We start from the raw sequence: 56,773 nt of genomic DNA, 5'->3' as shown, positions 1-56,773 counted from the left end.
ATAGTCAAAGTGATATTCCTTGCCAAATGCTCGACCCGTAATATTTAATGTTTCAAAGTCTTTTTTCACAACGTTTGACTCCATATGTTGAGCAACAATTTCCTCATAATGAGGAACCTTTATTTCTTGTAAGTCCTGATCTACTACATGAATATCATAATTATCTAGCCCCGTTCCTCTACCAGTCTGAAGGATAATAACAGCTTCCTCATCGCCGTCATCTGTCATATCTATGTAAAACACTTGAGACTCGGTTCCTGTATCATCAGGGTTGTTCCAATTAAAGTCCTTCATTTTCCCATTAAACTCCAGTTTTACGCCATCTCCTTTCTTATACAGTTTTACTTCTTTATTGGCAGAGGAACCCATTCATGTGGCATCAGCATGTGTTGGACTATAAGCTTTTTTTAAAGTTTTTTCTTCTGTGGGATTTTCTTTTTGATCTGAATGGCAACCTGAAAACAAAATAGCACTCAACAATAGCAACGCACCCATTTCTTTTTTCAATTTGTATCTACTCCTTTTGTATTCTTTGGAAAACCGTCGACTTTGCTCATCGCAACGATTTATAAATAAAGAAAATTCCTCATTATATTATATAGTGGCTGTAATGAATATGAAAATTTTGGTTTTTTTGAAACGAAAATGAAGCTTCCACCGTATACTACAGAAGGGGTGTGTGGAAATGAAATATGTAGGCATCGGAACGATCATGTCCATCCTAGGTGTTGTATTTTCAATCCTAATATGGGGTACAGAAAAAGCCCATTTCCTTTCGGGGCTTGTAGGTGGAATACTCATTATTTTCGCTTTGTTAATGTCTGGATCAATGGGGAGTGGGGATCGAATGCGGGCCAATTTTGCAACAGAAACCAAAGAAGATAGGGATGAACGTAATCACATCATGAATAACGCTTTATGGTTAGCATTACCGAATATTATTGTCGCTATCTTTGCGTATTATATGTGAAAAAAACGTCTCAATAGAAAGGATGTTGCAGATTTTGGATAAAGAAAAAGATTATTATTCAGAGGCTTCTAGATATACACTTGCAGTTGTTCTCTTCACACTTATTATTTGGGGCATCTATGATTGGCGACATGCAACTCCCAATGGTTTTCAATTTTTATTAATAAACGAAATTGTTATCACCCTTGGCATTACACGATATATTTTGAAGAAGCGAGATCAAAGAAGAAAGCACTCTCAATAATCTTTACATAGGTAATCAATAAAAGTGTCACATCTACCCTAGGTGTGGCTTTTTTTGTTGCATTTAATAGTTAGGAGTACATTTGCAATAGAGAGGTGGTACTATGCAATTAACAGATGGTACACGGACATTTGAAACGGACATAATTGATGAAGCTGCTAGAAAAAAAGAACGTGATGAGCAGGAGCGGGAGATGCTTAATGCATTTGCTCGCTACGCATACCTTCGATACAAGCAAATACGGGATAAGGTTAATCCACGTAAATGCAAATACATGTATATCCATCAAGTTCGTCAACAATTAACTTCACCAGCAAGACTGCAACGTGTTTGCAATCTTTTAAGTATGACTGATGAAGAAATACTTTATATTGTAGAATTTGTCCGCAAGTATTTGAAATACGTCAAATAAAAGCCTCATCATCGGATGGGGTTTTTTTACATAATTTCTAGGGAGAATTGTTTCTCAATCACCCACTCCATATAGTATGATGAACGTGGATAAAGGAGTGAAGCGATTTTGAGATTCATGAAATGGTTAGTTGTTTTTATTATTTTCATTGGTATAGTTGGCTATGGTGTATTACATTTTGGCACGAAATTTGCGTCAGAAAAAATTGTCAATACACTCTCAACAGAATTAGAGAATAGTGGACAAAAGGAAGAAATCAAAAATACAATTGAAAACGATCCGGAGTTAAAAGCCTATATGGAAGAGGCGAAAACGGTAGATAGTAGTACGTTACCTTTTACGTCGAAAGAAGAGGCTACTAAAGTAATCATTCAAAAAGTAGGCATTACAGAGCTAAATGATATTCGTGTGAAATTACAGGACGGCTCCATGACGAAGGAAGAGGCATTACAACAGGTAGAAGGCAAATTATCAGATGAAGAAATAGCTGCATTAAAAGTTATTATCTATAAAGAACTATACGAATAAAACAAGGCACACTCAACATTGGCAGTGAGCGTTGCAGCAGAGGCACTTACGAAATGGTAAGTGTCTTTTTTTGTCCATGTATTCAGAAGAACACCCTCAAAAAAAGGACCATAAATTCTAGCGAAATAAAAAATTAGAAAAATTTGTCCCTTTTTATAGCATAAACTTTTATATAGATAGTACAGAGAGTAATTGTGGAGGAGGGGGATAGCCATGATCTACAGAGTAGTGAAGAACGATAACTTTGTGGTATTGGACAAGGGCTTTTTAAATAATGACCAATTAAGTTGGAAGGCAAAGGGATTGCTTGCCTATATGCTGTCATTGCCAGATGATTGGGATTTTTGTCTGACAGATTTGGCGACACGTAGTAAATGTGGACGTGACGGGACTGCTAGCATTGTTAATGAACTGATTCGGGAAGGTTATCTTCAAAAGGTACAGGAGCGAGCAAAGGATGGAAAATTCAGCAAGGTGGAGTTTGTCGTTTTTGAAGTCTCTAACCGTGCTGCCCAGCCGTCAACGGGTTATCCGTCAACGGCCGCACCACAAACGGAAAAGCCCACACAACTAAATAATAAATTACTAAATAACCAATTACTAAACAATAAAGATGATAATCAACAATCACAGACAGCCTACTACTTTTTCGAACAACAAGGCTTTGGCTCTCTGTCGGCGTATATGACTGCAAAAATTCATTCCTGGCTAAACATTTTTTCAGAGGAAATAGTCATCCATGCGATGAAGCTAGCTGTGGAGCACAATGTATTGTGCTGGCGGTATGTTGAGAAGATATTGCAAAATTGGCATCATAAACAACTAAAGACCATGGCAGATATTGCTTCAGACCAAATGCGCTTTCATGCCCAGAAGAAAAAAGTGACGGACATGCCAGCCAAGAGACGTCAAGAGATTATTCCACAGTGGTTTCACCATCGTCATGAAGAGGAACGGCCACAGCAGCCAGCCATTAATTTTGAAGCAGAGCGGCAAAAAATATTAGCGCTGCTCGAAAGTGGCTAAACGACCTGCTGTTCGGGGTACCATAAAGGCCTCACGGAGGAAAAGTAAGCATGATCCTGTAAAATTACCTGAATTCTGGCTAACGCATCGTCAAATGATTGCGGATCATATTGGCGTGTCCAGGCAATGGTTGAAATGACATTCATGGCAGCATATAAGGCATATAGTCGCCAAAACTCTTCATCTGGTGGCTGGGTGAAATACCCATTTATTTGCCCGATGCAATAGGGGACACTATGCCGTCTACTAAACAGGGCTAGATTATAAAAATCATGATAGGGATCACCTACATCATAGCCATTAAAATCAATAACCCCATTAAAACTATTTTGGTGGCAAATAATGTGCCCAAGGTGGTAATCATCATGAAGATGGGTAGTTGGGCGTTGTCTTAATAGCGGCCAATGTTCTTCTATAAAGTACAATAATTTAGCCTCTTGCGGAATTTGATAAGAATCCTGCTGATAGGCTTGTAAATAATTAGTAAATTTCTCTTTTTGTAACGTCTCCCAATGGATAGTTTTTGGTGATTTCACCTGATGAATTTTTCTTAATTCTTTCCCTGCCATTAGACCGAGATGATACTGCTCTGTGTCCGAAAGCCTAAGAATGATTTCATCCGCAGGGGAGCCTATTAAATAGCTCATCACCATCGCTGAAAGATGGTCGTCTGGGAGGACCATATATTCAATGGCCTTATGTGTTTGAACTCTCTGGAGCTCTAAGTCCTGTAGTAAAGTAAATTCAATCCACCTTTTCTCTTGGTGTGCGAGATCGGAGAGGCGTACAAATAAGGTGTATCATTAACGGTTACGACATATTTGGTATCAGAGGAATAGCCTTTGTCGATTTTTTTAATAGCCGTGTAACGGTGTAGGCTAGTTAATCGATTCATGATATTTTCTACAATCACTTTATCTCTCTCCTTCATTCAGTTTAGAAGATACAAAATACTATATGGAGCCGTCCTTTGTCAATGCACCTGTTGAAGTGAAATGATCATTTATTCATCATTTTAAATAATAGTCATGAGCACAACTAACTAGAAAAAATGGTGTAGCTTGCATTTACTAGAATAAGTGAATGTCACTCTCTTCCTTCATTCACTTTATATGTGTAGCAGCAAAAAAGGTGAAATAGAGCAGTCATCCATTCAGCCCATCAGTCAACCATGGCAAATAGCTAGCCTGTCGCAATAAAACTAGTTGTCCATTCACCCCTATAATCGTCAAACAAATGATGAATAGCATGGTGGTCATTCGCAAAAAAATGATAGGAAAGGATGGTGCATAATGAGTTATGTGATTGAATTGCAGATGATGTCAGGATTACCTAATCAACCGCTCACCGCCATTAAGTACGTGGTAGCACATGAATCGGGTAATAGCACTAACACTGGTCCAAATGCATTAGAAAATGAAATTGCCTATATGAATAAAAATAAAGCCAATGCCTTCGTTTCTCACTGGGTAGGGGGTGGCGGACGCATTGTGCAAATAGCACCAGTTAATCGCGTTCAATATGGTTGTGGCCCTAAAGGGAATCCATATAGCTATGCCCAAGTAGAGCTAGCGCGGACTTCTGATAAGGAACAATTTAAAAAGGATTACGCAGCATATATTTGGTTATTGCGCAAAATGGCTATAGAGGCAGGGATTCCCACTATTTTAGATGGTACTGGCAACGGCATCAAATCCCATCGTTGGATAGCTGATAATTTGGGCGGCACCACACACAAAGATCCGTTTGCCTATTTAATAAGTATGGGTATTAGCGAAGCACAGTTCCAGCAAGATTTAAAAAATGGCCTGGAGGAGGGGTTAACAATGTCACAATATAATGAGTTGAAGCAGGAAATAGAAGCTTTAAAAAGCGTATTAGCTACAAAAGCTAGTTTACAATACGATCGAGAAGTAGCCGCATCTCATAAAGAAGCGTGGGAATGGGCCATTAGAGAAGGCATTATCCGAGGCGATGGCAGTAAAAATATGAATCCGGCAGGGGTTCTCACACGTGAGCAAATGGCTACTATGCTCAAACGTTATTACGATAAATTTGTCGATAATAAATAACTATGCTATAATAAAGAAAGGATAAAGTTCGTTGAAACAGCGTGCTTTATCTTTTTTTTTTAAAGATCTTTAGAACTTTTGTCGAAATAAAAAGAAGAGAGGCGGGGGTTAGGATGTTAACGAAAATAAGAAAAGTAAAATTTGAGCAGGAAAGAAAAAATCCGTTATATAACGTGGTCATGGAGTGTCCAGAGGGAAAACAACTATATATAAAATTTGATTATACCTATAAGACTAAAAATTTCTGGCCATTAGAAGTAAATTATAATAAAAAAAATTATGGCGCCAAATTGGCATGGTATACAAATGAAGTTGAAAATATGACAGTTGCTGCATTTTTAGAGAAAATAGCTAATAAAATTAATAAAAAATATCAGTTCGAGTTAGAACAACACTAAAAAAGCAGCATCCTTCCAAGGAAGCTGCTTTTTGTTTGTCCATTATTTTGTTGTAATATAGACGGTTAATTTGGCTTCATCAAATGTTACCTCTGCGCCAAGGGCTTGACTAACAAAGCGTAAAGGCACCATTGTCGTTCCTTGATAAACTTCGGCAGGGTGGCTAAGGCTAATTGTAGATGTCGTTCCATTTGCATCAACATAAGCTGTTTTGTTGCCAACCCCGATAACAATTTTCTTCCCGACCTTCGTCGCAGTTACTTTTTTAGTGGCATTATCATAAGAAACAGTTGCTCCAAGAGCTTCAAAAATTGGTTTCATCGGTACCAATGTTGTGCCATTTTTCATGTAGGCGCTTGGCGTATAACTTTGTTTTACATTATTCAAATAAACGGCTACTTTTGTCAATGCTGGAGCCTGAATTGCTGTTGTGGGCTGTGTATAGCTGCTTTGACCACCTGAGGAGGAACCACTGCCGCTATTCCCATTATGATAATGATAGCCTGTACAAAGACCTTTTGCCTTTGACTTGTCTGAACAATTATGACCACCATTGCTATCGAGACGCCCTGGATGTGCATCAGCAATCGTGGTAGTGGTGAAGAATAGGGTAATCATCGCTAAAAATAAGACTAATTTTTTCATATATATCCTCCTATTATCAAAATATGTAATTATTATACTATCAAAAAGTAAAATTTGGTATGTTTTTATAGTAAAATAGTAGTGAAATATAGGGAAGCTATTACATATCCAAAATGGAAGGCACTAACAGAAAACGATTAATTCTTTTCGGTTTTTGTAAGAGGCGATGAGGACAGCTGCAAAAGTTGCTATGGTACTTGATGCAAACATAAGACTCATTGCCCTCATAATACTACTGGTCATATCTTCTTGCCTATAAAGAAGTATCATAGACAGTACGATACCTGTTAGGATAAAAAAATGATGACTATAGTACAATGCTTGTTCGGTTGTTCTTTGTTGTCGTTACATAAACGCATGAATTCTAAAATAAAATATAGGAAATTAAAAAAATAATGAAAATCAATATTTTTTATGCGATAACAAAAAAAGCATTCATCCGAATGGGATCAATGCTTGTTAGATTGATTCATTAACATCTTACATATTTACGTTTAAAACCAAGCCTTCCTCGATCAAGTTCCTTTTGAATAGTTTCATAGGCATTCAGTGTCGTGCTTTTTTTATTGTCACGCTTCATTTCCACAGGACCAACTGCCTGTGCTATTGCCACAGCTTTTTCGTGGAGGGGTACATAGGAAATCGCCACTGTGTAAAGAAAATTATTCATCGCAGATTTTGTTCGTTCAGGCGCAGTATGAATTGTTTTTTTCACAACCTCTAGCATGCTTGCTAATTTACTTTCAGAAAATTCGTTATCTTCACGATTTCCTAAAAGCCAGCAATAGCAGCTCCAGCCTGCTGACATTTTCAGTTCCTCACCACTCGCCATCCATGCATCTGCCACCTCTTGTGCAATAGGTGATTCCGCTAAAGTGACTGCCACTACATAATCAGCCAGCATATAAAAGTAAGCCGAATCCATCCATCGATCAAAATCAGCCGCCGTCATCGTTTTTGGATCTGCAATGATACCTGCAAAATACATAGCATCATAGTTGCCAGTCGCATAAAGCTCTTCTGCCAATGCCTGATCGATTTTAATTTTCTTGGCAATCGGCTTCATGGCTCCTGTTGCCACACCAAAAACCGGCTCATGTGCCCCATTCGACATATACATTTTTTTCGTCCGTTCTTTGCCTAGCTCCTTCAGCTCCTGCATCACCATTTCTGCATTCATAGAAGCACTTCCTTTATTATCTGATTTCAACGCTCTTTACTATTATCCTATAGGGCATGCCCTTTTGTCATGATTGAACTAGTTTCGTCTAGAAATGCTTCCATCTTATTCGAATAAAAAATACGCTATTCAAATATAGTTGTTCACGATTAAAGCCTATTCCAAATAAACATAAATTGTGCAGCATCCGCTTCAAGGGCTAGTTGGTGATATTCGGTCGATTCATCCTCTGTAATTAAGCGACCTTTTTGAACATTTAAAATGGCATGTTTAACAGAAGCAGGATGTTCAACGGAGTAGTGAGAATCCTTTAGGAGGGTAAGGGCAGATCGACATTTATGTTTATCAATGCGTTCATTTTTTCCTTTGAAATATAGTTTTATAAGGTAGGGGATGTCATCAACGATTAAACCAAGCTCTGGATTTGAACGGACGATTAAGTCATCACAAACCCAATTAGATTTACCGGGTTCAAACCATTGCACATTTTTGTTTTTAAAAAATTTTAAATAGGCTTTTATAGCTTCTTGATAATTTTTCTGACGAGCAGGGAGGGCATTGTCTACAAGATCGAGAAGGTAGGAGTCATTAAAATGATGTTCATGGTATTTTTTTAACCCTTCGCGTAATGCTTTCCAATAATCCTTAATTGGATGATAATCGCCCTGATATTTAATATCTTTCACAAATTTCGTCTTGGCGGCACTTCCCTTCATCGTGAAGTCCGTAAATTGTGTTAAGCCAATTGATGGCTTTGTCAAAATTGTCATTTTCACATCACCCTTCCTTCATAAAATTACAATGTTATAGATTAGTATTATATTGGTACGAGTAAATTTATATGATTGCTCGAAGACTGAAGAGAGCTGGGATGGCAAGGTTCTACTACTATAGAAAAATCAATTTTTTGAAAAAAGGATGTTTAGATAGGATGTAGCTGGGAATATAAATAGCGAGCTAGTCAATAGCTCAAAAAAAATTAGGAGGAATAGAAAATGGCTAACAAGCAAAACAATCGCAACAGAAACAACAATGAAAACATGACTGTCGAAGAAGCGGGACGTAAAGGCGGAGAAGCTACCTCCAGAAATCATGATCGTGATTTTTATGAAGAAATAGGACGTAAAGGCGGCGAGGCTACGTCTAAAAATCATGGACATGAATTTTATCAAGAGATTGGCCAAAAAGGTGGAGAAGCTACAGCTGACAACCACGGCGAGGAATTTTACGAAGAAATAGGTCGCAAAGGCGGCGAGGCTCGCAGCAAACAGCGTAGTAATAACACTAACCAAAATCGAAGAAGTAACAATCAATAACTAATCCCTTTAAATAAGATAAGACCCTTCACACACGGGGCGTTTGTAGTTTTTACTACAAGCGCCTTTTTTGTGGAGCATTTCCTCAAGATCTACAGGATTTATTTGTTGAATTTATATGAATTGTAGTATATATTTAATCCGTTTCCATTATAGTTACATGAGATTGTTTGCAGAGGAAATGAGGACGGATCATGACAAAACAACATAATGAAAAAGAACTATATGATATCATCAACTCCGTTGTGCAGGCTGTTGGCATGCGGATGACTATAAAGCAGGACCATTCAGGAATTAATATGAGCTATAACTTTATTGGGCATTATGTAGGCTTTGATGCCGAGCGATTAATCGAGGCAAAGAATGAGCTGCCACATCCACCTTCACTTGAAGTGTATGTAAAAACAATGACCTTACATGAGCTGGGTCATGCGGTGGATCGTGAAGCATTACAATCATCGCTTCCGCGTACCATTGAAATTTTTACAATGAAAAAACAACATAGCTTACAGGAAATTTATCTTCATGAGCATCTGTTATCTATGTTGCTGGAAGAACATCATATGAATATTCAATTTGAGCAAACTGCATGGGAAAATGCTTGGGCTCTCAATCATAAACATCACTTAGTAAGTGATGAGGATTTTGATTATATAAAGCATTATAGCCTAGCGACCTATAAAAAATTATATGACCAAGATTTACAAGCATATCACCATCTTTTGAACCAGCTTGTACCTCAATTAGCATAGCTAGAAATGATTATTTCATACCTTTCCAAGAATGAGATCGAACCAATTAGGGCAATGTAATACTACTTGGAGGTGATCATTTTGACAAAGGGCAAGCAATATAAACGTCAGTCAGAGTTGGCGGAATTAGCGACAGATTTAAGTCCAGATGATTTAGATGTGCGTGAAGATAATTCTTTAACAAAAGAACAAAAGAAAAATTCAAACGATACGAATCGTGCGAATGAATCATCATCATGTAAATCTCAATCATAATTCACACACCACAATCCATACGATTGTGGTATTATTTTGTCCGTAATTTCACCTATGAGTAGACTAAAGCAGAGAAGATGGTTTGAATCCGTACATACAATGCATAAACAGATACCAAATTAACATCCATTCCTATCAATTACCAGATTTATATAAAAACTATGGGTATAAAGAGAACAGATTCCATTTTTTGCATGCTATAATCATACATAATGAAAGAGGAGGGATGGAAATAGTGGAATTTTTTATTATGTTTATTGGCATCATCATAGTCGTCAGTATCCTTAGTAGCTTTAGCCAAAAATCTAATCAATCCAATGAGGAGATACATGATTTACATTCAACAAACGATTGGAATGGTCATCATTTGCATACTACTACTCACGAGAACCATCATTGTGCTGATAGCTCAACAACTAGTGATTCGTCATGTGGTCCTTCAGGAGATTGAGCAATGAGGAAATCTAATTTAGTAAGAAAGCCTAATGATTATTATTTATCATTAGGCAAATTTATAGAAAGATTGTAGTTTTTTCATCGTAAATAGAAATTATGGCTAAAAGTATGATTTACAGATGACATACTAGATTTATAACAATGAAATAAAGCCTCCTTTAAAGGAGGGAGAGAATGATTTTTAAAATGATAATCATTCCTATAATTAGTATCTCAGCCCGAAGCGTTCCTTGTAATAGCGAATAAGTCCTTTAGACCACCAACTAACCATAGATTATTACCATCCTAAGGTTGTAAAATAAGCTATAGATACAGAGAGAAATTGGAGGGAAAAGATATGATACGATTTGAAAATGATTATGCAGAAGGTGCCCATCCACAAATTTTGCAAAAATTAGTGGAAACCAATGAGGAGCAATCTCCAGGTTATGGGATGGACGAGCATTCGGAAAGAGCTAGAGCCTATATCAAAAAAGAGATAGCGGCTGAGCAGGCAGACGTTCACTTTTTAGTTGGTGGCACGCAAACGAATACAACTGTCATCGCCTCCATCCTACGTCCTCATCAAGGAGTCATTGCGGCAACTACAGGCCATATTGCTGTCCATGAGACAGGGGCAATTGAAGCGACCGGTCATAAAGTGCTCCCTTTGCCTAGCGATGATGGTAAAATAACGGCCGCACAGGTAAAGGCATGCTATGACGCCCACTGGCAAGACAGCACACATGAACATATGGTACAGCCAGGCTTAGTGTACATATCTCATCCAACAGAAAATGGAACAACATATAGTAAAGCAGAGCTAAGTGCAATAAGTAAAGTTTGCCGGGATTGTGGATTGCCATTGTTTCTAGACGGTGCTCGTTTAGGCTATGGTTTAGTAGCAGACGGTAATGATTTATCGTTAAAAGATATTGCTCAGCTTTGCGATGTATTTTATATAGGTGGAACAAAAATGGGCGCCTTATTTGGCGAAGCGGTCGTAATCGTGAATCCAGCTTACCAACGAGATTTTCGCTATATGATCAAACAAAGAGGTGGGCTACTCGCAAAAGGCAGATTACTAGGTCTTCAATTTGAAACATTACTGGAGAATCATCTTTATTTGGATATTGCCCATCATGCGGTAGAGATGGCAATGCTCATTCAGCAGGCGTTTATCCAAAAAGGATTCGCCTTACGCTATAATTCAAAAACCAATCAGCAATTCCCCATTTTGCCGAACGATTTACTTAAGAAATTAGGCGAAAAATACTCCTTCTCTGTTTGGGAAATCTTCGATGATACCCATACGGTTGTTCGTTTTTGCACAAGCTGGGCGACAAAAAAAGAAAATGTGGAGCGTTTAATAAAGGACATCGAGCGACTAGCATAATATTCAACTGCACTTGGACTTCCCGAGTGCAGTTTTTTTCCTATTATTCCCTAAATATTGCTATAATGCAATTAGGAAGAAAGGTGGGGGTGTATGATTAACTACGTAGCATTACTGAGAGGCATTAATGTAGGTGGACATAATAAAATAAAAATGGCTGACTTAAGGGAAGCTCTTATACCACTTGGATTGCAAAAAATTCGTACCTATATACAAAGCGGGAATATTCTTTTTGAATCCACCGAATCAGAGGAAGTTTTGCAGAAGCTAATTCATGAAACAATCCAAATAAACTTTGATATTACAAGTACAGTCATCATTAGAACCGCTGAGGAACTTCAGCATATCGTCAACAATTGCCCATTTTCTCAGCAAGACATGGCTGACGCTAGTGCCACGGCAATAGGGGAATGCCTTCATGTCGCCTTATTACCTGCTGCCCCTACGGAAGAAAATAGTAATAAATATTTATCATATGTGAATGAGCAAGAGCGTTGTGTCATCATCGGCAGAGAGGTTTATCTTTTATTTTACAATAGCATTCGCAACGCTAAGCTTAGTCAACAATTGCCCAAGCTCGAGGTGCCCGCAACGGTTCGTAATTGGAAAACTATCATGAAGCTTACAACCATGTTTGATTCATGACGCGAGCTCCATTAAGTTTACTCATTTAACCTATTAGTTATTTCATTGTAAAAACGATTCATCAAAAATGCTCATCATCTATCTCTTTATTTTGATGTGGAATTGGGCGAAAAAACCGTATCAATGCGGAAGAAAAATAATAGGGGAAGCATAAAAACGGGAGCAACTAAGGATGCTTTCGTTTTTTTAAATAGATAATAAAAAGGGCTGTAGCGAGATTATTCGCTACAGCCAAGAATTGGTTGACCCTCTGAGGATTTCCAATGTATTATAGCATAATTATTTAGTTCTTGTATAGAAGGGTAGGAATTAGGTGTATGGTCACACTAAATTAACCCTTGAACATTGCACTTTCTAGTAGTTGGTGACTTGAAAAAACACGCACTGTCAACGGATGAGCTGAAAAAGAAAACGATAGCTCAAGCCAGTACATCGACGTTTGTCTTGACAATACCCATGCGCCTTATTTAAATTTCTCCGGCTTAGCCACTTTGATGGATGAAGCTTCCCCACATTTTGTACAAAACGTTAAGATGAGGGGAGATCCAGTAGCCATAATGGAGCCCATCGGCCGTATATTTCCTTCACTTGTGAAACTGCCAATTTGTCCTGAAGCAAAGGCATCGTTTCCACATGCTTTACAATTCAATTTATTGCTTGCCATATGAACACCTCTTTATGTAATATATGTAAATTTTAACATAAAAAAAGAGAGCGTAGGTAATCGATAAGCTAGTCTTTTTAGTTTAAAAATAAATAGTTTAATGTTAAACTACATTTCAGGAAGAAAGAGTTGGTTGCTCTTTTTAGTTATAAGGAGGAATTGTAAATGAATCGTGTACAAAATAAAGTAGCATTAGTAACAGGTGGCGCATCAGGGATTGGTTTATCAGCAGCGACCTTATTAGCACAGGAAGGCGCAAAAGTTGTTATTGCCGATTTTAATGTAGAGGGTGCTAAAGAAGCGGCCAGTTCTTTAGTGAAAGAAGGATACGAAGCTTCAGCTATTTTCCTTGATGCAGGAGATGCCTCTTCTATAGAGGCAGCGGTGAACTTCACGGTGGAACAATACGGCACATTCACAGTACTATTTAATAATGTGGGACTAACGAACTTGCAGAAGGATTTAGATGTTGTCAATATAGACTTAGATGAATGGGATCGTTTAGTCAATGTGAACTTAAAATCCATTTTACTCGGTAGCCGTTTTGCGATTCCACATATGCAAAAGGCAGGAGGGGGTTCTATTATTAACACAGCTTCCATGGCCGCATTCGCTAGTGATCAAATCCGTACAGCTTATGGGGCTACAAAAGCAGGCGTGGTCAATCTGACGAAGAACATTGCCACACAATATGGTAAAGATAAAATTCGCTGTAATGCGGTCGCACCAGGTCTCATTTTAACACCAGCAGCGAAAAATAATATGCCAGAAGAAATGCTAGCAATCTATTCTAAATTTAATGCTCTACCATATCATGGTGAAGCAGATGATATTGGTCATGCAGTGGTATTTTTAGCCTCTGACGAATCGAAATTTATGACAGGTCAAACATTGCAAATTGAAGGTGGGCATTATTTAGCAAACCCAACCATTGCAGACACGAATAACGGGTTAGCTACTCTTAACTAAGTTCTCCATAAAAGAGGTTGTCCCTTAATAGGCAACCTCGATTTAATTGTTTGATTTACATGTTGGGAGCTTGCAACCCGAACTGTGCCCATTCCTCTTTGGCTGGACCATAAATGCCTGGAACAGGTAAGCCTGCTTGACGCATTAGCACAGTCATTTGTCCACGATGATGACTTTGATGTTGCAATAAAAATAATAAGAGGGAGCCGTTAGGGATGGTTTGACCAATAAATTCAATTGTTTCATTCATGGTCTTGTCTGTCCATTGTGTTTTTAAAGCTTCCATAAAGGCATTACTCGCTTGGTAATAGCTATCTGCAATCAATTGTGCTGAAGTAGGAACAGGAAAATCCTCTGCTGGTGCCTCGAATGTTAGATGGGTATTCGCAGAAATAATTCGAATGGCTGTGACCGTATGCCACGCTATACGTCCTAAAGTCCAATGTTCAGCAGTAATGGCTTGATGAAGCGATTCATCAGTAAGCTGTTGTAATAGTTTTTGCGTAGCAGTGGCCTCAAATGTCCAGGATTGTAAAAAATGCTCTACTGTTTGAAACATAAAAAACCTCCTAAAATGAAATCTTCCATTCAATTATATATTTATTAATAGTGAATAGGATTATTTTCCACAAATTAAGTTCCCAAAAGAAAAACCATATAAAGTATGGCATAAACAGGAAGGGCAGTGGACGTAACGATATACATTATCCATTCACCCATCGTTAGTTTTCTTTTCCATCTCGTTAATTTAAGATGTCGACGATACACCATAGTAGAAATAAGTATGAGTATAAAGGATAGCTCCTTTAAGGAATCTAATAAGGTAATCAAATCATCATCTCCTTTAGGCTGTTGCAATATATGAGCCGAGCTGTATGAACATGACAACAAAATACGTGATATCCGCCAGTAGCTGGTTTAAGAAAAAAGCGCGCCTCTATACAAGATAGAAACGCACATACTGTTACTCTTCGCGAATGACCATAAATACTCCACTAAAAATAAATAGGGAGCCCAACCAAAACGAAAGACCAATCGCTTCACCTAAAAGAAGCCAGCCTAAAATTGTGCCTACAACGGGCTGAAGGAAGAAAAATAAGCCCCCACTAGAAGCATTCATTAGTTGAAGCCCTTTATTCCACAATAAAAAACCTCCAGCAGTTGAAACAATACCTAAGTATAACAAGCCGCCTGAAATTGTAGGCTGTAAAACAACGGATAAATTCAAATCTTTTAGCCTTGGAATGACAAAAGGCGTTAGTAGTATGACGGCAATCAAAGAAGAGTAGGTTGTTACAACAATTTGAGAGTAATGACTTGGAACCTTTTTTACTAGTACTGACATTAATGCCCATGTCAATGCAGCAACCAATAAGTAGAGTCCACCTAATTGTTGGGTTAAATTAATTCCGCCATGGCCTACAATAGCACCAACGCCAATTGTGGCAAGAATAATGGACAATCCTTTTTTCGGCGTTATGTTTTCCTTCAATATGATACGAGCAAAGACCACCATAAAAGCAGGTGTTGTAGCCGTAATAATCGCACCCATTTGGGCAGTGGAAAGCATAGTGCCCATTTCTTGGGTAACTATCGAAATTGTATTCCCAATGAGGCCGACAAGAATAATAAGGAGCCTATCTTTTTTGGCGATTTTCCAAGATTGCTTCATCATAATGCCAATTAAACCAAGCGCTAATACGGCAATCAAATAACGAATCCAAACAAGCTCCAACGGTGGCACGACTTCCACCACTACTTTAACAACTACATACATAGCGCCCCAAATGCTCGCCGCAAGCGATAAAAAGAGGGCACCGATAATTTTAATTCTCATGTTTTTTCCTCCGTTTTCATAGATACCTATGTCCTTAACGGAGAAAAAGCGCTTCTACCGTTAAGGAAGAAGAAGTGCTGGAACGTCCTGTTCAAACAATGGAGCATACATCATTTAGATCACACCATCCTATTCATATATTTTTATAAGTACAAGGGAAACGTCATTGATTTCAGCAAGGCGATTCAGATTGAATAGCAATACTAGTTTCGAGCTGTTCTAAACAACGATACACTACTAAAAACAAAGCCTATAAATCCACAAACGAAGAACATATAAGCTACAAGCTGGGACATAGCTTCCAAGTGATTGGTAAAGATTTTATAGGCTCCTACTAAAAATAATGCTAAGCCGCTAACTAAACAGATGAAAATCCTACTCTTAACAGTCATCACATCCCCCCCCTGAAAATTAGATTGGCGAATGAAGCTTGATACATGCCACTTCTTTTTTGCTCTTTTAGGGAATAGTCAGCCTAAAAAAACCTATAAAAGAGGAGGGACACCAATAAAACTAAAATAGCTCCTACTCCATAAACAGAAATAACTGTAATCATGTCCTTTTTCATGAAAACACCACCTAATGTGAAACTTGATTTTCATCCATCAAAGTGGTTCTTTTTATCACCAGTTTACTAAAAATTGATGCAAGCACTTGCTGAAATAACATGCCAAACACGACAGGCATTGCTACTTTACCTGGGAAGTATGTAGTAGCAACAATGACCCCAACGGCAATATTTCTCATACCGCCAGTATAAACAAAGGTAGCCATATGTGAATAGTCTTTTAGCAAATAGCGACCTATGTAAAAGGCGAAAACATAGCCGGATACAGCAATTAAAAACACTAATAATATCACGAACAATAGGTGTAGATTAAAATCCTTCAAGTATGGAGCGATCGCACTGCTATTAATTAAAATGACAGTAAATAAACATAGCTTTGAAAAAGGTGCAAGCTTCTTTCCAATTTTCTTGGGTATTTCTCCCTTTGACCATTCATTCACCAATATACCGACAATCGTCGGCAAGACAATCATTAAAACTAAGTTAAATACAAGCGATAGAACGTCTAATTCAATTTTTTCACCCGACACAAAGAAGAGAATGAAAGGGAGAATGAATGGAGAAAGTAGCGTATCGATTAAAATTATGGATAAGCCTAATGGTAAGTTTCCTTTGCAAATATTGATCCAGATAACACTTGTAACCCCTGTTGGAAGTGCAACCGCTAAAACAAAGCCGACCGTTAATAAATGGTCGTCAAAGATCACAGTGGATAAGAAATACGCCCATAACGGCATGAATAGGTGAAGAAAAATAATGGAGAAGATAATAAGTCCTGGATGCTTCATAAAGATTTTTACATCTTTAAATTTCATATGTAAGCTTCCTGAGAATGTCATGAATGCAAATAGCCAGGACACGAGGAATACTAAATTTTGTCCCCAGCTTTCAACTAATACACCTAAAATTAAACTTAATGGTGTCAAGATGGCAATGTATTTTTGGAGAAATACATTTAATTTTTCTAACATCAAAAGACCTTCTTTTTCATCTGATTTTATACCTTAATTATAATAATAACAGGAAGAATAGGGGGATAGGCAAATAAAAAAGCAGAAGGTTCGATAGCATCCGGTCTAATAGGCTTACCAGTGATTTATCGCTATTTTCACCAAGACAACGTATAATAAGTGAAGCAGAAGAAAAAGAATTTATTTTTCCTCTAGTCAAAAAAAGAGGTGCAATTACTTGAAACAGTTTGAAACAGCATTACCTGAGCAGTATGAAACATTAAAAAAACAGGCCAATTATACATCTAGCTGGCGAGAGCGTTTAGACGCAGTCGAAAAGTTATCGGCTTATCAACATGACAAAATCATAGATTTATTATTAAATCGTATGCAGCATGATACTGTCTACAAGGTGCAGGTAGCAGCCTATGAAGCACTTGTGGCGCTTGGCGAGGACGTAGAGAAACCATCACCTGCACGTTTTGATATTATCAAGGGAACAGACAAAATTTTCCTGCGGGTTAAAAAAAGCTTGCCGAAGGACCATACAGTGGCAGACTTTGCAGATAAACTAAAACGTATGCGTTTAGATGTCTTTGATGCGTATGAAGGCGACAAAGGTGTACAATTTATGAACTGGTTAGAGGAACGTTGGGCAAAACTGTAATCAATTGTATACCGATTTATGAAGGAAAGTTATTCTCTCCCAATGTGGAGAGAATGGCTTTTTCTTAGCTAAAGCTGCGGTTCAACAAATAATAAAATGTATTACTTTTTTACTTTGCATCAGGGAACGACGCATACTATACATAACGATCTTTAATTAACCGGCACTTTTTACGAAAAAGGAAAGCATCAGATGTCGTAGAGGAATGATAAAAAAATGCTGGTATGCTAACTACAGGTTTTTATTCAGATAACACACGTTGAAGAATCTCGAAAAGTCCTATCGTAGCTATGTTTATATAGCTAAAAGAGCACCAACATTGACTTAGCAACATTCCTGCCTTTTAGTGTGTTTCCAAGCTTTCGTGTGGGAACGTTTATTGAATTTATAATCTATAAAGTATTTATTAATCAAGAATAGTCATTGCAGTAATACATCAGAAAATGAATACAAAACATTAGTTATCCACAATAATGATGAAAACACCAAATAACAAGAAACATACTCACTATCCCCCAAGCAGTGGAACTCCATATCCACCAAATTACGGATTTAGCTTTGAATGAATTTTCCTCGTTTATAAAAGCAACCTTACTTTCCATCCCTTTTTTCATGGAAGTGAGAACAATAAATCCAATTATTATGAAGCCAATAGTTATCCAAAGTAATAGGTCCAATTTTACATACCCTTTATAATTGAAAGTCACTCCAATTTATTATAGTAATTAGATTCTACAAGGAAAACAATAAACCTTGTGATCATTCAAGTGCAATTTAGTATTTAAAATACCCTGTGAAAATAATAGATAAACACATGCTGAAACTTAAAGTTCCAAAAGCTATGTTTGGAATCTTTTCTTTCATTCTGACCTGATTGTAGATGAATAGATTTTGCACATCAACAAAGGATTTTTAATCAAACTTTATTGATCAATTTGCTTGTCTCATTTGCATCATTTCATAGTTTCTTTATTGATTATTTGATATTTGTCTCCATTATAGTAAAACAGCCCCTTCAAAATGAAAGGGGCTGTTCGTGGGGGCTGAAATTACCCTCAAGTCCAAGGGATTTATCGAATTTTGACTTGTCTTTTATCAGTTTCCTTCGAAAAAGGAATCCGTACAATACCAACGATCAATAAAATATTACCTGTCCATCTTAGCCAGACATAATAGGGATGATCCTTTAACAGAAACAGTGAGGTTAGTATAATAATCATCCCAATCCCAATGAGCAATTTTATATAAATGGGTATTTTCGACATTTCCTTCCTCCTTTTAAAATAATGTACTTATCATCAATCTATAATGTTGCTAAGTACCTAAAAGACTAGAAGTGGGTAACGATAATTGCTATTGATCCAAAGATAAGGATGCCCATATTTAGCATACTAATCATTGAATAGTTTCAATATATTATAAAATTTATGTTTACTAAACCTTCCTAATAACTTATGTAAGTCATGTAAAACATATGAAGGGTCACTTTGGTTAGAAGTGACCCTAAGTAACAAATCAGGAGGTTGTTAAACTAGTTTAGCTTAACTATTACTATATATATGATGAGTTCACTTCGTATATCTAGTTGATGGCCTCTTCAGTAGAAATTAAAACTATATTGAAGAAAAATTATTTTTTTAGCAAAAAAATAGTTATCGGAGGACGCGTATTTTCAGTAAAAATCTATAATACCCATACAAACATAAATAAGGGAGCAAATAGGAGAAAAAGGTAAAATAAATATTCCATCCGTTTTGGTAGATGACCCTTTCAAAGAAAACAAATATCCCTTCTAAAAAAGTGGTGAGCAAAGTCATTAAAAATAGAACCAAAAAAGGTTTGTTCGTTTTTTTTATGAAATAGATACAGTAGCAGGATAAGACAGGGTATATGCCAACATCAAAAGGTAGTGAAGCGAAACTTTTTTGTTCGGGAAAAGGTAGCACCTCCCAAAAATCGAAATAAAAGCCGAGAGCATTCATGAGATAAGCAACGACACTAAAAAATGGAGCCACTAAAAAAAGCAATATTTTTTCTTTTTTGTATAGATGCATGAGACAAATCACCCAAGGAATGAGAAAAACTAAAAATAAATGTAAAATCATCTTTTACCCTTTCATTACTAACTAATCTAATCTTTATTAGTATTACTGCAGAACCGTAGAAACATACAGATGTTGGTGATGTGGAATATAACAATACGTCAAAAATATTTTAATTGATGTGGACAATAATGAGGACGGGAGTTGAATAAAGTGAGTGGAATTGATAAACGTAATCGATTAAGCGAGGAGCCATTTACGTATCAAATTACGAAAAAAGGGACTGTCGCTATTTATTACGAGGGGAAACAAATTAAAGTGGTTAAGGAAAACGAGGCAGAGCGTCTTTTAGCAAAAATCCATGAAGCGGAACAACAGACAATAGAAGTTCAATTATTATTAGCGAAAATGACGGGCAATTTTAAAAGAGGGAATGAAAAATTAGGGAAACAAAAAAGAAAGGTTTAGCTATGGAGAATCAAAATTTATGTGATGAATGATTTTTCGGTATAATATTTATGCAATTTATACATCCAATTATTGTATTTCATTTTCCTTTTTAAGGCATTGAGCTAGGTGCGGATCGTGATTTTTTATACCTCATCATCCACTTATAAAAATACAAATGATTGTTATGTCCAATTATAGGGGACTTCTAATGGCGTGCTTTCTTTTGAATTTGAATATTTTGTTAATCATTCGCTCATTTTACCATTTCTGTGGAAATACGTGCTATTCTATATTGGAATAATAAATAGGGAGGCGTTAATATGTATTACAGCAATGGTAACTATGAAGCTTTCGCACGTCCTAAAAAACCTGAGGGGGTAGATGAAAAATCTGCTTATCTAATTGGTTCGGGTCTAGCCTCGCTGTCAGCAGCATGTTTTTTAATTCGGGATGGCCAAATGAAAGGTGAGAACATTCATATTCTTGAAGAGTTAGATATTTCAGGAGGTAGTCTGGATGGCATACTTAATCCGACGAGAGGGTTTATTATTCGCGGTGGTCGAGAAATGGAGGACCATTTTGAATGCTTATGGGATTTATTCCGTTCCATTCCTTCATTAGAGGTAGACAATGCTTCTGTTTTAGATGAATTTTATTGGTTAAACAAAGAAGACCCCAATTATTCAAAATGCCGATTAATAAAAAATAGAGGTCAAAGACTTGAAGATGATGGCAAGTTTACCTTATCGGATCAGTCATCTGAGGAAATGATTAAATTATTCTTTACGCCTGAGGAAAAGCTAGAGGATAAAAAAATCACAGATGTTTTCTCTGAAGAATTTTTTGAATCGAACTTTTGGCTATATTGGTCTACGATGTTTGCATTTGAAAAATGGCATTCAGCTATGGAAATGCGCCGTTATATTATGCGTTTCATTCACCACATTGGTGGATTACCAGACCTATCAGCATTGAAATTTACGAAATATAACCAATATGAATCATTAGTATTACCGATGATAAAATATTTAGAAAGCCATGATGTTGATTTTCAATATAATACGGTAGTAGAGAATGTTTTGGTCGATAAAGTGGGCGACAAAAAAGTAGCTCATACGTTAGTTTTAAGAAAAAATGGCGTGAAAAAGAATATTGAGCTAACAGAAAATGAATTGGTGTTTGTGACAAATGGTAGTATCACGGAGAGTACAACATACGGAGATAACTATACACCAGCCCCTATCAATAAAGATTTAGGTGGAAGCTGGTCACTGTGGAAAAACATGGCTGCCCAAGATACAGACTTTGGACGACCAGAAAAGTTCTGTGATCATCTTCCAGAAGAAAGCTGGTTTGTTTCCGCCACTCTAACGACATTAGATGATCGTGTGGCTCCCTATATTGAGAAAATTAGTAAAAGGGACCCTTATGCAGGTAAAGTAGTGACTGGAGGCATTGTCACAGCTACAGATTCTAATTGGATGCTAAGCTATACGTTAAACCGACAACCTCACTTTAAACAACAACCAAAAGACCAATTAGTCGTTTGGATTTATGGTTTACTATCAAATAAACCAGGTGATTTTATTAAAAAAAGTATTACGGAATGTACTGGTATTGAGATAGCACAAGAGTGGTTATACCATATGGGTGTACCGGTTGATGAAATTCCTGACATCGCCCAAAATTCTTGTAATACTATTCCGTGCTATATGCCTTATATCACCTCTTATTTCATGCCAAGAGCCATGGGGGATCGTCCACTAGTTGTACCAGAAGGCTCTGCTAATTTAGCCTTCATTGGTAACTTTAGTGAAACAGCAAGAGATACAGTTTTTACAACTGAATATTCAGTAAGAACTGCGATGGAGGCAGTCTATCAACTATTAAATATTGATCGTGGAGTTCCAGAAGTATTTGCATCTTCTTTTGATGTTCGCACTTTATTAGCTTCAACTGCTCGCTTATTAGATGGCAAACAATTAACAGATATTGATGCCCCATTTATCTTAAAACAAATTGGTAAATTAGGTATTCACAAAACAAAAGATACGATTATTTATGACTTATTGAAAGAAAGTAAATTAATATAGACATGGGTAATTAGCGGAAATCAGCTTACTCAATAGACAAAGCCCTTAAAGGGACTTTGTCTATTTTTATGACGAACATAAATCTTCATCCTAGAAAGAATGAACGGAATGTAATGAAACTATTAAATTTAGTCTATCGTAGCGAGCAGATACCGAATCAATCGAATTACGTTTCTCAGCAGATTTTATTAACGAAGAAATAATCAATGGGTAATAGGTTCTTTGAGCGAAAATATGTATGAGCCGCTGCCATAAAACGAAATAAACATCAAAATGTCGCCCCTATATAGGCGACTTTTTGATGCTATTCATTTAAGATTGGAGCGCAAACATTTTTATAAAATTGCTCTATAGCGAGGGAGAAACTATACTATAATTCAAAGCGCATCGTATGGTTTATATCCTTAAACCCAAGTTTTTCATATAAGGCTATAGCTCCTTTATTTCCAGACAGAACGTTCAACTCCAAGTAATTTAATTTGCGAGTATCAGCCCATTTCTTCGCTTCTAACAGTAAGGCAGACCCGATTCCTTTACTTTGGTATCGCTTTCCAACAATGACATCAATAATAAAGGCGTAAGTGTATTCGACCATGCATGTATAGCGAGGAGTCGTCATCTCCTTTATTAATAAAAATCCTAGGATTTCATGATCTTTTTCAGCGATTAAAATATCCGAATCATCCTCGATAATGGTATATCGAATAAAATTAACATCTTGTTTAGCAGGTCTGATATATTTAGGTTGTAGAATAGACATTTCTAAAAAGAGCTCTTGGTATAACACCTCGATCTGTGGAATGGCATCAAGTGTGGCAATTTTTATTTCCATCGTCCTATACCTCCATTTATGTTTTACTAATATGGAATATTTTACATGATTGGATGAATAATAGAAAGGGGAGAGAGCATGAGATTATGGCATGTGGATGTAATAGGCTTCCTACCAAAAGGGCAGCTACTTTCACAATGGCGAGAATTAAACAGTATATTTGCCAAGGAAGATAAGCATATACTCATTAATTATATTTATGAATATCCTAAAGACGACTTGTTTATTTATACGGAAATGGTCATTGCTGAAATGAAGAAGCGTGGCTATCAAATTAGAGCCTATGAAAAAATGAATAAATACTTTGAGGATTTAGGGCCTGTCGAGGCAAAAACACCTTTTAAGCAACATCATAATAGGGAATATCTTGAAATTTGTTATTATAATTTAAAAGAGAAATTTATTCGCGGTCAGAAAGATTATGATGAGGACATGTATCAACAATTATGTATGTTTGTAAATAGCAATCATTGATAGGGAAGGTGGGGTTGGCCATGCTACAGGCTATTATTTTTGATGTAGATGGGACGATGTTGGATACAGAAAAAGCGATTTTACAGTCGCTGCAAAGGACATTGCGTGAGGAAACGCAAAGAATGTAGCTCCTGTGTCTGCTTTTGATTTGGAAGGTTCGAGTGTGTACACTGTTGGGGGTGGAGTTACGGTTGTTACAGTTCCTTTGCATGGGGATTATAGCCTTCCTAGTAATATAACAGTATTCTTCGATGAGGATAATACTGTATTACAAACAAATGAAATGTTGGTTACCAAGAATGATTTAGGAAACTTCCGAGTTGAGACGTATTTGGATGGATCACTTAGTAATTCTGTGGATACTGAGCTTGCATATATTACAGATGAAGAGATGCTTGCAGAGGAGCCAGTTATGGAAGCGATGGGTGTAGGAGCAGTGGCAAGTTGTCTTGGTGCAGTACTTGGTATTGGTGCTACGGCGGCATATATTATTGCAGTTGCGTGTGGTGGTTCGTGTGCAACACCGACACCAGTGACTGCTGCGATATGTGCTGCATGTATTGGTGCATATGCAGTTATTGGTGCCGGTGGTATTGCCGGAGCGGTAGCTTGTTTCAATTACCTGTGAGGTGAATAGATGCATAAGGTTTTGGCAATCTCGATTTTGGGAATGGGTATAACTGGGGCCGTTTTAATCATCTCGGTCGCATTGTTATTCAAATCTCCAATTGGAAATGTGGTACTGATGGTTACAGCTGCTTCAACAATAGCATTCATTATATTCGCTGTTGCAGCTTTAGTATTTCGTCGGCGATTAGATGCAAATAGAGAGTAATATATTTATTAAATTAATAACGAGAATAAAAGGGGTTGGGAAAAAACAATCTCTACTTAAAAAGCCTGTGAATTTTTACGAACAGTAAAAATTCACAGGCTTTAAATTTATATCTGAAGAGATTTAGTTTTATATATCGAAGAAGGAAATAAAGAACAAAAGCAATGAAAATCAATAATAAATTAAACACTAATCACAAAATAATATTAGGAGTGCATGTATTCGTTCAAAAACAAAAAACCTACTATATTTACAACTGATTATGTTCATTTTTTTTAGTTATGGCAAGACAATATTATTATGCTTACTTTCAATGTTAATAATGATTAACCAAATGAATGAAGTAGACCGTTCTTATCTCTCGTATTCAATGACCGAAAAATGGGAAGGGCACACCCCTCGGAAGTGCCCCACAGTAACAAATCAGGAGATGCCTTGTTAAACGACTTTCGCTTAACATTACTATTTATATGATTGGATAACTTGGTTTTGTAGACCCTTGTACCGACCCTTAAAAAAATCTATTTATAATTATAGGCTATATGAAGAGATAAACCAGGTACCCATTATTTATGAGTACCTGGTTTATTGTATGAATGAGGATGAAATTGTCTATGTAAAAAATGGATGCCTATAAAAATGCTGCTGACACCGATGATTCTTAATAATACGTTTTGGAGAAATTGCCTATCGTCTACTGTGATAACGATAAACATAAGGCCCATTGTTAATAATGCAGAGCCAAAGATCCCTTTTATTACTCTCATAAAGATGTTCGGTTGATAATGTTGCAGAAATAATCGCTCCTTTCTGAAAAGTAAAAGGATCACTAGGCTGGTTTAAGTGACCCTTTCATTATATTGAAGGGATATTTCTAGGTGCTAAAGGGATGTATTAGTATCCACCACTCATAAAACTAGCGCCAACGATAATTAAAAGAATGAAAAGAACAACGATTAATACAAATGATGAACCGTTATAGCTGCCGCCATTGTCGCCGCCATAATAACAACCGCCACTGTTCATATTACCTACATTTCCGCCGTATCCGTATCCCATTGAAGATCCCTCCTTTCTACAACCTATAATATGTAGGAGGGGAGGATAGAGAAATGTTATTTACCCTATACTAGCTTATTTATTTTCAAGAATAGCATAAATAGAGGGAAATAAAAGAGGCTATTCTTTCAGCAAGTATGGTCGTCTCCCCCCTAAAGGTACGTTCCTTCCGAAAAAGAATCTGTCTATTGGGTTCTTTTTTTATAAAGAAACCGTCTAAATGTGTCTTAGTGTTCAAAATTCGAAAGAAAATATTCCTAAATATAACATTTTATGTTGATATTTTTACATAATATGTTATTTTTATAGAGGTAATATAGTACTAAAAATTAAATATATTACCAAAAAACCTGAATAGGACTATAGGAGGATATAACATGAAGAAAAAATTTACATTCAATCAGTTATTAATTGGGGTTAGTACAATGGCCATTTCGTTAGGTGGGTTACAGGCTGAAGCATCCGCAGCAGAAAAAACACCGTATAATGTATTACAAATGAAACCTATTGGCATAGAAATGCCGAAAGATGAAATGGTGCATTCCACTATGGCAGAGGAAACATTATCCTATGAAGAACGTTTGGAAATTGGAGATTTTTCACAACGTCCTGCTCCAACTTTAGAGCGCATGGATACACAGCAATTGCAAGAGCAGTACTCGATGGCAGAGCTAAATAAAATGAGCGATCGGGAGCTTATTCATACGCTTGGAAATATACGTTGGTTCCAAATTACAGACTTATTTCAATTCAATGATGACACAAAAGCCTTTTATCAAAATGAAGAGCGCATGCAAGTAATTATCAATGAGTTAGGGAATAGAGGAAGCTCTTTTACAAAAGATGATTCAAAGGGGATTGAAACATTTGTTGAGGTACTCCGTTCTGCTTTTTATGTAGCGTTTTATAATAATGAACTAGGTTATTTAAATGAGAGAAGTTTCCATGATAAGTGTTTACCAGCATTAAAAGCAATAGCCAATAATCCGAACTTTAAACTTGGTACAGATGAGCAGGATAAAGTAGTATCTTCTTATGGAAAATTAATAAGTAATGCTTCTAGTGATGTGGAAACCGTTCAATATGCTACGAAAATTTTAAAACAATATAACGACAATCTTTCTACATATGAAGCCGAAAATTCAAAAGGACAAGCTATTTACGATTTAATACAGGGTATTGATTATGATTTACAGTCGTACTTATATGATACTCGTAAAGAGGCTAATACAACGATGTGGTATGGAAAGATTGATGGCTTTATTGAGGAAGTTAATAACATTGCGCTTATACATAATGTGACGGATAACAATAGTTGGTTAATCAATAATGGCATTTATTATGCAGGGCGTTTAGGGCAGTTCCATAGTAAACCGGATAAAGGTTTAGAAGTTGTGACACAGGCGATGCATATGTATCCCTATTTAAGTGAAGCTTATTTTGTGGCAGTAGAGCAAATTACGACCAATTATGGTGGACGTGACTTACATGGTAATACGGTGGATTTACAAAAAGTACGTGAAGAAGGAAAAAAACAGTATCTACCGAAAACATATACATTTGATGATGGATCGATTGTATTCAAAACGGGAGATCAAGTAACGGAAGATAAAATTCAAAGATTATACTGGGCTGCAAAAGAGGTAAAAGCACAGTATCATCGTGTAATCGGGAATGATAAAGCACTGGAGCCTGGTAATGCTGACGATGTCTTAACAGTTGTCATTTATAACTCTCCCGATCAATATCGATTAAACCGTCAATTGTACGGATATGAAACAAACAATGGTGGTATTTATATTGAAGAGACTGGAACGTTCTTTACATATGAACGTACACCTGAGCAAAGCATTTATAGTTTGGAAGAGCTGTTCCGACATGAATATACGCACTTTTTACAAGGCAGATTTGAGGTGCCTGGTCTATTCGGGACAGGTGATATGTACCAAAATGAGCGATTAACATGGTTCCAGGAAGGAAATGCAGAGTTTTTTGCTGGGTCAACACGTACAAATGATGTTGTGCCACGTAAGAGCATAATTAGTGGGCTGTCACATGATCCGTCACAACGCTATACAGCTGAACAAACAATGTTTGCAAAATATGGTTCCTGGGAATTCTATAACTATTCATTTGCATTACAGTCTTATATGTATACTCATCAATTTGATATGTTTGATAGAATTCAAGATTTAATTCGCGCGAACGATGTGAAAAATTATGATGACTATCGTGAGTCGTTAAGTAAAGATTCACAGCTTAATATGGAATTCCAAGCGTATATGCAGCAATTGATCGATAACCAAGAAAAATATGAGGTGCCACAAGTAGCAGAGGATTATTTAATGCAGCATGAACCAAAAGCATTAAACGAGGTTCAGCAAGAAATTGTCGATATGGCACAATTGCAGGATGCAAAAATGACCAAGCATCAGTCTCAATTTTTTAATACATTTACACTCGAAGGGACATACGTAGGTAGTGCCACACAGGGTGAGTCTCAGGATTGGAAAACGATGAGTAAGCAAGTAAACCAAGTGCTGGACCAATTATCTAAAAAAGAGTGGAGCGGCTATAAAACAATGACAGCGTATTTTGTCAATTATCGTGTAAATGCGGCTAACCAGTTTGAGTATGATGTGGTTTTCCACGGCGTTTCTACAGATGAAGGCGAAACGCAAGCACCAATTGTAAATATAAATGGTCCATATACAGGCATGACCCATGAAAATATTCAGTTTAAAAGTGATGGGACAACAGATAAGGATGGAGAAATAGTTTCTTATCTTTGGAATTTTGGAGATGGCACAACAAGTGAAGTGGCAAACCCTACTCATGTATACGAAAAAGAAGGAACTTACAATGTGACATTAACAGTGAAAAATAATAAGGGACTAGCAAGTAAGGGGCAAACAATTGCAACTGTTCGAAAGGGAGGACAGACAGAGCAAGAACAAGCAACAATCATTCCATTTAATAAACCACTAAAAGGTAGTTTGATTGATAATGATACAAATGTCTATCAATTTGACATTACGTCTCCAGAAGAACTAGATATTTCTGTTGTAAATGAAAATCAAATTGGTATGACATGGGTGCTCTATCATGAATCTGATATGCAAAACTATGTAGCATATGGACAGGAAGATGGAGATACAATCAAAGGTAAGTTTAATGCGGAGCCAGGAAAGTATTATTTATATGTTTATAAATTTGATAATAAAAATGGGACATATACCGTTCAAGTACAAAATGATACAAAAGCTGAGATAGAACCAAACAATCGTCCAGAAGAAGCCACTATACTTCCATTTAATACACCATTAAAAGGTCGATTAATGGATGATGATCATACGGATGTTTACGAATTCAATGTTACATCTCCAAAAGAACTAGATATATCTGTTTTAAATGAAAACCGAATTGGTATGACATGGGTGCTTTATCATGAATCAGATAGTCAAAATTATGCATCTTTTGGACAGGAAGAGGGAAACATGATAAACGGTAAATTACATGCAGAGCCAGGAAAGTACTATTTATATGTTTATAAATTTGAGAATGAGAACGGAACATATACAGTACAAGTGCAGTAATGAAGGGAAGGAAATGCAAATAGTAGTATAGAAAATATGCCCGTTCAGCGGTAGACAATAGCCATCGAGAGGATTCACTCTTGATGGCTATTGTCAATATGATAGGTAAAGTAGATGTGAAAGCAGTTCGACTCGCTGTAGTGGCAATCATCGGCCTTACGTTTACGAGCTCTAAATGTTAAAAGATTGTCGGTATCATCCCTCCATCCATACGAATTGGAGAGCCTTTGAATGCGGGAGCATAGGGACTACAAATAAATGTAGTAATTCTCCCGATTTCAATTGGTTTGATAAATCTCTGTATTTCCGATTGAGGGAGATTAGTCTTCATAAATTTTTTTTCTTTCTCTGGAAAGCTCATCTCTAAATTAGCATTTTCTTAAGAGCATCACGATAATCACGAGCATGGTAGGCCGTTAAAACAGTAGGCGGGAAATGATTGCTATCAAAGCTAGTTGCCAGTTTAATGATTCCTTCGGCCATGTTGTCAATAAGATCAGCAAAAGCCTGCCAAATTGCGTAATATTGTGCTAAAGAAACAGTTGGTTCAGTCATCAATGCGATAGGTAGTTGTGCTTTTTGAATAACATCGTGAGGGGCTACCCCTAATTGACGGAGCCCCTCCCAAAATCCTAACGGCATTTTCATACGAGTGGACGTATGTAACATCAACGTATCAGGCTCCTTTATTCATTTTATTGTGTAGATGATGTTACGTTTAAACGGAACAGTATATATAGTATCTTTTTCATCGCGCCATGTAACTAGCAAACACTGACTACCAACTTGCTCATTGCGCCAAATTTTTAGAGTTAAAACGGGGGCATTACTTAGCAAAAATAACGGTACTTTATAAAAGAATCAGAAAGGATTGGGCTATATCATACATTCTTTTTTATAAACATCCTTTTGGTTATTTTCTTATAGTGTTTAAGTAAAATCAAAATTTTACTAGATACAGCTTCGTTATATTGGTATAAAGTAGTAAATATAGGAAATTGATATAGATATTATTAAGGTATTGAAAGGTTGTAGCTTTAAATGAAGAAAAATTATTTATTATTATTATTTTTAGTTGTATTAATGTATGGATGTTCTAATGGAGTAAAGGAGACACCTACTGTTACAGCTAAGGATGCTGAAAAAATAGTAACAAATGATCAAGAGAAGCAAGTGGTCAATCGTCAATTATATGAAAAACTATCTGAAGCAGTGGAAACTTTAGGTTTTACATATGACATGCATACTTTTGCAGACAATGAGCATGATCGAGGAGTTTTATATGCGGAATTAGTCGATTTTGATAATGATGGTGTTAACGAGGTTTATACATTCATGAAAGGAGCTGACTACCCACTATCCGCTTATCCTCATCGTAATAAAGATAATTATATACAAGAAATTTGGACAGGACATGCAAATGGAGAAAATGCGTTGCTATCTTTTTCAAGTGAAATTGATAAATTGGTATGTTCGGCTTGTGACATGAATGTTTCTTTAGTAAAGGGGAAGGATGGGCGTACTTTCCTTAAAATGTTTTCCCATCAAATGAGTCAAGGTATTGCAAATAACAAAATATGGGTATACGCAAAGGATTCCAAAAAATCAGAGATGGAATTAGTTGTGTCCGGTAATTTCGGTCATAATAATGAGGGTGATCTCTTTTATACATTAAATGATGAGGAAACAGATCGAATTACGTTCGAAGAAGAATTAGCACGATATGATGGAGAGGAGCGTCCCATACTGATTAGCAATTTTGCTGAGAAAAATTACGGTTTTGATTCTTCTAGTCCAGCCACTATTGTTGGAAAAACCCTTGCAACTCTTTCACCGAGTGTAAATACTATTGTAGGCAAAGAAAAATTACTTGAGAAGGATAAAAAGAAAGAGATTGTTAAAGCATTAGATGAATTTAGTAGTATGAGGAGCATTAATCATCATGACCCGAAAATTGTCATGTCTTTAGTGTTAGACGTTGTCCAGAAGTACAATATTGATCATGAGTATTCGGACAATGGCGAAATGGTTTTTGATGGAGCTATCGTTCAAGCGAAATATAAAGAAGCATTTGGTGTTGAACTTGCTATAGATAGTATGAACTTTCCATCGAGAGATAGCCAAGACATTGTAACTTATGAGTTGGGTAAGTTTTATATCTATCCAACTGGCTTTTATTTCGATTCCATTCATCGTAATTATCAAGATGTCTATCAAGTATCTAAAGATGTCTATTATGTAACATTTCTTGACTCTGAATTTAATGACTTAGAATACTCCTTAACAAAAGATGTAATGGTCACTTCTGAGGAAATGTTTAAGAAGGACATTGCAAGTTGGCCAATGGATGCTCGGGTATGGCTAAAGCCAGATATACAAAGATATGCGGTAGTTAAATATGTGGATGGAGAACCCAAAATTCAATATATGGGAGCACAAAATTTAACCGATAACCAATTACAAACGTTTTAAATAGTACGGTTCTTCTTATCATTCCGACAAGTGAAATATGATACTATAAACTAATAGCATGTATGCTGGAGGGATGATAGTGAAAGCAGAAAAACGTTTACGGTTTTGCGAAAAAGGACATAGTTTTTACAAAAGCACGGACTGTCTTAGCTGCCCGACCTGTGATAAAGAAAATAAGCCTACGAGAGGCTTCCTTTCAAAGCTGAGTGCTCCTGCAAGAAATGCCTTAGTTCACGAGGGGATTGATCCCTTACATGAACTATCCAAATACAACGAAAAGACCTATTAAAAATTCATGGGATTGGACCAGCGTCTGTACCTATGTTGAGAGCTTCATTGGAAGAAGAGGGATTATCATTTACGAGTGAGGGAGAAAACTAAAATGACAAATAAAGAATTATCCGTTGAACAACGCGAGGAACTATTGCAAACATTGCAAGCTCGATTTGAAAAAAATATGAATCGTCACGAAGACCTTGAGTGGACAAATGTCCAGGCTAAACTGGAGGCTAATTTGGACAAACTGTGGTCGCTCCATGAAATGGAAGCAACTGGGGGAGAACCGGATGTTGTGCACTATCATCCAGAGACAGATGAATATATCTTTTATGATTGTTCGGCAGAAAGTCCAAAAGGTCGCAGAAGTGTATGTTATGACCGAGAAGCATGGGAAGCAAGAAAAAATCATAAACCAGAAACGACCGCCATGGATATGGCTACAGAAATGGGAATAGAGCTTTTAACGGAAGAGCAATATCGGGAGTTACAGCAACTAGGTAAATTTGATCTAAAAACATCTAGCTGGATTCAAACCCCTGAAAAAATCCGTAAGCTGGGCGGTGCCATCTTCTGTGATCGTCGCTACGACACCATCTTCGTATATCATAATGGGGCAGATTCTTACTATGCTGCTAGAGGTTTTCGAGGATCACTAAAGGTTTAAGTAAAAATGATAATGAAAAAACAATGATCTCTAGGTAATCAAATTACTTGATTGCCTGAGATTTTTTTATAAGTACATGCAAACATGTAACGAGCAAAAAAAATTGATAATGGATTTTTTTACTTAGTACTAGACAAATATGGTTTTTTATTATACAATGATATTAATAAAATCGGTCGTAGTCGTAAAGAAACAATGAATTCACATATTACAAAGAGTAATCGTGTTTTTTGGATACTTTTTGCAATATGTGAATTTTTTCTTTAGAGATGTAAGATTTTATTTAATACAATTAATGGAGGTCATTCAAATGACACAAGGTACAGTAAAATGGTTTAACTCAGAAAAAGGTTTTGGATTCATCGAAGTAGAAGGCGGACAAGACGTATTCGCACACTTCTCAGCTATCCAAGGTGAAGGTTTCAAATCACTTGAAGAAGGCCAAAAAGTAGAATTCACAATCGAAGATGGTCAACGTGGACCACAAGCTGCAAACATCGTAAAACTTTAATATTTGCATGCTTTCAATACCCATATCGGGTACTAATAAAAAACCAGGCGCTCATTTATAATGAGTACCTGGTTTTTTTTCAATAATTACATAAGAACACTTATAATGGCATGGGGTTTTATGACATTTATATTTCTTTTGATTACTTCCACACCATTTTTCCCATGATAAAGATAGATGGGGGGTGTTGGTTCATGGATTATGAATATACAGTGAAGTTCCACTTCAACGAAAGTCGTGAAGAGGAATATAAAATCAAAACTAATATCGGCCAAGAAACATTTACAGAAGAAATGTTTAATGGGTTCAACGAGAAACCTTGGTATACCTTTACAGAAACTGAACATTTTCAATCGATATTAATTAATACGAAAGATGTTTATAAGGTATCCATCGTACAACATACTATACAATTTGATTAATGTATGACGAAAGCCACATCTGTTTTGAACTGCCCTGTAAAAGTTAGACATCAATCTAACTTTTACGGGGGTTTTTTATCATGTCGTTGACTCTATTGACAAGGAAGAAAAAATAAAAAAGAGTCACCCAAGGAAAGTGACTCTAAAAAAGATAAGTGTATGGATGATTGTTATTCCCAGTATTGGAGGATTTATTGCTTTCACGGGACGGATTAATGGGTTGAACCCTTGTAAAAATATTAATATGAATTATACAGGAAAGCAGCTCCAACGATTATGAGAAGAATGAATAGAACAACAAGAAGTGCAAATCCTGCACCATTCCCGTAGCCTCCACCGTTACCACCATAGTATCCAGACATAATGATAAACCTCCTTTCGTAATTTTATAATATGTATGCCTAACAAGTTGATTAGCGATAAATGTCATAGGAACATCAGAAAAAAATTAAAAGTTTAATTCATGAAGGTGAAATTGAATTGGATACAAAGGGAAACGGAGGATTTTTTGAATTATGAAGTGGAAGGGTGTGGTTATATATAACGGTCATTTGTAAGCTGTATGAATAATCCAAAATCAAAAAGTAAGCGCACGAGCACCTGCTTTTGATAGGGACTACATCCAAATGGACCATCATTACATATTAGTTTTTTCCTTTTTTCTTTTCTTGCATAATATGATCTAATGATGGTATTAAATACAGAAGTGGATATAATTATATACCATGGTGCCCCCACCATCTTCCCCGTCGTAACTCGCCCAAACTAATACAGAAACCAATAAAAATACGGCAGTATATCTTTCTGATTTTGGATAAATTTTGTACTTTTTGTAGCCATGCTCACTAATGATTAACCACCTCATTTATTTTTTATAGGACTATATTCTATTTGGGGAATCTCTAAAATATAAGCTGATGAAGAATGCCAAAAGGTAGCGCATTGGATTTATTTAACCTAATATTGGAATATTAAGTAATTATTAGTATATTATAGGGTGTGCGGAAAATAATCAATGGGGGTGATGAAACGGTGGTTAAGGCTTTATTTGCCAAACGTGTTGCAACGTTTATTCCCCGAGGCATACTATGGCAGTTACATAATTACGGCATTCAATTATCAGTTAAATGAAATTCAAGACCACCAATGTCTGATCTTTCCGCTCATGCGTGAAATCTGAATCTGAAATTATAGTGAGGTATACATCTAGCTGACGGAGATGAGCCGTGCTTGATTTAAACTTTTTTATCTCAAAGAATGAGGGTGTTTAATAGGAATGGTACAGAAATCACCTTTGTCGTTTATGGTGGAAAGGAGTGGATAGCTTAAATGGAAGGGGCTATAAAACAAAAATAACTAGACAGGGGCAAGGTCTTATTCATGTTGAAATTGTCATCTTTGATTGGCATCACGAATTAGTTTTATGTTATCTGATTGACATAAGGAGGATTTGAATGAAAAGTTTAGCAGGGACACTATCATTATGTTTTTCATTTACATTATTCATCTATTTGTTTGGCTTAAAAATGGAGCATTCCATCAAATATAATGCAGGATTCTTTTTCCTTCCCGTTATTTTACTAGGACTTTCACTCTTTTTCTTTATTTCAGATTACAAAATAAATATAAAAAAATAAGGGAAGGGGGCAATGTATTTGCTTAGGCGATGACAATACATTATTCAGTAACGGCGTTGGAATTAATTCAATTGGATGTAGCTTCGAAGCAAACAACAAAGCCGAATAATCTTTTTTATCAAGCATCCTCTTATGATAATTTGGATGCTTATTAATATGTATCTAACTGGAGGGCTAAACAATAGTAAATGGTAAAATACAGATTTCAAAAAATCCTGGTAATTCGACTCTAGCCCTCTGTTAGCACATTAAATACCTAACATATATTATTCCTTCAAATCAGAGGCTAACATTCCATACACAATGCTATCAGTCCACTCATTTTTATTCCAAAAATCTTGTGTGAAATGGGCTTCTTTTCTCATGCCAATTCGTTCACATAATTTTTGTGAAGCGATATTCCGTGCATCCAGTTTAGCTTGTATGCGATGTACATTAAAAACATCAAATAATTTACCTACTAAACTACTAACTGCTTCGGTTGCCAAACCTTTCCCAGCCACTTCATTAGAAAAGCTATATCCAATTTCAACTGTATCTTTCATATCTGTATACCATACAGACAAATCACCAATTACTTTGTTCTTATATACAACTGCCAAACTTAGCATGGACTCATTAGAGAGTAATCCATTTGCTACTTTCTTATTGAATTTTTTCTCCATATTTTCATGAGTCCATTTATTATGTAATAGGAACTTACAAGTATCTTCATTATTATAAATAGCAAATACGTCCTGTAAATCGGTATTCTTAAAAGGTCTAATTATTAATCTTTCTGTTGTGAATTCCAAGCTAGTTCGCCTCCCTTTCATTCATTCTACAAAATCAACCAAAAACATTCAATGTTTAGGTGCTTAATAGAAAACCTTAATGAAAAAATATGAACCTGTGCCTTGAGATGTTTTCTGAAAGTTTGAGGTTGGGCCTGATATACTGACTAGTGGTGATTAGAAAGAATTAGATATTTTAAACAATGTAGTAAAAAGTAGCCTTAAAACTCAGGAGGTCACATCATAATATTACAATTATGTGAAGAAGATTTATTAACTTGATATTTCGAAATTAGTTTTTTTCAATTGTTTTTTCTTATGTTCACAAGAAATATTACTTTTGTAGTATGGAAAATTAGGAACATCATTAAAAGTGTTCTCAGATGACGTGAATTGACTCTTGAATTAGAAAAATTGCCATTTAGATAATGGAGGATATTTATTATGAAAAATAACTTAATTAAAAGTATTATAGGATTAATTTGTTTTACATTGGTTCTCAGTATTATTTCACCTAGTTTTGCAAAGGCGAATGAATCTTAGGGTTTACAAATAAATTCTTTGAGTCAAGAAACACTTGTAAATAATGGAATGGATAAAGAAAAAGTGATAAATGATTTTTTGTATAATGAAGAGTCTTTCTCGATAGATTGAAATAAACTACTAGAAAACTCTAACTCAAATGGTGGAAATTGTAATTGAGGTGTTTTATGGAGGACATTAAATTAAATAATTTTATTGTAAGAATAGATAAGGATAAAACTCTTGAATTGTATAAAGAACTTCCGAAAAAACTCATTGTGGTTGCGAGGATTGTCAACTTTTCGCTAAGCAAATTCAACAGGCGAGTCCAGAAGTTTTGAAATTCTTGGAGTGGACCCTACAAAAAAGGCAGAAGTGTCTTTTGGACTTGCAAACCATATTGACGATTTACCAAGTCCGATGATTCCAAGTACTTTTTCAAAGCCAATTGTAGAATTAGCTGTAAGAATAACAATGCCACATGTGGACATATAATATAGAAAGTAATTATTCTATAAAACTATATATACCATTATAATTTTTAACTTCAAAGCCTAGGTACTCAATTTGAGTCGAGGCTTTTCTTTGTGTTTTGGTAAATTTAGTAATTCTAAGTATACTTTACATTAAATTTATACTAGGAGCGATGAAGCATGTTGAAAGCTTTGAATTGTCAAATGGTGCTGCAGTATTCAATCCCAATGACAGCACTCGTGGTTACTGAGGGAGTTACATCATCACAAATGACTCCAAACAATTTACATACATCCAAATTTTAATTGAGAAATTCGACTAGCAGACAAAGATTGAGCCGTGTTTGGTTTAAATCTTCTTATCTCTCGAAGAATGAAGATGTTTGATGAAAAGGTACGGAAACCATCTTAGTCGTTTATGGTAGAAAGACGTGGTTAGCTAAAATAGAAGGGGCTAAAAACGGAAATAAAGAGCAGTGACATTGAATACTTTGCGTGAAAAACAAATCAAACGCAACCGTAAAATAGTATTTTTATAATTTTTTGGTAAAATTAATAAGTATGTCCTGTTAGAAAAAATTGTAATATATTCACAAAAAAAGTATTGGGGGTGTCTATATTGAGAATAGTTGGAGTTGTGTTTTTAATTATGGCTGGATTGATTTACACAATAGAGCGTGGGTTTACCATGCTATCAACTAGCATTGTTCAAGCTGGATTTTTTGCAGGTAATATGTCCGGAGAAGTTCCGGATATTAAAATGAGTTCGTTTACCGACAATTTATTTGTTCCACTTTTTTTTGTTTTAGGAATAATTACACTAGTTTATAGTTTTCTTAAAAAATAAAAAACAAAGAGATTTTTTTTGTTCCTATTAAAGTTATTTCTTCCAAATAAGTTGCAGATGCAATTGTAAGTCGAGTAGTTGCTATTGCACGTAAGCTAGGCACGGGGTGAAGATTGGACAGGTAATATTGATCATCCCCATTTTGTGGTTAAGCCAATTTGGATTATGCCGAAGAGGTACAGAATTGAAGGTCAAATAATTATTCCAACTAATAGGAAATACCAAGCCAATACAACTAAAGGATGATGATAAATTGCCATTTACTTGATAAATTCGACCAAGGTACGATGACAAGTGGTGATTTTGAGGGATTAAAAATTATAATCTCCCAACGATAAAACAAATGCCTGTTACCTAAATTGGTAATGGGTATTTTTTCACAAATTATTGCTTAAAAAAGGAAAAATATAACGGAAGGTAGAATTACTATTCCAATCATAAACATAATAAGCCAGTGTATAATTTCGATGTTATCTAAAGAAATCATGTACGAAAATACACTTATAGCTGAGAGTACCAAAAATAAGCATCCGTTAATATGAGTATATCCCTCATTAACATTGCCTCCATATTCATTTTCAAATTCATCCTGGACTTCTGAATTAACAATCTTCTGGTATTTTTTTATCTTCTATAACTGTATTACAGTACTCACACTTTATTAATACTAAACCATCTTTGTATACTTTCGTAAAAGAATTATTGGCTAAACAATTAGGACAATTATTCATTCATTTCCACCGCAATATATCTATCTACTATTTACCATTTTAGGCAAATTAACATGTTTTGTACATTGAAATAAAAATCGGTAATTGAATTAGATAGAAGGGTATTTAACCTATTATGTAGAAATATCTGTAAAAAGGAGTAGGTATTATGAACTGTGAAGTAATAGTATTCAAACGTGAGCCTGACAATGTACCAATTATAGATTTATCAAGCTTACAATTAACAAACAAGGATTATAAGGTAGTAACAGAGGATGTTGCTCTACTATTTTTGTTGCTGCAGAATCAATTTTAGGGTGCTTCATAATGGAATGGAGTAATAGCTATAGAATTATGTCCAGCTAACTCAGCATCATCTATTTACTTATAAATGCGTCTATACTTTCATTTAAATCATCCACAATCTATCATTTGTATGTAACTTAATTGAATTTCTATAGTATCATGTAAACTAATTGCTTGGATAGAAGACAAATAATTTTGAACATCTCTTTGTAATTAGAAATTTTCTGGAGTATCAAAGTAAGACCAATCTTTGGAATACCCCCTGTGGCAGGATTTTTTGTTATAAATTCTTCGTCGATAGATAAAGAATTATCTAAAGCAAAGACTGTACCTTCACTGATCAATAAAATGAATAGCATAGAAAAATGATATTTTTTCATTGTAAAATTCATCCTTTTGTAACATATAGAGTGCTGATCGGTTAATGAATTTTCAGATAATAAGATAAATTAAAGTAGGAGATAGTAAATGTTTTTTATATTGATTGGAGTTTTAACTATTTTATCTGTTGGTATTACTTATCTTTGGTTTTTAGGAAGTCAAGTTTATATAGACCTTAGTCGAAGCTATGCAGCCTCAAATTTTCCAGGAGATATAACAGCTACACAAAAAATGGCTTACCAAATTTTTTTCCCTTCGTCATTACTAGTATCTTTATTCATTTTTACATTTTTACTATATTTACTATTTAAGAAAAAAATAGATTTCACATTTGGAAAAAAAGTAGCTATGTTCAGTGTATCCATAGCTTGTACTGTATATTTTTCTATCAAATTGTACATTTTTATTTTTTTATAAAATTATAATGATTGACCAAGGCTTTTTTAAGGTTATTTTTGTTTCACCCTTAGTGAAACAAAAGTTGGAATTTTGTGAATTTATAACACCGATGGACATTATAGTGAGATTTTCAGTTTTAACTTCAGGGTGATCCATACTGGATATATTTTGGATATCTAACATTTCATAAAAGGTGATTAAATACCATAGTTGACCAATTGATAAATATTAAAACCATATGTGTTATAAATAAGTAAATTAAAATTTTTTAGGAGGTTTATCACATGGATCCAAAGGAAACACCAGAAGAAAAAAGAGAACGTTTAAGACAAAGTGAACTTAAAAAGAATCCTACTGGTTCTTTAAATGATGGCATTAATAGAGGAATTGGCGGGAATTTAACTGGTATGGGTTGGAAAGAATCGATTGCGTTAATTTTGTTGATATTTGTCGGATATATCATATATAAATTATTTTTTAGTTAAAATTTCAGAAAATTATCTATTTTCAGTCTGTTATGTGTTGATATGGAAAAAATAAAGAAAGGGTGATAATAATATGTTCAAAAAAATCTTAAATTCTATTTTTGCACTAGCTATTTTCGGATTTTTGTCAACGGGTACAAGTCATGCAAGTGAGGATTTATTAAGCTCTAAGTTAGATAATGTTTAAGCTTACGTTAAAGTTAGTATTACTAATGATTAAACAGGCGAAACAAAATTTTTAGGCCCGAAAATTTTGAAGAATAATCGGAAGGCTAAATCTTTTAGTTCTGACAATGTATCATCTTTGTTAATCGCTTTATGTATGAAACGGATACGATGCAACATATCGTGAAAATGATAGTTTTTCAATTGAAAGTGAGTACCTTATAAAATCCTCTCTAAATTAGAGTGATGGCCGCAATAACTAAAATCCCACCCATTAATTCCGTTTTTGGGGTTGTAACAAGCGATTAACAAACCAACCCTCGTTACACAAAAAGTCACATTCCCCCCGAAAACCCCCGAAATCAAACAAAAAGCATGTCTTTGTACATTCATACAAAACCTTGCTATAATAAGGTTTGCGAATACATAGGAAAGAGGGTAAAAGCATGAACGCTTATGATGAATATATGAAGCAGGTTGTGAAACCAATGCGTGAGGAGCTGGTGGGAGCTGGGTTTACGGAGCTGACGACGGCTGATGCGGTAAATGAATTTATGGCTGAGACGAAGGGGACTTCGTTAGTAGTCATTAACTCGGTGTGTGGTTGTGCGGCAGGGCTTGCTCGTCCAGCAGCGCGAGAGGCGATTGCGGCAGTGAAGCCAGATCATCTTGTGACAGTGTTTGCGGGGCAGGACCCAGAGGCGACTGCGGCGATGCGCGGTTACTTTGAAGATGTGCCACCAAGCTCACCTTCCATGGCGATTTTAAAGGATGGAGAATTGGCTTACTTTATTCCACGTGAACAAATTGAAGGCTTCCCTGTGGAGCAAATTGTTGCTCATTTAACGGGCGTGCTAGAGCAAACATGCGAGCAATAAATACGATTGTAACAACAGCGGGCAGACCAGACGAGGAATCGATGGCGCTCGCTGCTTTTGCATGTCAAACATTAGGAGCTGCGTTTGAGCCGAGGAAAAAGCGCTCTGTTTGGAAGATGTCACAGGAATTTCAGGCGAATATCCTAGTAGCAGGGAAGAATCGCTATGATTATTATGCTTTTGGGGCAGGAGAGCCGTTTTTCTTCCATCCTAATTCTGCGGCGTTTCGCTTAAAACGGATCGCTCGAGGTGAGGCGGAGCCATTTTTAGAGGCTGCCCAGCTTCAGCTAGGTGATACAGTGCTGGATTGTACGCTTGGGCTAGCGGCGGATGCCATGTTGGCGGCTTATATCGTCGGGGAAACAGGGCGCATAGTAGGCTTGGAAGCGAATCCAAATGTGGCCTTCGTTGTCGGGCAAGGGATGCAAACTTATGATACAACAGAGCTACCATTAACGGCCTGTATGCGACAAATCGAGGTCGTCCATGCCGAGGCAGTCCGTTATTTAAAAGAAATGCCAGCGAATGCGTTTGATGTCGTTTATATGGATCCTATGTTCGAAGAAGTGATTGAAGAGTCCAATAATTTTGAGGCATTGCGCTTAGCAGGTGAGCATGTTAATTTAACCGATGAATGGGTGCAAGAAGCGATGCGGGTCGCTAAAAAGAGAGTGGTGCTGAAAGCCCATTTTCGATCAGAATGGTTTAGGAAATATCATTTTCAGCAATATGAGCGAGTGACAGCTAAGTTTCATTATGGTGTTCTGGAAGTGTAGGGGCTTGTTTTTAGACAGGCCTCTATTTAACTAGATTGTAATAAGAAGGAGGCTCCAAATCCCATATGACGATTAACGAAATTAGAACCCCTTTTGAACTAGATTTACTAGCCAAGGCACAATCTTTGAAAACTACAAAGCCTCCGAGTCCGTGGGAACATGAAACGGTAATTGCTGCCAATGGTGTCCTAGCATGTGGATGGGATCAAGATGAAAATATCATCCTCATAAGTGGGTCTGGCTATAGTGTCACTGAACCGATAACGGGTCTTCGTCTTCATCGAGAACGAGATAAGGAATTGACGGAGGACTGTGTCAGTGAAGACCGCTTAACCTTTCACTCTCCGATATCAAAAAAGCCTACCGCCATTTTTGGCTTGGAAGCGGGAGATGGGATACATGTGACACCGGATGGCTGGCAGGTTGAAGTCATTTACCCGTGGTGGCCACGTGCAACAGTAGTACTCGATTATCTATTTACACCCCGTTATAGCTATTTGAACAATGCTACAGCTATTGATATACAGCGTTTGGATGGTGCTATAAAATGTGGGTTTTCTCCTTCCGGTAAACATGTAATGATTATGGGATCAGGTGGTGCCTTCATCTATTCAAGAAAAGAATGCCATTCAATATAGGAACTCAATTGATTTTTGTCCTATAATTCGAATGGTGCTAACAGATTTTAAATTAGTGCTTTACATTTTTAATGTAGAGTGCTATAATTGGAAACGTGCTATTTTAGGTGGCATATTTCAGTAATCTGGCATTCTGCTTTTTGTTTTTGTAGATACTTATTCACACTGGCGCATGCTTTGGGGCTGCAAGGACGCAAAAGATGGTAGGGTTTGCGTTGCTTAAGTTAGAGAGCACACAGTGGAATTTTACCGCGGTGATGAAACAACTATTGTTTCAAGATAATATTCCCCAGATGATTGGGTTGAGACTTTTACAATTTACGAAAATGTTACCTATAAATACTAAAGGGGTAGTTTCGCATGAGCGAGGCTGCCCCTTGTCTAATTGATGAACGCTGTCGCATGAGTTGCTGGCAGTTTTTTTTGTTGCCAAAATTATGCTGGTATACATTGCCGTTTACTATGCTAGACAAATAAGTAATAATGAAAGCAAGAATTTTAGTAAAAGTCAAAATTCTATAGTTGAAAATCTGAAAAATCAAAAAGGTGAGGGAAGTTTATGGAGAAAATCAATACACAATCAGCAGATGTAATCACACAATTAACAAAAATGGCAGAAATGAAGAATGCAAGCATTGAGCAATTAATACTGTTTTATTGTCAGGAAAGACTTCTCAACCGTTTATCAACATCATCCTATTATGATCAATTTTACATAGAAGGGGATTTTTTATTCTTTACATTGGCTGAAGGAGTAGGGATCCCACCAAATGAACTAACGCTTACAGCCCAACAAAGCGCTTATCAAAACGACTTAGTTCAACAGGCATTTGCAGAAATTTGTTCGATTAAGATACCAGAGGACGGTGTTCAATTTTTCGAAAATGACATAGAAAGTATCATAATGGATACGAGTATACACTTGAAAATACCAGCTACATTGGGCTCTATCACTACATACATAGAATTAAAAATAACCTTTATAGAAAATCGAGTCGCACCACAGATCATTACTTCCCCATCAGTGCTAGACATGAAGCCAGCGGAGCTCTATACATATCCAATTGAATATGTAGTTGCCCAAGCCCTGCTTGACATTTACCAATATCCAGCTGTGACCTCAAAGGTCGTATTGGATATAGAGAGGGTACTACAAACACAACACATAGAAGGTCGTAAATTACAGGCTTATCTTGAAGAAATGCTTGATCAACATCGTCTGACATTAGAGGTAACACCTATACTAGAAAAAGGAATCGTTAAGCAATTTTTCGATCCCATATATGAAGCCATGGTGGCAGATGGAGAGTTTTTTAAACAATGGAATAGTAAGGAGCAAGCTTGGCAATAAAAATACTACCCTTGCGAATAATAATGAGCTGCACCCCAATTGTTAGATATGGGCTACTGAGGTAATGCAAAAAATCATTTCCAACGGTATCGCAATAGGGGATAATAAAGGTGATTTTTAAAGACTTCAACCACAACCCGTGCAGAATTGGCGATAATAATGAATTGTCTTCTTAACAAGCTAGGGTATATATAAACAAGCCGTTGGAGCATAATATAGCAGTTATCAGTTATAGTAAGACCCTGAACATACGTAAATATGGTTTTATAAGAGCATCATTCCTGAAAAGGATGATGCTCTTTATTTTTAATTTAGAATAGGAGTTGGAGCAGATCGAGTCGAATAGAAAGCTCTTTATTCTTTATCAAATTACCAATGTAAGCTGATTGATGGTGTTAAATTACATTTCTTGAAACTCATTTCATTAAGATTCGTTCTATAAAATGGTACTAAAAAAAGGATAAAGAATATATTTTTGGAATCTAATCTAATATATTATTCCTGCTAAATAATACACGAGGTGAGTGTGGTGGCATTTGATAATAGAAAAACGACGTTCATTTATATGGTACGGCACGGTGAATCTCCGTATGTTGGAAATGAACGGACAAGAGGGTTAACTGTGAAAGGACATTTAGGTGCTCAAAGTATAGCTGATGTGTTAAAGAGTGAAGGAATTGATATTATACTATCCAGTCCATATACTCGTTCAATATTAACTGTTGAGCCATTAGCTAAACAATTGAGTCAGGAAGTGATCGTTTGTGAAGAATTAAAAGAGAGAATTTTTTCTTCAGAAGAAAAGCGATTACCTGATAGTCAATTATTTCCGCTATTGGAGAAATCCTTCTTGGACCCCAATCTTGCAATAGAGGGTGGAGAATCGAATACCGATTGTCAAACAAGAGCTGTAAAAGTTTTAAAAGAGCTATTAATTACTTATGAGGGACAAAAAGTAGTAATAGGTACTCACGCATTAGTCATGACCTTGATGATGGGATACTTTCATGAAACGTACAATTTAGATTTTTTGCTACAAACAACCAAGCCGGATATATACAAAATGGAATTTAGGGGACAGCAATTGGTGGGTGTTAAGAGGCTAGGCATGTAGTAAGGACGGCTAATGCATGTGCTTAAAGTTTGGTTATAGAAATCATATGTTAATAGACCAGTTTAGATTGAGCAGTTGGTTTCCTGAACGCACAGGAAACCGACTTTTTTTGGCTTAATTTTATGTGCTAGATACATCTATCGTTGCCAATAGAAAACAACTATCATCGATAATTTTTTTATGATAAAAAATGTTCAAGCAGTTTTTCAATTTCTTCCAATGAATAAATAGAGAATTTTTTATTTTTATAGCTTATAGGGCCCTCATTTCTGTTCGTGTTCATTATGCCCTCCAATAGATTAGTTTAATTCAAAATTTTTGCAGGCTACTGTGGTGACGCAACGAGGAAAGCTTTTCAAATCGCTCTTTAACGAAGTAGAAAGGTGAAAAATAATGTAAAATATTTGAAATAATTACATGGATAATATATTCTAATATGGTAATCAATTACCAATTAATTGATTTCAAGGAGGTTATTTATGAAAATAACAGAAGGCTATGGCAAAGTGATGATAGATGATTTTGAATTTTATGGTGAAATGAAACAAGATAAATGTTCTAAATGCAAATGTAATTTATTATATTACGATGATTTTGATGCTTATTTTTGTCCTAAATGTAATAGTTGGACTGAATCAACATGTAGTGATCCTACTTGCAAGTATTGCTCTAGTCGACCAGAAACACCGTTAACTCGCATATAACGAAATTAAACTCGAGAACTTAACCAGCTTTCATTTTCTGTGATGGCGTGCTAACTTGGCCCTACAAGGAAGGCACACGGGTGGTGCTTTAATGAAAAGAGGATTTAACGTATACATAGATAAACTTAAAAACATTCCCAAATTAAAGTTTGGAGAGAAATCGAAATTCGAGAAATGCTGTTAAGCCAACATTTCATGGATTTTCCTTTGATTATTGTTTATACAGCTTTGATGTGTAAGTGTGTTTGCTGAATAAAAACCTGTATATTGACGCTTTAAAACTACATTTTCTATCGTTCCTATAATTCAATTATAGGGTCTTTAAGTGATAAACGATATTCAACAATCGGGAACATTTCTTTAATAAGGAATGTGAAGAATGTCCAACGTGCTGCTACGATTTTTACAATGAACTGAATTGTATTAAAAAGCAATTGTAAAAAAATGAAAAACCTTGCGCTTTCCATATAAGAGGGCACATGGTTTTTCATTTAGGTTTAATTCAACGATGAGTGGGTCCTGAGAAATAAAATTTTTAATTACTATATATTGGATTTCTTAAGCTTCATAAGGTAAATCTAGTGTTGTAATAATTGAGTCGTGACCAGTAACAATTAGCGTAGCTAATAGAGCAAGAATTAATACTGTTTTTAATTTTTTCATTTGATATTCTCCTTTTAAATATATTTAAAGGTAAAGAGGTGTTAGAAAATGAATATACAAGAGTTAGGAAATGTAATATATAATACTAGAAAAAACTTAAAGCTAACCCAAAAGCAGCTTAGTGATGGAATATGTACACAACCGACAATCAGTTTAATTGAGAAGGGTGAAATATTACCAAGCTTAGATACAATTTATTACTTATCTCTCCGTTTGAAAAAACCATTTTCTTATTTCCTCCATGTCTTGTTTATGAATAATTACAGTCAAGTCCACCAGCTGGTCATGTATTTCGAAGAATTGACAGCAAAACATAAATATGAGCAAATTTATGAAATTGCGGTAAAAGAAATCGCAGAACCCGTTGATCCATGGCTTAACCATTTCTTAAAATGGCAATTAAATTTGAGTTCTTATAAATTAAAGAAAATACGATTCAATGAAGTAATACGTAATTTAAAAGAGCTCCTATCAACAAAATACTCTGTGATATTAGATAAAGATTTTTTAAAGGAACGTATTTGTAATACTATTGCGTTTATCTATGCAACGAATAATGATTATAAATCCGCATTGGTTTACTATAATAAAATCAATTTAGAGCTACTTAATGAAACTTCACCAAAAATGAGCAGGGACGTTTATATATTAAGAGTTATTTATAATAAATCCAAAACTTTCTATGATATGAAGTCATATAAGGAAGCAATAGATTTACTACAAGAAGGGATTAAACGATCTGTCAAATTAGAAAATATGTCTTTTCTTGGTCACTATAATTATTATTTAGCAAAATGTTATGAACGTGTTGGGGAAAATAAGGATTTAATAAACACGCATTATAAGAATGCAGGATTCTTCTTTAAATTATTAAATAATTCTTTGTATTATCAAATTGTCTACCATGAGCAAAGGCACTTGTTCACATGATATGTATAAAAAATTGCTACCCTATGAATCAGGTAAAAGGGGAGCTTTTTTTTATTTACCCACTCATTACCCACTCTTCATAATTCATATACCTCCTAGTGAAACATTCTTATATCCTATTCTTACCCATTTCTAAGGCTAAATGGGTAAATATAAGTATCTTTATATTTTTCACTTCAGATCGAAATGATTTTTTACAATATTTGTATTATTATGAGTACATCCTTAAACGCAAAGGGGGGAAATGATGATGAAAAAGCCATTATTGGTACGCAATTCAAAAATCTATGTTTATAATGGTTGATTTTTGAAGTTGCTGTAATCTGTAACTAGATACTTAATGTTATGGGTTACTGAGGGTGTTTATTTGCGTAAGTGAAAGTAATTATTTTAATAGTCTAGTTATTTGGTTGACAGGCTAAAAACATCAATAGACTAGAATTATATGACTCTGTCGTTATTTCATTAAAATTTAATTAGAAGGGTGTATGATATCATGGTTTTAAAGAAATTAGTACTTTCAGTTTCATGCGCAGTTATGACTTTCGGTTTAATAGGCACATACATCAACATCATTTGCCGCAGAGAAAAAGGATACTATTAGCTTAGAGGCGAGTCAAATTTCACAGTTTACACCAGAACAACAAAATATTGCAGATGAAGTGGTGACACAACTTCAAGCAATTAATGAAGTATTAATAGGGTTAGACACTGAGAAACAACAAGAAGATTTTTTAGGTGCACTATTTGACCCTAATTTTAGTACAGATCAATTAGATAGTAATATTGTATTAGCAGAAAATGCTAAAGAAGTAACGGTTTTAAATGACATGTTTGAAGAACTTGGATCTCCTGTTCATTTTTCAGCAGATGTCAAATCTGTTATAGTAGAGGAGAATGGTGATTTAGTTGCTATTAAAAAATCTGGGGAAAATGAAATTATGCCATTAGGTTTTTGGGGAGATCTTTGGGACGACATAAAGGTTATAGCTGGTAAAACTTGGGATATAGCTAAATGTGGAGCTGCCATTACAGCAGTATTTGTTCCAGGAGCGGCTGCCTATAAAGCAATTAAAGGATTAGGCGGAGTTAAAGCTACTGTTCAATTATTAGCTAAAGCATCAACTACTAGCGATTGGTTAGCAATTGGTGGAGGAGCGGCTGCTGAAATTTTAGGTATCGATGGAGTTCAAACCTATTGCTTTGAATAAGAGAGGTGTTTAAATGAAGAACCCTAGGACCTCGCAAAGTGGAATTTTTGATCCAATTAGTCATGGATTCATGTCATTATTAGTTTTTGGGATGCTATTTATTGCTTTAATGATTGCATTGAATGGACCTATTACTTTTGATACGCTTATTATGCCGGCTGCTTTTATTTACGTAGTAGTTCGAGTAATAGAATATGTGACAATAAAGAAGACTAATCATGTTCCGCGCTGGTTAGTACTGGGATCTTTTGGAGTGGCTGTTCTAACAGCTATTGGCATGACATACTGGATCATTTAAATACTTAGAATTTTTTTAAACATAAGGCACTGTTAAATTTTAATGTTGTTTTATCTGGTATAGATGAGCCCTTACAATCGATTTTTCCTTATTTTTAAAAATGCCTTTTTGTGGTATTAATATATATTTGAAACTAAATGGTTAAAGTAGTCGTATAAGGTATTATAGATTAGAGGAGGTCGGAAAAATGGATTATACTAAAATCTATAATAAAGAACTGATTGCCTTAGTAAAAGAGAAAATAAAGTCCGACGGTGAAATTAAAGCGGTGAAGTTTGTGAGAGAGCAAACCGATATGTCCTTAATACAGGCAAAAAAATTTGTGGATTTTTGTAAAGAATAGACATAAAAATTAGAGTCACTAAACTGTGGCTCTAATTTTTATTAAAAGTATCTTCAATAGTCATTGAACTACTAAATAAAAAATACGACAGTGTCCACTACGATATGTTTCTGTTGTTTTTTGTGCCTTCATTACTATGACTATCTACAAATAAAAACCGCTCTAAGTAATGATTGAGGTATTTACAAACAACTCCTTTAAAACGATTTATCCAATGTTGTAAACGTGCATGTAGTCGGTTCACAACAAAGAAAAAGAGACTTTATTAAACGAGAAAATTAGTCCAATTTTGATGCAGAAATCGATACTCATAAAGGCGAAGGGTGGATGCACAGTTAATGCAGCCAAAAGTTAATACGCATTACTACATAAATTTACTTTGCGTTAATCTGCATTGTAAAGAATAAATGAAAAACCCCAAAAGCTGCTTAGAACAGGCTTTTGAGGGCTTTGTAGGGTACATATTACAAAATAAAAAAATTAGTCCGTGAAACATAAAGATGATAAATAACCTAACATTAATAAAAGACCAATACCCATTGCGATGCTCATGCTTTGTACCTCCTTTAAAAAACGACACATTATTCATAAATATTGTACAATGAATTATAGAAATATGAAACCTTTTAATGGCGAGAACGTATATAATAATAGGAGAATTACCAATTTGTACATAAAGAGTAGGTGATACTGAATGAAAACGTGGGTTAAAAAAAGTATTGTCATAATGGTTGCGTTTTTAACATTTGGTTTAATTACGCCAACGCATGAAATATGGGAAGCATTTGATCAAAATCCTTCGAATCGTGCATCTATTGGTCCTGCATCAGGGACAAGCACGGCTCTAGCTGCTGAGCCTGATCTTAGTAGGGACGAGCAGGTTCATATCCAAGAGGAGGAAATTGATTATAATGCCTTGCTTATGGATGCAGCGAGAGAGCAATCATACATAAAGTTTGGTACTAAAATTGGTCCAAAAATTAGCCATGAATTCGACAACATCATCTTCCCAAAAATGGAGGAGGCGATTGCAATGACTGTCGCTAGTTTGGACGAGCAAGCTTTAGCATCTTTAACCATCTCAGAAAAGCCAAGTGGTAATTATGGTGAGAAAATTTTTAACGTGATCAACACCGACACAGGAGCTGATGTAATCCGCTTCCATGTACGTACAGAAAAAAGACCACAGGAAGGCTATTATTACAACTTCCATTATCACAGTGTCGAGGACAACTTCATGGCACATTATAACCTAGGCGATATTTATTGGGAAAAAAACACACCACCGAAGTGGTTGTCATAAAAGATTCGAAACACTCGTTTACAAAACGGGTGTTTTTTTGTGGGAAAACGTTGATATATCAAATTTTGTGTTAGTTCATTAATTTATTAATGCTGAATGTAATAGGGAGAGGGACAAGTAGGAGAAATAATTTTAAGTTTTTACTTTGGATTTAGCAAAAATGTATCTTTTGGCTTATGAGGGATAAAACAACGCCAATTCACGCCAGTGAATGACGAAATAATTGGCGTGATAAGAATTGCGCGCCATATAATTGGAATATGACCTCCAAGGATTTGGCAGTAATCCCCCCTTGAAATGGCGTTGCTGGAAATGATAGGATAATAATTGTTCGAGTTAAATTTAGCTATAGCTAGATAAAAAGTATTAAATGGCATGTTAGTACGTACCTATGGTATATAGTTCTACTAATATATTTATTTTATCGATTCACCACAATAAAATAATAGATGCAAAAGCTGTTTTATACCAAATATATAAAATTGACTATGGAAAAGATAAAAATAGTCATTTTACGAAAAAAAGCTTCAATTTTAATTTAGAAATTTAAACAATATTAATTTTAGGGTGTAATGACTATGAGTACTGGTAGGAAAACAGCTTCAATTTTTATATTATTATATTTTGTAGTTCTTTTTTTTGTTTCAAAAATATTTACGTTATCATCAACATTTAATTACATAGCTTGTGGCGTAGGGTTGGTAATTTCTATTATTCTACATTTGTATTTCAAATTAAAATATGAAAATAAAAAAACTAGGTGCTCATTAAAAAGTGAAGTGCCTCCCCAAAATTAGACACGCTTATTTCATTTAGGCAAAATCTTATATTAAAAATTTTTAACCACTCCATTGAGTGGTTTTTTATTTTGCCCTGATAAGTAAGTATAGGGCAGTTCCTCACCCTTGATTCACAACCAACAACTACGTATAAATGTGATTAGGTGAAAAGATTTACAAGATATTAATATCTATTTAAAAAACAAATGTTATTTTGTTTAGGTAAAAGAATTAATTACCTATAATGGAGGAGAAGAAATAATGGAAGAAAACATTGAAGTGTTAAGAACAGAGGGGGACATTAATTTAACAAAAACTCGTTCTTTATGGCAAGAAAAACATTTGAGCAAAGAATCTTTTGAGTTTTTAAACGATGACTCTAAGTATTATTTACATCAATCTCTTTCTACTCCTTGTTTAAATATTATTGAAAAAAGCTATGGAATTTACATAGAGGATATAGATGGAAGGAAGTATATGGATTTTCATGGAAATAATGTTCATCAAATAGGCTATGGTAATGAATATGTTATCCAAGCAGTAAAAGAGCAGTTGGATATTCTTCCATTCTCACCAAGACGTTATACAAATAAAGTTGCGATCCAGTTGGCAAAAAAATTAGTTGATATTGCACCAGAAAGTTTAAATAAAGTACTGTTGACTCCTGGGGGAACTTCAGCTGTTGGAATGGCTTTAAAACTTGTTAGAAAGGTAACAGGTAAATTTAAAACTATATCTATGTGGGATTCATTTCATGGTGCATCTTTAGACGCTATTTCAGTTGGAGGAGAAGCACTTTTCCGTAACGGTATGGGCCCTCTAATGCCAGGGAGTCTGCATATAGCTCCTTACAATTCATATCGTGGTTTGTTTGATGATGACAATGGTAGATTTAAATCCCTTGACTATCTAGAATATGTACTTGAAAGAGAAAATGAAATCGGTGCAATTATTTTAGAGCCTGTTCGTTGTACAGACGTACATATCCCACCAAAAGAGTACTATCAACGTTTACGTAATATTTGTGATAGGAACAATATATTATTGATTTTTGATGAAATTCCAACAGCTTTAGGGCGAACAGGTAAAATGTTCACTTTTGAAAACTTTGGAGTTATTCCAGATATTGTTTTATTGGGAAAAGGATTGGGGGGAGGCGTATTTCCAATGGCAGCGATGCTTGTAAAAGGAGAACTTGATGTTGCCCAAGATATTGCACTCGGTCATTACACTCATGAAAAAAGTTCATTAGGTTGTGCAGCAGCATTGGCTACTCTTAATTATATCGAGGATTTTAAATTAATTGATAAAGCTAATCAATTAGGAAATTATATGAGAATACGTCTTAAAAAGATGCAAGAGCACTATGAAATTATAGGTGATGTTCGAGGAATCGGTCTTTTATACGGAGTAGAATTAGTACTAAATCGCAATTCGAAAGAAAAAGCTATATCTGAAGCAGAGCAAGTTATGTATAAATGTATGGAAAAGGGATTAAGTTTTAAAGTATCCCAAGGAAATGTGCTTACTCTCACTCCACCACTTATCATTAAGGAACATGAATTAGAACTGGCAATGGATATTTTAGAACAATCTATCCAAGAGGTTTTAGAGCAGTAATATAGATTTACGATTTATTAGACTGAAGAAACTAAACATCTCATATGAGGTGTTTTTATGAAATAAAGAAATTTGATGTAGTATTCCAAAACAAACAAATGATGTCGGTGGTGGTTATGTTAGATGGCATTGGGCAACCTAATTGTTATTTTGAAAAAAACAGTTGTCATAAAAGATTCGAAACACTCGTTTACAAAACGGGTGTTTTTTTGTGGGGGAACGTTGATATATCAATGTTTGTTGTAGTGTATTAAGTTATTAAATATAACATGAAAGGTTGAGGGGAGAGGTAAGGAATAGTATGTACCCCAAAATCATCATGATTTGATTTCATAAGATTTTTCAAATGAATTTAAGGTGATGATTTTATCCATGAGGGTAGATACATGTATCTCATCTTTTTCGAATGAATGTTATTGATAGTGCATTTCCATAAATTAAGTGGCATGACAGCACCGATTAAAAAAGAAAAAAATTAAAAATTGGGGTTTATTAGGTTGTTCATTACGTCAGTTAATATTTTGCCGTAGGGGATGGGTAATCGCACTGTTAGCCTACTTAAAGCAAAATTGAACAAAGTTTTAGAAATCATAATATACATAACCTACTGTAAGTGAGCGACATAAAAATAAAGCCCGAACATTGGCAAGACACTTCAACATGTGCCTTGCGTAATGATTCGAGCTACAATACCTTTATTTGAATAATGTTTTACAGTGAAAATTTATCTATTTCTTTTCTTAGTTGCTCCGCGAATAAATTCAGGTCACGAGCTTTTTCTGATACGATGTTGATACTCTTTAATTGTTCTTGTGCAGATGCGGAGACTTGCTCTGTTCCAGCAGATGTTTCCACTGCCGACCCAGAAATATTGTGAATAGAGCTAATAATTTTCTCCTTGCTCTGATTCATTTCAGATGAAAGCTGCTGAACATCACGAGCAACTTCAATTGTTTGATCTAAAGCCTCTTTAATTGTATTGAAAATATTGCTAGTGTCTGTAGCTGCCTTTGCATTTTGTTCAACGATTTCAATGCTAGTTTTGATTTCCGTTACAGCACTTTTCGAAATCGCTTGAATGGCTGTAATTTTACTTTTAATAATTTCTGTTGCGTTAGATGTTTGCTCAGATAGCTTCCGAATTTCATCAGCAACAACTGCAAAGCCTTTACCAGCCTCGCCAACACGAGCAGATTCAATCGAAGCGTTAAGAGCAAGTAAATTTGTTTGGGAAGCAATTTCTGTAATTGTATTAACAATACTCGAAATGTCTGAAGATGTTTTATCAACTTCTTGAACAATTGTACTAACTTGCTGTGATGAATCGCGATTTTTTTCCGACCATATAGAAAGCTGCTGAACCGTATCTACACCTTGATTGCTTAAATCATCAATTTGAGCTGTCATTGTTGCAATTTTTTCAGTATGCTCAAATACACGGTCAATATTGCTTGAAAGCTGTTCTAATTGTTCGGCTCCTTTTTCGGTATCGTATGCCTGCTCCTCAGTGGATTTAGCAATTTCGCTAATCGCTATACCAATTTCATCCGTTGTTTGTACAGTATCATCTGCAATCTGTAAAAGTGTTGTAGATGATTCTACTAACTCATTGCTTGTACTTTGAATATTAACCGTTATATCTCTAAGGGCGGAACGCATGGCTGTGATGCCTTGAGCCATTTGTCCAATTTCATCTTTGTGATTCGATAGCTTTACTAATTCCACACTTTCATGGAAATCTAAATTTGCGGTTTGCTGTAGCGTATTTTCTAAACTTTTTAGTGCTCTAACGATACGATCAATAATCCACCACATTAAGCTACCAATAATTAAAAAACTAGCAATGCCAATAATGATTTGAAACATTAGAACAGGTTCAATAATGGATTTGATTCCACTTTCAGGGACTCCGATGTCCATAACACCATAAAGCTCACCATTACGGTAAATAGGTTCCATAATATCATACGTCCATATACCTTGAACTTCGGCATACCATCTTGTAAATTGTTTTACCCCTTTAGTGGCCCCTTCTATTGTGTAGTCATCCTCATAGACTTTATTTAACTTATTTGAGTCACTATGTGCAACAGCTTTGACATTTTTATCAATAATAATGGCGTATGTTACATTGTCCTGTTGTACTTTTGTATCAACTAATTTTTGTAGTTCAGGTATTGGATCTGTTTCAGCATTTAAAATTGTTTCGGCTTGTTTAGCCATTTCAAAAACTTGCTCTTGAGCCTTTTCTATTAGTACTTCTTGGCTCTTTTTATTAACAATCCATACAGCTAAGCCCGCATTAACAATGGAGGCTACTAATAGTAATCCCAATGTGAAAAAAAGTAACCGCTTTTTAATGCTCTTCATGTTTTTTCCCCCTATACCAAAGTTTCAGTGGTTTAGCCTCTTCGTTGATAGTTAAATGTAAAATCTCTAATGAATTCAAGCAAGCTCAAAAATCTGGAATAAAGTTAATCGATATATAATGGATAGAGGCTTTACTACTGGATAACATACTAAAACTTTGGTAGATTTATCATACTTAAAAATAGTATTATATAAGGGAAATATAAAGTCAATACAGTTTGTGTAGAATAAAGACGAATTCTGTCTAAAAAACATTATTCTAGAATATGTTAAAGAGTGAAGCGTTAGGCCGCCAATGGCAGATAGTGAAGATACATTTTATCGATTTTAGCAGTTTATCTTTAATGTAAAAAAAAGCACATTCTAATCTTCCATAGAATCGTCCAGTTGGACAGGAACCATTGCAAAATGTATCCGCTTATTAAAGTGTTAGCGCCAGGAGTTTCGTTAACTATTCTATGACCTTGACATCTTTGGAGCACATTCGTTCATTTTTTATAATAATAGGGTGGGTAATCACTACTATAAGTACAACATGATATTCAATTAATGATAAAAGAATCCTACGGAAAAGAAGTCTGCTTTTCCGTGGGATTTTTTGTGTTGTGTTTGGTATAGAACCAGTATCTACAGCAACTTTGTGGAGTTGTAAAAAATACATACTCAATTAACAGAATATTCCAACTTTAAATAGAACCCGATTTTAGAGGCGCCAAAAGTTCCATCAATCTATCTAACAGTTTCTGATAATTTAAAGGTATCAGGACCATCTATAAAGAAGGTTTTATAGGGGGGATTTTCGTTATACCAGCAAGACCCTAAGTCATTCTCCGTAATGGGTATTTTTTTAATTCTTCACTTCCGATTTTTGTTCCACCTACCTTTCGATGGAGAGGTACAAGCTAAAGATGTTGGAACTAATAATTACATATATGAGAAAGGGATTGGTATCTTGAAGAAAATTTTGCTTTCTGGCTATTTCAGTATAATTTTTTGTATAGGTATATTGTACGTACCTGTGTCATTAAAGTGGGGGCCACATCTTGAATTTTATGATAAAAGGTATGTTCCTTTATGGCAATTACACACGCAGGAATTCCAAGTTGATGATTATTATCCAATTTATGAGCTTGATATGATAAGAATAATTTATGAAATTGGCATAGTAACTTTATTATTCTTAATAGTGTATTTACTATTAAAGGAAGTCTTTCTTAAAAATTCATAATTATAATTCTGAAAAATAGGGTGGTTAAACGGAAAAAAGCACCCTCAACATGAGCGTGCTTTTTATAAAACAAATGGTCACTGATTTAAATTTGGTATGAATTAAGAGCATTAACGGCTCTTGTTCATTTTACGGCCGCATCCTATTTTTAATATTTACATATTTTGTTACTCGAAGAAGATATTATTTTTTTAAATTATACTGCTCCCCC

The 56,773-nt window shown here is 35.4% G+C and carries 65 protein-coding genes and 4 pseudogenes (2 of these 69 cut by a window edge); 44 read left to right on the top strand and 25 right to left on the bottom strand.

Annotated features, from left to right (window positions below):
• Positions 1-294, bottom strand: partial view of a hypothetical protein gene (locus ACOZBY_RS12425; RefSeq protein WP_230591334.1) — the 5' portion only. The gene continues 210 nt to the left of window position 1, outside the view; 294 of the gene's 504 nt are visible here — the first part of the coding sequence; the start codon lies at positions 292-294; its stop codon lies off the left edge, out of view.
• Positions 295-369: 75 nt separating this feature from the next.
• Positions 370-507, bottom strand: coding sequence for a hypothetical protein (locus ACOZBY_RS12420; RefSeq protein ID WP_230584385.1), 138 nt, complete (start codon positions 505-507; stop codon positions 370-372).
• A gap of 178 nt (positions 508-685) precedes the next feature.
• On the opposite strand from ACOZBY_RS12420, the gene ACOZBY_RS12415 reads away from it, so the two are divergent.
• From ACOZBY_RS12415 to ACOZBY_RS12395, 5 genes are all read left to right on the top strand, one after another.
• Positions 686-970: a DUF5316 domain-containing protein gene (locus ACOZBY_RS12415; protein ID WP_031419919.1), complete on the top strand. Its 285-nt coding sequence runs from the start codon at positions 686-688 to the stop codon at positions 968-970.
• Positions 971-1,004: 34 nt separating this feature from the next.
• Entirely contained in the window at positions 1,005-1,214 is a 210-nt protein-coding gene (locus ACOZBY_RS12410; protein WP_230586164.1) for a hypothetical protein, read from the top strand.
• A 103-nt stretch (positions 1,215-1,317) separates the two neighbouring features.
• The gene (locus ACOZBY_RS12405) at positions 1,318-1,626 is read left to right on the top strand and encodes a hypothetical protein (RefSeq protein ID WP_036166213.1); all 309 of its coding nucleotides are present in this window, start codon (positions 1,318-1,320) and stop codon (positions 1,624-1,626) included.
• Positions 1,627-1,734: 108 nt separating this feature from the next.
• The gene (locus tag ACOZBY_RS12400) at positions 1,735-2,154 is read left to right on the top strand and encodes a hypothetical protein (protein WP_031419921.1); all 420 of its coding nucleotides are present in this window, start codon (positions 1,735-1,737) and stop codon (positions 2,152-2,154) included.
• A 213-nt stretch (positions 2,155-2,367) separates the two neighbouring features.
• The gene (locus ACOZBY_RS12395; RefSeq protein ID WP_197225011.1) at positions 2,368-3,180 is read left to right on the top strand and encodes a DnaD domain protein; all 813 of its coding nucleotides are present in this window, start codon (positions 2,368-2,370) and stop codon (positions 3,178-3,180) included.
• On the opposite strand, the gene ACOZBY_RS12390 is transcribed toward ACOZBY_RS12395, so the two are convergent.
• On the bottom strand, positions 3,177-3,929 hold the full coding sequence (locus ACOZBY_RS12390) for a phosphotransferase family protein (protein WP_422762517.1): 753 nt from the start codon (positions 3,927-3,929) through the stop codon (positions 3,177-3,179). The genes ACOZBY_RS12395 and ACOZBY_RS12390 overlap by 4 nt on opposite strands.
• 543 nt (positions 3,930-4,472) lie before the next feature.
• Here ACOZBY_RS12390 and ACOZBY_RS12385 point away from each other — a divergent pair.
• Positions 4,473-5,252 carry an N-acetylmuramoyl-L-alanine amidase gene (locus ACOZBY_RS12385; RefSeq protein WP_197225012.1) on the top strand — a complete coding sequence of 260 codons (780 nt, stop codon included), beginning with the start codon at positions 4,473-4,475 and terminating at the stop codon, positions 5,250-5,252.
• 113 nt (positions 5,253-5,365) lie between these two features.
• Positions 5,366-5,650 (top strand): hypothetical protein, encoded by a 285-nt coding sequence (locus ACOZBY_RS12380; protein ID WP_012294144.1) that lies wholly within the window; start codon positions 5,366-5,368, stop codon positions 5,648-5,650.
• 42 nt (positions 5,651-5,692) lie between these two features.
• On the opposite strand, the gene ACOZBY_RS12375 is transcribed toward ACOZBY_RS12380, so the two are convergent.
• The 3 genes from ACOZBY_RS12375 to ACOZBY_RS12365 form a co-directional block, all read right to left on the bottom strand.
• Entirely contained in the window at positions 5,693-6,295 is a 603-nt protein-coding gene (locus tag ACOZBY_RS12375) for a copper amine oxidase N-terminal domain-containing protein (protein ID WP_031419926.1), read from the bottom strand.
• A 472-nt stretch (positions 6,296-6,767) separates the two neighbouring features.
• Positions 6,768-7,475: a DNA alkylation repair protein gene (locus ACOZBY_RS12370; RefSeq protein WP_422762424.1), complete on the bottom strand. Its 708-nt coding sequence runs from the start codon at positions 7,473-7,475 to the stop codon at positions 6,768-6,770.
• A 149-nt stretch (positions 7,476-7,624) separates the two neighbouring features.
• Positions 7,625-8,245: a hypothetical protein gene (locus tag ACOZBY_RS12365; protein WP_012294147.1), complete on the bottom strand. Its 621-nt coding sequence runs from the start codon at positions 8,243-8,245 to the stop codon at positions 7,625-7,627.
• A 225-nt stretch (positions 8,246-8,470) separates the two neighbouring features.
• On the opposite strand from ACOZBY_RS12365, the gene ACOZBY_RS12360 reads away from it, so the two are divergent.
• From ACOZBY_RS12360 to ACOZBY_RS12335, 6 genes are all read left to right on the top strand, one after another.
• Positions 8,471-8,791 (top strand): KGG domain-containing protein, encoded by a 321-nt coding sequence (locus ACOZBY_RS12360; protein WP_422762423.1) that lies wholly within the window; start codon positions 8,471-8,473, stop codon positions 8,789-8,791.
• Between the two features lie 194 nt (positions 8,792-8,985).
• Positions 8,986-9,543, top strand: a complete 558-nt coding sequence (locus ACOZBY_RS12355; protein WP_031419931.1) for a hypothetical protein — start codon at positions 8,986-8,988, stop codon at positions 9,541-9,543.
• A 72-nt stretch (positions 9,544-9,615) separates the two neighbouring features.
• Positions 9,616-9,798, top strand: a complete 183-nt coding sequence (locus tag ACOZBY_RS12350; protein WP_230584388.1) for a hypothetical protein — start codon at positions 9,616-9,618, stop codon at positions 9,796-9,798.
• Positions 9,799-10,033: 235 nt separating this feature from the next.
• Positions 10,034-10,249: a hypothetical protein gene (locus ACOZBY_RS12345; RefSeq protein ID WP_051563229.1), complete on the top strand. Its 216-nt coding sequence runs from the start codon at positions 10,034-10,036 to the stop codon at positions 10,247-10,249.
• Positions 10,250-10,591: 342 nt separating this feature from the next.
• Positions 10,592-11,629: a threonine aldolase family protein gene (locus ACOZBY_RS12340; RefSeq protein ID WP_422762422.1), complete on the top strand. Its 1,038-nt coding sequence runs from the start codon at positions 10,592-10,594 to the stop codon at positions 11,627-11,629.
• Between the two features lie 93 nt (positions 11,630-11,722).
• Positions 11,723-12,274, top strand: a complete 552-nt coding sequence (locus tag ACOZBY_RS12335) for a DUF1697 domain-containing protein (protein ID WP_422762421.1) — start codon at positions 11,723-11,725, stop codon at positions 12,272-12,274.
• Between the two features lie 463 nt (positions 12,275-12,737).
• Here the strand turns inward: ACOZBY_RS12335 and ACOZBY_RS12330 are convergent, their stop codons facing one another.
• A complete protein-coding gene (locus tag ACOZBY_RS12330) occupies positions 12,738-12,938 on the bottom strand; it encodes a hypothetical protein (protein WP_031419938.1) in 201 nt (66 codons plus the stop codon).
• A 165-nt stretch (positions 12,939-13,103) separates the two neighbouring features.
• On the opposite strand from ACOZBY_RS12330, the gene ACOZBY_RS12325 reads away from it, so the two are divergent.
• The gene (locus ACOZBY_RS12325; protein WP_031419939.1) at positions 13,104-13,907 is read left to right on the top strand and encodes an SDR family NAD(P)-dependent oxidoreductase; all 804 of its coding nucleotides are present in this window, start codon (positions 13,104-13,106) and stop codon (positions 13,905-13,907) included.
• Between the two features lie 55 nt (positions 13,908-13,962).
• Here ACOZBY_RS12325 and ACOZBY_RS12320 read toward each other — a convergent pair whose 3' ends face one another.
• The 5 genes from ACOZBY_RS12320 to ACOZBY_RS12300 form a co-directional block, all read right to left on the bottom strand.
• Positions 13,963-14,466, bottom strand: coding sequence for a DinB family protein (locus ACOZBY_RS12320; RefSeq protein ID WP_012294157.1), 504 nt, complete (start codon positions 14,464-14,466; stop codon positions 13,963-13,965).
• Positions 14,467-14,540: 74 nt separating this feature from the next.
• Complete coding sequence (locus tag ACOZBY_RS12315) at positions 14,541-14,738, bottom strand: hypothetical protein (protein WP_232900856.1); 198 nt, start codon at positions 14,736-14,738, stop codon at positions 14,541-14,543.
• Between the two features lie 133 nt (positions 14,739-14,871).
• Entirely contained in the window at positions 14,872-15,744 is an 873-nt protein-coding gene (locus ACOZBY_RS12310) for a DMT family transporter (protein ID WP_012294158.1), read from the bottom strand.
• Between the two features lie 203 nt (positions 15,745-15,947).
• Positions 15,948-16,136, bottom strand: a complete 189-nt coding sequence (locus ACOZBY_RS12305) for a hypothetical protein (RefSeq protein ID WP_031419943.1) — start codon at positions 16,134-16,136, stop codon at positions 15,948-15,950.
• A 187-nt stretch (positions 16,137-16,323) separates the two neighbouring features.
• Positions 16,324-17,283: a bile acid:sodium symporter family protein gene (locus tag ACOZBY_RS12300; protein WP_422762420.1), complete on the bottom strand. Its 960-nt coding sequence runs from the start codon at positions 17,281-17,283 to the stop codon at positions 16,324-16,326.
• A gap of 217 nt (positions 17,284-17,500) precedes the next feature.
• On the opposite strand from ACOZBY_RS12300, the gene ACOZBY_RS12295 reads away from it, so the two are divergent.
• Positions 17,501-17,929, top strand: a complete 429-nt coding sequence (locus ACOZBY_RS12295; RefSeq protein WP_012294160.1) for a HEAT repeat domain-containing protein — start codon at positions 17,501-17,503, stop codon at positions 17,927-17,929.
• A 461-nt stretch (positions 17,930-18,390) separates the two neighbouring features.
• On the opposite strand, the gene ACOZBY_RS12290 is transcribed toward ACOZBY_RS12295, so the two are convergent.
• The 3 genes from ACOZBY_RS12290 to ACOZBY_RS12280 form a co-directional block, all read right to left on the bottom strand.
• Positions 18,391-18,606: a hypothetical protein gene (locus ACOZBY_RS12290; RefSeq protein ID WP_416277773.1), complete on the bottom strand. Its 216-nt coding sequence runs from the start codon at positions 18,604-18,606 to the stop codon at positions 18,391-18,393.
• Between the two features lie 393 nt (positions 18,607-18,999).
• A complete protein-coding gene (locus ACOZBY_RS12285; RefSeq protein ID WP_031419947.1) occupies positions 19,000-19,194 on the bottom strand; it encodes a hypothetical protein in 195 nt (64 codons plus the stop codon).
• A 387-nt stretch (positions 19,195-19,581) separates the two neighbouring features.
• Entirely contained in the window at positions 19,582-19,983 is a 402-nt protein-coding gene (locus tag ACOZBY_RS12280; protein WP_281486528.1) for a CBO0543 family protein, read from the bottom strand.
• Between the two features lie 201 nt (positions 19,984-20,184).
• Between ACOZBY_RS12280 and ACOZBY_RS12275 the strand changes: the two genes are divergently transcribed.
• Both ACOZBY_RS12275 and ACOZBY_RS12270 read left to right on the top strand, forming a co-directional pair.
• A complete protein-coding gene (locus ACOZBY_RS12275) occupies positions 20,185-20,439 on the top strand; it encodes a hypothetical protein (RefSeq protein WP_036215837.1) in 255 nt (84 codons plus the stop codon).
• A gap of 302 nt (positions 20,440-20,741) precedes the next feature.
• Positions 20,742-22,514 carry an oleate hydratase gene (locus ACOZBY_RS12270; protein WP_012294163.1) on the top strand — a complete coding sequence of 591 codons (1,773 nt, stop codon included), beginning with the start codon at positions 20,742-20,744 and terminating at the stop codon, positions 22,512-22,514.
• Between the two features lie 370 nt (positions 22,515-22,884).
• Here the strand turns inward: ACOZBY_RS12270 and ACOZBY_RS12265 are convergent, their stop codons facing one another.
• Positions 22,885-23,346: a GNAT family N-acetyltransferase gene (locus tag ACOZBY_RS12265; RefSeq protein ID WP_036161441.1), complete on the bottom strand. Its 462-nt coding sequence runs from the start codon at positions 23,344-23,346 to the stop codon at positions 22,885-22,887.
• A 78-nt stretch (positions 23,347-23,424) separates the two neighbouring features.
• On the opposite strand from ACOZBY_RS12265, the gene ACOZBY_RS12260 reads away from it, so the two are divergent.
• The 4 genes and pseudogenes from ACOZBY_RS12260 to ACOZBY_RS12245 all read left to right on the top strand — a co-directional run bounded on the left by ACOZBY_RS12260 (position 23,425) and on the right by ACOZBY_RS12245 (position 24,655).
• Positions 23,425-23,820 carry a pyrimidine dimer DNA glycosylase/endonuclease V gene (locus ACOZBY_RS12260; protein ID WP_031419957.1) on the top strand — a complete coding sequence of 132 codons (396 nt, stop codon included), beginning with the start codon at positions 23,425-23,427 and terminating at the stop codon, positions 23,818-23,820.
• A gap of 20 nt (positions 23,821-23,840) precedes the next feature.
• Positions 23,841-23,933: pseudogene (locus ACOZBY_RS12255) on the top strand (HAD hydrolase-like protein); the annotation flags it as partial.
• A 50-nt stretch (positions 23,934-23,983) separates the two neighbouring features.
• Entirely contained in the window at positions 23,984-24,448 is a 465-nt protein-coding gene (locus tag ACOZBY_RS12250) for a hypothetical protein (RefSeq protein ID WP_422762419.1), read from the top strand.
• Positions 24,449-24,457: 9 nt separating this feature from the next.
• Positions 24,458-24,655, top strand: a complete 198-nt coding sequence (locus ACOZBY_RS12245; RefSeq protein WP_012294170.1) for a hypothetical protein — start codon at positions 24,458-24,460, stop codon at positions 24,653-24,655.
• Positions 24,656-25,549: 894 nt separating this feature from the next.
• On the opposite strand, the gene ACOZBY_RS12240 is transcribed toward ACOZBY_RS12245, so the two are convergent.
• On the bottom strand, positions 25,550-25,681 hold the full coding sequence (locus tag ACOZBY_RS12240) for a YjcZ family sporulation protein (RefSeq protein ID WP_139015357.1): 132 nt from the start codon (positions 25,679-25,681) through the stop codon (positions 25,550-25,552).
• 410 nt (positions 25,682-26,091) lie between these two features.
• Between ACOZBY_RS12240 and ACOZBY_RS12235 the strand changes: the two genes are divergently transcribed.
• Positions 26,092-29,310, top strand: a complete 3,219-nt coding sequence (locus ACOZBY_RS12235) for a collagenase (RefSeq protein ID WP_289449064.1) — start codon at positions 26,092-26,094, stop codon at positions 29,308-29,310.
• A 178-nt stretch (positions 29,311-29,488) separates the two neighbouring features.
• Here the strand turns inward: ACOZBY_RS12235 and ACOZBY_RS12230 are convergent.
• Both ACOZBY_RS12230 and ACOZBY_RS12225 read right to left on the bottom strand, forming a co-directional pair.
• Positions 29,489-29,683, bottom strand: a pseudogene (locus ACOZBY_RS12230) (oxidoreductase); the annotation flags it as partial.
• Entirely contained in the window at positions 29,674-29,982 is a 309-nt protein-coding gene (locus ACOZBY_RS12225; RefSeq protein WP_422762418.1) for a hypothetical protein, read from the bottom strand. The pseudogene ACOZBY_RS12230 and the gene ACOZBY_RS12225, both read right to left, overlap by 10 nt.
• Positions 29,983-30,351: 369 nt before the next feature.
• Here ACOZBY_RS12225 and ACOZBY_RS12220 point away from each other — a divergent pair, with 369 nt between their 5' ends.
• The 5 genes and pseudogenes from ACOZBY_RS12220 (at position 30,352) to ACOZBY_RS12200 (ending at position 33,658) form a co-directional block, all read left to right on the top strand.
• Positions 30,352-31,782 carry a hypothetical protein gene (locus ACOZBY_RS12220; RefSeq protein WP_422762417.1) on the top strand — a complete coding sequence of 477 codons (1,431 nt, stop codon included), beginning with the start codon at positions 30,352-30,354 and terminating at the stop codon, positions 31,780-31,782.
• Positions 31,783-31,840: 58 nt separating this feature from the next.
• Positions 31,841-32,163, top strand: a pseudogene (locus ACOZBY_RS12215) (RNA polymerase alpha subunit C-terminal domain-containing protein).
• Position 32,164: 1 nt separating this feature from the next.
• Positions 32,165-32,725, top strand: coding sequence for a DUF4256 domain-containing protein (locus ACOZBY_RS12210; protein WP_099805201.1), 561 nt, complete (start codon positions 32,165-32,167; stop codon positions 32,723-32,725).
• A 310-nt stretch (positions 32,726-33,035) separates the two neighbouring features.
• Positions 33,036-33,236: a cold-shock protein gene (locus ACOZBY_RS12205; RefSeq protein WP_008175097.1), complete on the top strand. Its 201-nt coding sequence runs from the start codon at positions 33,036-33,038 to the stop codon at positions 33,234-33,236.
• 194 nt (positions 33,237-33,430) lie between these two features.
• Complete coding sequence (locus tag ACOZBY_RS12200) at positions 33,431-33,658, top strand: hypothetical protein (protein WP_012294177.1); 228 nt, start codon at positions 33,431-33,433, stop codon at positions 33,656-33,658.
• A 239-nt stretch (positions 33,659-33,897) separates the two neighbouring features.
• Here ACOZBY_RS12200 and ACOZBY_RS12195 read toward each other — a convergent pair whose 3' ends face one another.
• Complete coding sequence (locus ACOZBY_RS12195) at positions 33,898-34,020, bottom strand: YjcZ family sporulation protein (RefSeq protein WP_080695187.1); 123 nt, start codon at positions 34,018-34,020, stop codon at positions 33,898-33,900.
• Between the two features lie 1,092 nt (positions 34,021-35,112).
• On the opposite strand from ACOZBY_RS12195, the gene ACOZBY_RS12190 reads away from it, so the two are divergent.
• Complete coding sequence (locus ACOZBY_RS12190) at positions 35,113-35,295, top strand: hypothetical protein (RefSeq protein ID WP_036215091.1); 183 nt, start codon at positions 35,113-35,115, stop codon at positions 35,293-35,295.
• 266 nt (positions 35,296-35,561) lie between these two features.
• On the opposite strand, the gene ACOZBY_RS12185 is transcribed toward ACOZBY_RS12190, so the two are convergent.
• Entirely contained in the window at positions 35,562-36,089 is a 528-nt protein-coding gene (locus ACOZBY_RS12185) for a GNAT family N-acetyltransferase (protein WP_197148914.1), read from the bottom strand.
• A 1,593-nt stretch (positions 36,090-37,682) separates the two neighbouring features.
• Between ACOZBY_RS12185 and ACOZBY_RS12180 the strand changes: the two genes are divergently transcribed.
• Positions 37,683-37,910 carry a hypothetical protein gene (locus ACOZBY_RS12180; RefSeq protein ID WP_422762416.1) on the top strand — a complete coding sequence of 76 codons (228 nt, stop codon included), beginning with the start codon at positions 37,683-37,685 and terminating at the stop codon, positions 37,908-37,910.
• Positions 37,911-38,789: 879 nt separating this feature from the next.
• Positions 38,790-38,936: a hypothetical protein gene (locus tag ACOZBY_RS12175; RefSeq protein ID WP_171821088.1), complete on the top strand. Its 147-nt coding sequence runs from the start codon at positions 38,790-38,792 to the stop codon at positions 38,934-38,936.
• A 139-nt stretch (positions 38,937-39,075) separates the two neighbouring features.
• On the opposite strand, the gene ACOZBY_RS12170 is transcribed toward ACOZBY_RS12175, so the two are convergent.
• Positions 39,076-39,306, bottom strand: a complete 231-nt coding sequence (locus ACOZBY_RS12170; RefSeq protein WP_036161452.1) for a hypothetical protein — start codon at positions 39,304-39,306, stop codon at positions 39,076-39,078.
• Between the two features lie 88 nt (positions 39,307-39,394).
• Here ACOZBY_RS12170 and ACOZBY_RS12165 point away from each other — a divergent pair, with 88 nt between their 5' ends.
• The 12 genes from ACOZBY_RS12165 (at position 39,395) to ACOZBY_RS12110 (ending at position 49,262) form a co-directional block, all read left to right on the top strand.
• A complete protein-coding gene (locus ACOZBY_RS12165) occupies positions 39,395-39,724 on the top strand; it encodes a hypothetical protein (RefSeq protein WP_036161453.1) in 330 nt (109 codons plus the stop codon).
• 266 nt (positions 39,725-39,990) lie between these two features.
• Positions 39,991-40,191: a DUF6366 family protein gene (locus ACOZBY_RS12160; protein ID WP_200991191.1), complete on the top strand. Its 201-nt coding sequence runs from the start codon at positions 39,991-39,993 to the stop codon at positions 40,189-40,191.
• A 611-nt stretch (positions 40,192-40,802) separates the two neighbouring features.
• A complete protein-coding gene (locus ACOZBY_RS12155; RefSeq protein WP_012294187.1) occupies positions 40,803-41,234 on the top strand; it encodes a BrxA/BrxB family bacilliredoxin in 432 nt (143 codons plus the stop codon).
• Positions 41,222-42,010, top strand: coding sequence for a class I SAM-dependent methyltransferase (locus tag ACOZBY_RS12150; protein ID WP_422762415.1), 789 nt, complete (start codon positions 41,222-41,224; stop codon positions 42,008-42,010). Before ACOZBY_RS12155 ends, ACOZBY_RS12150 begins: the two co-directional genes overlap by 13 nt.
• Before the next feature lie 65 nt (positions 42,011-42,075).
• On the top strand, positions 42,076-42,648 hold the full coding sequence (locus tag ACOZBY_RS12145) for a hypothetical protein (protein ID WP_422762414.1): 573 nt from the start codon (positions 42,076-42,078) through the stop codon (positions 42,646-42,648).
• 559 nt (positions 42,649-43,207) lie between these two features.
• Entirely contained in the window at positions 43,208-43,999 is a 792-nt protein-coding gene (locus tag ACOZBY_RS12140; protein WP_422762413.1) for a nucleotidyl transferase AbiEii/AbiGii toxin family protein, read from the top strand.
• Positions 44,000-44,564: 565 nt separating this feature from the next.
• Positions 44,565-45,113 (top strand): histidine phosphatase family protein, encoded by a 549-nt coding sequence (locus ACOZBY_RS12135; protein ID WP_422762516.1) that lies wholly within the window; start codon positions 44,565-44,567, stop codon positions 45,111-45,113.
• Positions 45,114-45,592: 479 nt separating this feature from the next.
• Positions 45,593-45,817 carry a hypothetical protein gene (locus ACOZBY_RS12130; RefSeq protein WP_031417169.1) on the top strand — a complete coding sequence of 75 codons (225 nt, stop codon included), beginning with the start codon at positions 45,593-45,595 and terminating at the stop codon, positions 45,815-45,817.
• 711 nt (positions 45,818-46,528) lie between these two features.
• A complete protein-coding gene (locus tag ACOZBY_RS12125) occupies positions 46,529-47,410 on the top strand; it encodes a helix-turn-helix domain-containing protein (RefSeq protein ID WP_207974148.1) in 882 nt (293 codons plus the stop codon).
• 665 nt (positions 47,411-48,075) lie between these two features.
• Positions 48,076-48,621, top strand: coding sequence for a hypothetical protein (locus ACOZBY_RS12120; protein WP_422762412.1), 546 nt, complete (start codon positions 48,076-48,078; stop codon positions 48,619-48,621).
• 13 nt (positions 48,622-48,634) lie between these two features.
• Positions 48,635-48,919, top strand: coding sequence for a hypothetical protein (locus ACOZBY_RS12115; RefSeq protein ID WP_036161459.1), 285 nt, complete (start codon positions 48,635-48,637; stop codon positions 48,917-48,919).
• A 187-nt stretch (positions 48,920-49,106) separates the two neighbouring features.
• Positions 49,107-49,262, top strand: a complete 156-nt coding sequence (locus tag ACOZBY_RS12110) for a hypothetical protein (protein ID WP_012294197.1) — start codon at positions 49,107-49,109, stop codon at positions 49,260-49,262.
• A 112-nt stretch (positions 49,263-49,374) separates the two neighbouring features.
• On the opposite strand, the pseudogene ACOZBY_RS12105 reads toward ACOZBY_RS12110, so the two are convergent.
• Positions 49,375-49,506, bottom strand: a pseudogene (locus tag ACOZBY_RS12105) (IS1595 family transposase); the annotation flags it as partial.
• Between the two features lie 450 nt (positions 49,507-49,956).
• On the opposite strand from ACOZBY_RS12105, the gene ACOZBY_RS12100 reads away from it, so the two are divergent.
• Positions 49,957-50,565, top strand: a complete 609-nt coding sequence (locus tag ACOZBY_RS12100) for a YpjP family protein (protein ID WP_031417167.1) — start codon at positions 49,957-49,959, stop codon at positions 50,563-50,565.
• A 1,040-nt stretch (positions 50,566-51,605) separates the two neighbouring features.
• Complete coding sequence (pbfA, locus tag ACOZBY_RS12095) at positions 51,606-52,964, top strand: (R)-1-hydroxy-2-aminoethylphosphonate ammonia-lyase (RefSeq protein ID WP_031417098.1); 1,359 nt, start codon at positions 51,606-51,608, stop codon at positions 52,962-52,964.
• 711 nt (positions 52,965-53,675) lie between these two features.
• On the opposite strand, the gene ACOZBY_RS12090 is transcribed toward pbfA, so the two are convergent.
• The gene (locus tag ACOZBY_RS12090) at positions 53,676-55,334 is read right to left on the bottom strand and encodes a methyl-accepting chemotaxis protein (protein WP_012294270.1); all 1,659 of its coding nucleotides are present in this window, start codon (positions 55,332-55,334) and stop codon (positions 53,676-53,678) included.
• 1,411 nt (positions 55,335-56,745) lie between these two features.
• Positions 56,746-56,773: the end of a winged helix-turn-helix transcriptional regulator gene (locus ACOZBY_RS12085; RefSeq protein WP_422762411.1), read on the bottom strand. Its footprint extends 323 nt past the window's final position; 28 of the gene's 351 nt are visible here — the last part of the coding sequence; its start codon lies beyond the right edge, outside the window; the stop codon is at positions 56,746-56,748.

The organism is Lysinibacillus sp. NPDC056220 (assembly GCF_049315265.1).
In the GTDB taxonomy this organism is placed as follows: Bacteria; Bacillota; Bacilli; order Bacillales_A; family Planococcaceae; genus Lysinibacillus; species Lysinibacillus pinottii.
The sequence above is the reverse complement of the archived record's forward strand: the minus strand, read 5'-3'. Positions and strand labels throughout refer to the sequence as shown.

Coding starts and splice junctions, on each gene's coding strand:
- ACOZBY_RS12415 (WP_031419919.1), top strand. CDS start 686: ATGAAATATGTAGGCATCGGAACGATCATGTCCATCCTAGGTGTTGTA.
- ACOZBY_RS12405 (WP_036166213.1), top strand. CDS start 1,318: ATGCAATTAACAGATGGTACACGGACATTTGAAACGGACATAATTGAT.
- ACOZBY_RS12395 (WP_197225011.1), top strand. CDS start 2,368: ATGATCTACAGAGTAGTGAAGAACGATAACTTTGTGGTATTGGACAAG.
- ACOZBY_RS12385 (WP_197225012.1), top strand. CDS start 4,473: ATGAGTTATGTGATTGAATTGCAGATGATGTCAGGATTACCTAATCAA.
- ACOZBY_RS12380 (WP_012294144.1), top strand. CDS start 5,366: ATGTTAACGAAAATAAGAAAAGTAAAATTTGAGCAGGAAAGAAAAAAT.
- ACOZBY_RS12375 (WP_031419926.1), bottom strand. CDS start 6,295: ATGAAAAAATTAGTCTTATTTTTAGCGATGATTACCCTATTCTTCACC.
- ACOZBY_RS12370 (WP_422762424.1), bottom strand. CDS start 7,475: ATGAATGCAGAAATGGTGATGCAGGAGCTGAAGGAGCTAGGCAAAGAA.
- ACOZBY_RS12365 (WP_012294147.1), bottom strand. CDS start 8,245: ATGACAATTTTGACAAAGCCATCAATTGGCTTAACACAATTTACGGAC.
- ACOZBY_RS12360 (WP_422762423.1), top strand. CDS start 8,471: ATGGCTAACAAGCAAAACAATCGCAACAGAAACAACAATGAAAACATG.
- ACOZBY_RS12355 (WP_031419931.1), top strand. CDS start 8,986: ATGACAAAACAACATAATGAAAAAGAACTATATGATATCATCAACTCC.
- ACOZBY_RS12340 (WP_422762422.1), top strand. CDS start 10,592: ATGATACGATTTGAAAATGATTATGCAGAAGGTGCCCATCCACAAATT.
- ACOZBY_RS12335 (WP_422762421.1), top strand. CDS start 11,723: ATGATTAACTACGTAGCATTACTGAGAGGCATTAATGTAGGTGGACAT.
- ACOZBY_RS12330 (WP_031419938.1), bottom strand. CDS start 12,938: ATGGCAAGCAATAAATTGAATTGTAAAGCATGTGGAAACGATGCCTTT.
- ACOZBY_RS12325 (WP_031419939.1), top strand. CDS start 13,104: ATGAATCGTGTACAAAATAAAGTAGCATTAGTAACAGGTGGCGCATCA.
- ACOZBY_RS12320 (WP_012294157.1), bottom strand. CDS start 14,466: ATGTTTCAAACAGTAGAGCATTTTTTACAATCCTGGACATTTGAGGCC.
- ACOZBY_RS12310 (WP_012294158.1), bottom strand. CDS start 15,744: ATGAGAATTAAAATTATCGGTGCCCTCTTTTTATCGCTTGCGGCGAGC.
- ACOZBY_RS12305 (WP_031419943.1), bottom strand. CDS start 16,136: ATGACTGTTAAGAGTAGGATTTTCATCTGTTTAGTTAGCGGCTTAGCA.
- ACOZBY_RS12300 (WP_422762420.1), bottom strand. CDS start 17,283: ATGTTAGAAAAATTAAATGTATTTCTCCAAAAATACATTGCCATCTTG.
- ACOZBY_RS12285 (WP_031419947.1), bottom strand. CDS start 19,194: ATGTCGAAAATACCCATTTATATAAAATTGCTCATTGGGATTGGGATG.
- ACOZBY_RS12280 (WP_281486528.1), bottom strand. CDS start 19,983: ATGCATCTATACAAAAAAGAAAAAATATTGCTTTTTTTAGTGGCTCCA.
- ACOZBY_RS12270 (WP_012294163.1), top strand. CDS start 20,742: ATGTATTACAGCAATGGTAACTATGAAGCTTTCGCACGTCCTAAAAAA.
- ACOZBY_RS12265 (WP_036161441.1), bottom strand. CDS start 23,346: ATGGAAATAAAAATTGCCACACTTGATGCCATTCCACAGATCGAGGTG.
- ACOZBY_RS12260 (WP_031419957.1), top strand. CDS start 23,425: ATGAGATTATGGCATGTGGATGTAATAGGCTTCCTACCAAAAGGGCAG.
- ACOZBY_RS12245 (WP_012294170.1), top strand. CDS start 24,458: ATGCATAAGGTTTTGGCAATCTCGATTTTGGGAATGGGTATAACTGGG.
- ACOZBY_RS12240 (WP_139015357.1), bottom strand. CDS start 25,681: ATGAACAGTGGCGGTTGTTATTATGGCGGCGACAATGGCGGCAGCTAT.
- ACOZBY_RS12235 (WP_289449064.1), top strand. CDS start 26,092: ATGAAGAAAAAATTTACATTCAATCAGTTATTAATTGGGGTTAGTACA.
- ACOZBY_RS12220 (WP_422762417.1), top strand. CDS start 30,352: ATGAAGAAAAATTATTTATTATTATTATTTTTAGTTGTATTAATGTAT.
- ACOZBY_RS12210 (WP_099805201.1), top strand. CDS start 32,165: ATGACAAATAAAGAATTATCCGTTGAACAACGCGAGGAACTATTGCAA.
- ACOZBY_RS12205 (WP_008175097.1), top strand. CDS start 33,036: ATGACACAAGGTACAGTAAAATGGTTTAACTCAGAAAAAGGTTTTGGA.
- ACOZBY_RS12200 (WP_012294177.1), top strand. CDS start 33,431: ATGGATTATGAATATACAGTGAAGTTCCACTTCAACGAAAGTCGTGAA.
- ACOZBY_RS12195 (WP_080695187.1), bottom strand. CDS start 34,020: ATGTCTGGATACTATGGTGGTAACGGTGGAGGCTACGGGAATGGTGCA.
- ACOZBY_RS12190 (WP_036215091.1), top strand. CDS start 35,113: ATGAAAAGTTTAGCAGGGACACTATCATTATGTTTTTCATTTACATTA.
- ACOZBY_RS12175 (WP_171821088.1), top strand. CDS start 38,790: ATGAACTGTGAAGTAATAGTATTCAAACGTGAGCCTGACAATGTACCA.
- ACOZBY_RS12170 (WP_036161452.1), bottom strand. CDS start 39,306: ATGAAAAAATATCATTTTTCTATGCTATTCATTTTATTGATCAGTGAA.
- ACOZBY_RS12165 (WP_036161453.1), top strand. CDS start 39,395: ATGTTTTTTATATTGATTGGAGTTTTAACTATTTTATCTGTTGGTATT.
- ACOZBY_RS12160 (WP_200991191.1), top strand. CDS start 39,991: ATGGATCCAAAGGAAACACCAGAAGAAAAAAGAGAACGTTTAAGACAA.
- ACOZBY_RS12155 (WP_012294187.1), top strand. CDS start 40,803: ATGAACGCTTATGATGAATATATGAAGCAGGTTGTGAAACCAATGCGT.
- ACOZBY_RS12150 (WP_422762415.1), top strand. CDS start 41,222: ATGCGAGCAATAAATACGATTGTAACAACAGCGGGCAGACCAGACGAG.
- ACOZBY_RS12145 (WP_422762414.1), top strand. CDS start 42,076: ATGACGATTAACGAAATTAGAACCCCTTTTGAACTAGATTTACTAGCC.
- ACOZBY_RS12140 (WP_422762413.1), top strand. CDS start 43,208: ATGGAGAAAATCAATACACAATCAGCAGATGTAATCACACAATTAACA.
- ACOZBY_RS12135 (WP_422762516.1), top strand. CDS start 44,565: ATGGTACGGCACGGTGAATCTCCGTATGTTGGAAATGAACGGACAAGA.
- ACOZBY_RS12130 (WP_031417169.1), top strand. CDS start 45,593: ATGAAAATAACAGAAGGCTATGGCAAAGTGATGATAGATGATTTTGAA.
- ACOZBY_RS12125 (WP_207974148.1), top strand. CDS start 46,529: ATGAATATACAAGAGTTAGGAAATGTAATATATAATACTAGAAAAAAC.
- ACOZBY_RS12115 (WP_036161459.1), top strand. CDS start 48,635: ATGAAGAACCCTAGGACCTCGCAAAGTGGAATTTTTGATCCAATTAGT.
- ACOZBY_RS12110 (WP_012294197.1), top strand. CDS start 49,107: ATGGATTATACTAAAATCTATAATAAAGAACTGATTGCCTTAGTAAAA.
- ACOZBY_RS12100 (WP_031417167.1), top strand. CDS start 49,957: ATGAAAACGTGGGTTAAAAAAAGTATTGTCATAATGGTTGCGTTTTTA.
- pbfA (WP_031417098.1), top strand. CDS start 51,606: ATGGAAGAAAACATTGAAGTGTTAAGAACAGAGGGGGACATTAATTTA.
- ACOZBY_RS12090 (WP_012294270.1), bottom strand. CDS start 55,334: ATGAAGAGCATTAAAAAGCGGTTACTTTTTTTCACATTGGGATTACTA.